This is a genomic window from Photorhabdus sp. RM322S (genome assembly GCF_042879395.1).
In the GTDB taxonomy this organism is placed as follows: Bacteria; Pseudomonadota; Gammaproteobacteria; order Enterobacterales; family Enterobacteriaceae; genus Photorhabdus; species Photorhabdus khanii.
Map to the genome: position 1 here is coordinate 1 of NZ_JBHFKW010000029.1, position 57,671 is coordinate 57,671.

Annotated in this window: 47 protein-coding genes and 1 riboswitch (1 of these 48 running past the window's edge); of the genes, 18 read left to right on the forward strand and 29 right to left on the reverse strand. The window is 44.0% G+C overall.

What is annotated here, in order from left to right; genetic code table 11:
* The first annotated feature begins 377 nt into the window (after positions 1–377).
* Entirely contained in the window at positions 378–1,967 is a 1,590-nt protein-coding gene (gene purH, locus ACGF63_RS16360; protein ID WP_152963741.1) for a bifunctional phosphoribosylaminoimidazolecarboxamide formyltransferase/IMP cyclohydrolase, read from the forward strand.
* A gap of 21 nt (positions 1,968–1,988) precedes the next feature.
* The gene (gene purD, locus ACGF63_RS16365) at positions 1,989–3,272 is read left to right on the forward strand and encodes a phosphoribosylamine--glycine ligase (RefSeq protein WP_387632072.1); all 1,284 of its coding nucleotides are present in this window, start codon (positions 1,989–1,991) and stop codon (positions 3,270–3,272) included.
* An 18-nt stretch (positions 3,273–3,290) separates the two neighbouring features.
* On the opposite strand, the gene ACGF63_RS16370 is transcribed toward purD, so the two are convergent.
* The 6 genes from ACGF63_RS16370 to nudC form a co-directional block, all read right to left on the reverse strand.
* On the reverse strand, positions 3,291–3,932 hold the full coding sequence (locus ACGF63_RS16370) for a DUF1481 domain-containing protein (protein ID WP_152963739.1): 642 nt from the start codon (positions 3,930–3,932) through the stop codon (positions 3,291–3,293).
* A 65-nt stretch (positions 3,933–3,997) separates the two neighbouring features.
* Positions 3,998–4,270: a nucleoid-associated protein HU-alpha gene (hupA, locus tag ACGF63_RS16375; protein WP_021322843.1), complete on the reverse strand. Its 273-nt coding sequence runs from the start codon at positions 4,268–4,270 to the stop codon at positions 3,998–4,000.
* A gap of 186 nt (positions 4,271–4,456) precedes the next feature.
* Complete coding sequence (locus ACGF63_RS16380) at positions 4,457–5,047, reverse strand: YjaG family protein (RefSeq protein WP_152963738.1); 591 nt, start codon at positions 5,045–5,047, stop codon at positions 4,457–4,459.
* Between the two features lie 77 nt (positions 5,048–5,124).
* Positions 5,125–5,793: a deoxyribonuclease V gene (gene nfi, locus ACGF63_RS16385; protein WP_036845759.1), complete on the reverse strand. Its 669-nt coding sequence runs from the start codon at positions 5,791–5,793 to the stop codon at positions 5,125–5,127.
* Positions 5,794–5,797: 4 nt separating this feature from the next.
* A complete protein-coding gene (gene hemE, locus ACGF63_RS16390) occupies positions 5,798–6,862 on the reverse strand; it encodes a uroporphyrinogen decarboxylase (RefSeq protein ID WP_152963737.1) in 1,065 nt (354 codons plus the stop codon).
* Between the two features lie 108 nt (positions 6,863–6,970).
* Positions 6,971–7,738: an NAD(+) diphosphatase gene (nudC, locus tag ACGF63_RS16395; protein WP_036846534.1), complete on the reverse strand. Its 768-nt coding sequence runs from the start codon at positions 7,736–7,738 to the stop codon at positions 6,971–6,973.
* Positions 7,739–7,895: 157 nt separating this feature from the next.
* On the opposite strand from nudC, the gene ACGF63_RS16400 reads away from it, so the two are divergent.
* From ACGF63_RS16400 to ACGF63_RS16440, 9 genes are all read left to right on the forward strand, one after another.
* On the forward strand, positions 7,896–8,558 hold the full coding sequence (locus tag ACGF63_RS16400; RefSeq protein ID WP_387632077.1) for an HAD family hydrolase: 663 nt from the start codon (positions 7,896–7,898) through the stop codon (positions 8,556–8,558).
* A 55-nt stretch (positions 8,559–8,613) separates the two neighbouring features.
* A riboswitch (TPP riboswitch) is annotated at positions 8,614–8,740 on the forward strand.
* A gap of 108 nt (positions 8,741–8,848) precedes the next feature.
* Entirely contained in the window at positions 8,849–10,777 is a 1,929-nt protein-coding gene (gene thiC, locus ACGF63_RS16405) for a phosphomethylpyrimidine synthase ThiC (RefSeq protein ID WP_387632080.1), read from the forward strand.
* Entirely contained in the window at positions 10,770–11,408 is a 639-nt protein-coding gene (gene thiE / locus ACGF63_RS16410) for a thiamine phosphate synthase (protein ID WP_262979200.1), read from the forward strand. Before thiC ends, thiE begins: the two co-directional genes overlap by 8 nt.
* A 22-nt stretch (positions 11,409–11,430) precedes the next feature.
* Positions 11,431–12,180: a HesA/MoeB/ThiF family protein gene (locus tag ACGF63_RS16415; protein WP_152963733.1), complete on the forward strand. Its 750-nt coding sequence runs from the start codon at positions 11,431–11,433 to the stop codon at positions 12,178–12,180.
* Positions 12,177–12,377 carry a sulfur carrier protein ThiS gene (gene thiS / locus ACGF63_RS16420; protein ID WP_036845778.1) on the forward strand — a complete coding sequence of 67 codons (201 nt, stop codon included), beginning with the start codon at positions 12,177–12,179 and terminating at the stop codon, positions 12,375–12,377. Before ACGF63_RS16415 ends, thiS begins: the two co-directional genes overlap by 4 nt.
* A gap of 1 nt (position 12,378) precedes the next feature.
* Positions 12,379–13,146: a thiazole synthase gene (locus ACGF63_RS16425; protein WP_152963732.1), complete on the forward strand. Its 768-nt coding sequence runs from the start codon at positions 12,379–12,381 to the stop codon at positions 13,144–13,146.
* Complete coding sequence (gene thiH / locus ACGF63_RS16430; protein WP_132355273.1) at positions 13,146–14,285, forward strand: 2-iminoacetate synthase ThiH; 1,140 nt, start codon at positions 13,146–13,148, stop codon at positions 14,283–14,285. Before ACGF63_RS16425 ends, thiH begins: the two co-directional genes overlap by 1 nt.
* A gap of 569 nt (positions 14,286–14,854) precedes the next feature.
* Positions 14,855–15,331 (forward strand): carbohydrate binding domain-containing protein, encoded by a 477-nt coding sequence (locus ACGF63_RS16435; protein ID WP_036845784.1) that lies wholly within the window; start codon positions 14,855–14,857, stop codon positions 15,329–15,331.
* A 315-nt stretch (positions 15,332–15,646) separates the two neighbouring features.
* Entirely contained in the window at positions 15,647–16,132 is a 486-nt protein-coding gene (locus ACGF63_RS16440) for a carbohydrate binding domain-containing protein (protein ID WP_152963730.1), read from the forward strand.
* Positions 16,133–16,236: 104 nt separating this feature from the next.
* Here ACGF63_RS16440 and ACGF63_RS16445 read toward each other — a convergent pair whose 3' ends face one another.
* Genes ACGF63_RS16445 through ACGF63_RS16465 form a run of 5 tightly spaced genes read right to left on the reverse strand, consistent with a single transcriptional unit; the run spans position 16,237 to position 21,002 of the window.
* Complete coding sequence (locus ACGF63_RS16445; protein ID WP_036845789.1) at positions 16,237–16,818, reverse strand: DUF1349 domain-containing protein; 582 nt, start codon at positions 16,816–16,818, stop codon at positions 16,237–16,239.
* A gap of 14 nt (positions 16,819–16,832) precedes the next feature.
* The gene (locus tag ACGF63_RS16450; protein WP_036845792.1) at positions 16,833–17,984 is read right to left on the reverse strand and encodes an MFS transporter; all 1,152 of its coding nucleotides are present in this window, start codon (positions 17,982–17,984) and stop codon (positions 16,833–16,835) included.
* Between the two features lie 60 nt (positions 17,985–18,044).
* Positions 18,045–18,677, reverse strand: a complete 633-nt coding sequence (locus ACGF63_RS16455; RefSeq protein ID WP_036845795.1) for an HAD family phosphatase — start codon at positions 18,675–18,677, stop codon at positions 18,045–18,047.
* Between the two features lie 13 nt (positions 18,678–18,690).
* A complete protein-coding gene (locus ACGF63_RS16460; RefSeq protein WP_152963729.1) occupies positions 18,691–19,752 on the reverse strand; it encodes a zinc-binding dehydrogenase in 1,062 nt (353 codons plus the stop codon).
* Positions 19,752–21,002 (reverse strand): aspartate aminotransferase family protein, encoded by a 1,251-nt coding sequence (locus ACGF63_RS16465; protein WP_152963728.1) that lies wholly within the window; start codon positions 21,000–21,002, stop codon positions 19,752–19,754. Before ACGF63_RS16465 ends, ACGF63_RS16460 begins: the two co-directional genes overlap by 1 nt.
* Positions 21,003–21,730: 728 nt before the next feature.
* Between ACGF63_RS16465 and ACGF63_RS16470 the strand changes: the two genes are divergently transcribed.
* On the forward strand, positions 21,731–22,927 hold the full coding sequence (locus ACGF63_RS16470; RefSeq protein WP_387632091.1) for a multidrug effflux MFS transporter: 1,197 nt from the start codon (positions 21,731–21,733) through the stop codon (positions 22,925–22,927).
* Positions 22,928–22,990: 63 nt separating this feature from the next.
* Here the strand turns inward: ACGF63_RS16470 and malT are convergent, their stop codons facing one another.
* A complete protein-coding gene (gene malT, locus ACGF63_RS16475; RefSeq protein WP_036845807.1) occupies positions 22,991–25,705 on the reverse strand; it encodes an HTH-type transcriptional regulator MalT in 2,715 nt (904 codons plus the stop codon).
* 424 nt (positions 25,706–26,129) lie between these two features.
* Between malT and malP the strand changes: the two genes are divergently transcribed.
* Entirely contained in the window at positions 26,130–28,538 is a 2,409-nt protein-coding gene (gene malP, locus ACGF63_RS16480) for a maltodextrin phosphorylase (RefSeq protein ID WP_387632095.1), read from the forward strand.
* Positions 28,539–28,547: 9 nt separating this feature from the next.
* Complete coding sequence (gene malQ, locus ACGF63_RS16485; RefSeq protein WP_387632098.1) at positions 28,548–30,635, forward strand: 4-alpha-glucanotransferase; 2,088 nt, start codon at positions 28,548–28,550, stop codon at positions 30,633–30,635.
* 199 nt (positions 30,636–30,834) lie between these two features.
* Here the strand turns inward: malQ and ACGF63_RS16490 are convergent, their stop codons facing one another.
* Together ACGF63_RS16490 and ACGF63_RS16495 are read right to left on the reverse strand one after the other, a co-directional pair.
* The gene (locus ACGF63_RS16490; protein WP_387632100.1) at positions 30,835–31,089 is read right to left on the reverse strand and encodes a Txe/YoeB family addiction module toxin; all 255 of its coding nucleotides are present in this window, start codon (positions 31,087–31,089) and stop codon (positions 30,835–30,837) included.
* The gene (locus tag ACGF63_RS16495) at positions 31,086–31,340 is read right to left on the reverse strand and encodes a type II toxin-antitoxin system Phd/YefM family antitoxin (RefSeq protein ID WP_152963723.1); all 255 of its coding nucleotides are present in this window, start codon (positions 31,338–31,340) and stop codon (positions 31,086–31,088) included. The genes ACGF63_RS16490 and ACGF63_RS16495 overlap by 4 nt, the downstream gene beginning before the upstream one ends.
* Before the next feature lie 1,043 nt (positions 31,341–32,383).
* Here ACGF63_RS16495 and ACGF63_RS16500 point away from each other — a divergent pair.
* The gene (locus ACGF63_RS16500) at positions 32,384–34,399 is read left to right on the forward strand and encodes an LTA synthase family protein (protein ID WP_387632103.1); all 2,016 of its coding nucleotides are present in this window, start codon (positions 32,384–32,386) and stop codon (positions 34,397–34,399) included.
* 66 nt (positions 34,400–34,465) lie between these two features.
* On the opposite strand, the gene malG is transcribed toward ACGF63_RS16500, so the two are convergent.
* The 3 genes from malG to malE all read right to left on the reverse strand — a co-directional run bounded on the left by malG (position 34,466) and on the right by malE (position 38,248).
* The gene (malG, locus tag ACGF63_RS16505; RefSeq protein ID WP_036845823.1) at positions 34,466–35,356 is read right to left on the reverse strand and encodes a maltose ABC transporter permease MalG; all 891 of its coding nucleotides are present in this window, start codon (positions 35,354–35,356) and stop codon (positions 34,466–34,468) included.
* Positions 35,357–35,368: 12 nt separating this feature from the next.
* A complete protein-coding gene (gene malF, locus ACGF63_RS16510; protein ID WP_036845826.1) occupies positions 35,369–36,925 on the reverse strand; it encodes a maltose ABC transporter permease MalF in 1,557 nt (518 codons plus the stop codon).
* Positions 36,926–37,048: 123 nt separating this feature from the next.
* The gene (gene malE, locus ACGF63_RS16515; protein WP_036845829.1) at positions 37,049–38,248 is read right to left on the reverse strand and encodes a maltose/maltodextrin ABC transporter substrate-binding protein MalE; all 1,200 of its coding nucleotides are present in this window, start codon (positions 38,246–38,248) and stop codon (positions 37,049–37,051) included.
* Positions 38,249–38,630: 382 nt separating this feature from the next.
* On the opposite strand from malE, the gene malK reads away from it, so the two are divergent.
* The 3 genes from malK (at position 38,631) to malM (ending at position 42,108) form a co-directional block, all read left to right on the forward strand.
* Complete coding sequence (malK, locus tag ACGF63_RS16520; protein ID WP_036845832.1) at positions 38,631–39,740, forward strand: maltose/maltodextrin ABC transporter ATP-binding protein MalK; 1,110 nt, start codon at positions 38,631–38,633, stop codon at positions 39,738–39,740.
* Positions 39,741–39,776: 36 nt separating this feature from the next.
* The gene (locus ACGF63_RS16525; protein WP_152963721.1) at positions 39,777–41,069 is read left to right on the forward strand and encodes a maltoporin; all 1,293 of its coding nucleotides are present in this window, start codon (positions 39,777–39,779) and stop codon (positions 41,067–41,069) included.
* 121 nt (positions 41,070–41,190) lie between these two features.
* Entirely contained in the window at positions 41,191–42,108 is a 918-nt protein-coding gene (malM, locus tag ACGF63_RS16530; RefSeq protein ID WP_387632108.1) for a maltose operon protein MalM, read from the forward strand.
* Positions 42,109–42,229: 121 nt separating this feature from the next.
* On the opposite strand, the gene waaB is transcribed toward malM, so the two are convergent.
* From waaB to rpoB, 12 genes are all read right to left on the reverse strand, one after another.
* Positions 42,230–43,069 carry a lipopolysaccharide 1,6-galactosyltransferase gene (gene waaB, locus ACGF63_RS16535; RefSeq protein ID WP_387632110.1) on the reverse strand — a complete coding sequence of 280 codons (840 nt, stop codon included), beginning with the start codon at positions 43,067–43,069 and terminating at the stop codon, positions 42,230–42,232.
* Between the two features lie 244 nt (positions 43,070–43,313).
* Positions 43,314–44,093: a PIG-L family deacetylase gene (locus ACGF63_RS16540; protein WP_387632113.1), complete on the reverse strand. Its 780-nt coding sequence runs from the start codon at positions 44,091–44,093 to the stop codon at positions 43,314–43,316.
* 1 nt (position 44,094) lies between these two features.
* Positions 44,095–44,397 (reverse strand): hypothetical protein, encoded by a 303-nt coding sequence (locus ACGF63_RS16545; protein ID WP_387632115.1) that lies wholly within the window; start codon positions 44,395–44,397, stop codon positions 44,095–44,097.
* Positions 44,398–44,484: 87 nt separating this feature from the next.
* On the reverse strand, positions 44,485–44,631 hold the full coding sequence (locus tag ACGF63_RS16550; RefSeq protein ID WP_387632117.1) for a hypothetical protein: 147 nt from the start codon (positions 44,629–44,631) through the stop codon (positions 44,485–44,487).
* A 226-nt stretch (positions 44,632–44,857) separates the two neighbouring features.
* A complete protein-coding gene (locus ACGF63_RS16555; protein WP_152963718.1) occupies positions 44,858–45,997 on the reverse strand; it encodes an aminotransferase class V-fold PLP-dependent enzyme in 1,140 nt (379 codons plus the stop codon).
* Positions 45,997–46,653, reverse strand: coding sequence for a hypothetical protein (locus ACGF63_RS16560; protein ID WP_152963717.1), 657 nt, complete (start codon positions 46,651–46,653; stop codon positions 45,997–45,999). The genes ACGF63_RS16555 and ACGF63_RS16560 overlap by 1 nt, the downstream gene beginning before the upstream one ends.
* An 11-nt stretch (positions 46,654–46,664) precedes the next feature.
* Positions 46,665–47,297, reverse strand: a complete 633-nt coding sequence (locus tag ACGF63_RS16565; protein WP_239002550.1) for a hypothetical protein — start codon at positions 47,295–47,297, stop codon at positions 46,665–46,667.
* Positions 47,298–47,392: 95 nt separating this feature from the next.
* A complete protein-coding gene (locus ACGF63_RS16570) occupies positions 47,393–47,542 on the reverse strand; it encodes a hypothetical protein (protein ID WP_387632121.1) in 150 nt (49 codons plus the stop codon).
* Positions 47,543–48,438: 896 nt separating this feature from the next.
* Entirely contained in the window at positions 48,439–48,738 is a 300-nt protein-coding gene (locus tag ACGF63_RS16575) for a helix-turn-helix domain-containing protein (RefSeq protein ID WP_132348327.1), read from the reverse strand.
* An 82-nt stretch (positions 48,739–48,820) separates the two neighbouring features.
* On the reverse strand, positions 48,821–49,177 hold the full coding sequence (locus tag ACGF63_RS16580; protein ID WP_152963715.1) for a type II toxin-antitoxin system RelE/ParE family toxin: 357 nt from the start codon (positions 49,175–49,177) through the stop codon (positions 48,821–48,823).
* A 412-nt stretch (positions 49,178–49,589) separates the two neighbouring features.
* Positions 49,590–53,810 (reverse strand): DNA-directed RNA polymerase subunit beta', encoded by a 4,221-nt coding sequence (rpoC, locus tag ACGF63_RS16585; RefSeq protein ID WP_162524232.1) that lies wholly within the window; start codon positions 53,808–53,810, stop codon positions 49,590–49,592.
* A gap of 130 nt (positions 53,811–53,940) precedes the next feature.
* A protein-coding gene (rpoB, locus tag ACGF63_RS16590) for a DNA-directed RNA polymerase subunit beta (protein ID WP_036845869.1) crosses the window boundary here: on the reverse strand, positions 53,941–57,671 show its 3' portion. Its footprint extends 298 nt past the window's final position; 3,731 of the gene's 4,029 nt are visible here — the last part of the coding sequence; the start codon falls outside the window, past its right edge — the gene reads right to left on this strand; its stop codon occupies positions 53,941–53,943.

Sequence of the window (57,671 nt, forward strand, 5' to 3'; positions counted from 1 at the left end):
CAAGCGCTTATTCGCTTTCTCTCTGCCTGACCTCACAATGTTTATCAGCGTTGTGTCGGTCAGTGGTGGCGCATTATAGGGGGTTCTTCGGCGCTGGCAATAGTTATTTTAAAGAAAATTGATCGTTTGATTAATCCCACAGCAAAACCCCACTTTATACTCATATATCAACAGACTTATCCACAAATGGTTAGTTGGGTTAAAATTTATCGAGCATCACGCAAACGTTTTCGTTACAATTCGATGGCTAAAATCATTGCGTGATTTTAGCTGACTGTTCTGAAATATTATTGCAGTGCCCATTTTTTATGTCCTGATAATAGTGGGTTCTTCCCAATAACATGTTATTGCCTTATAAAATCCAAGGGATCAAACCAATGCAACAGCCTCGTCCAATCCGTCGTGCCCTACTTAGTGTTTCCGATAAATCAGGGATCGTTGAATTTGCAAAAGCCTTATCTCAACGCGGTGTTGAATTACTTTCTACTGGCGGAACAGCCCGTTTACTGGCTGACTCTGGTCTGAAGGTTACTGAAGTTTCAGATTACACCGGCTTTCCTGAAATGATGGATGGACGCGTTAAGACCCTGCATCCTAAAGTACATGGCGGAATCCTTGGTCGCCGCAGGCAAGATGATGAGATCATGGAACAACACCAAATCTCACCAATTGATATGGTAGTTGTGAATCTATATCCATTCGCTCAAACCGTTGCCAAACCAGATTGCACTTTGGAAGACGCTGTTGAAAACATTGATATCGGCGGACCAACGATGGTTCGCTCTGCGGCTAAGAACCACAAAGATGTTGCGATCGTAGTTAATAGTAATGATTATGAAAAAATCATTGAAGAGATGGATAACAATCAAGGTTCACTGACACAATCGACCCGTTTCGATTTAGCCATTAAGGCATTTGAACACACCGCTGCTTATGACAGCATGATTGCTAACTATTTTGGCAAACTGGTTCCGCCTTATTACGGTGACATCACTCAACCATCAGGACGCTTCCCTCGTACCCTGAATCTGAATCTCACTAAAAAGCAGGATATGCGTTATGGCGAGAACAGTCATCAGGACGCCGCTTTCTATATAGAAGAGAATATCTCTGAAGCGTCTATCGCAACGGCAACTCAATTACAAGGTAAAGCGCTTTCCTATAATAACATTGCAGATACAGATGCAGCTTTGGAATGTGTTAAAGAATTTGCAGAGCCTACCTGTGTTATCGTTAAGCACGCTAACCCATGCGGTGTAGCAATAGGTAAAGATATTCACGAAGCCTATGATCGCGCATTCAAAACAGACCCTACCTCAGCTTTCGGCGGTATTATCGCGTTCAACCGCGAACTTGATACTAAAACTGCACAAGCCATTATCGATCGCCAATTCGTTGAGGTAATTATCGCTCCTTCAATAAATGAAGATGCATTACCCGTATTGGCTACCAAGCAAAATGTCCGTGTTCTGGTCAGTGGAGAATGGGAAACCCGCGTTGCTGGTCTTGATTTCAAACGTGTTAATGGCGGCCTACTGGTACAAGATCGCGATCTTGGTATGGTAACTACAAATAGCTTACGTGTAGTTTCCAAACGTCAACCCACTGAACAAGAAATGAAAGATGCTCTGTTCTGTTGGAAAGTCGCTAAGTTTGTCAAATCAAATGCAATTGTTTATGCAAAAAATGATATGACCATCGGTATCGGTGCAGGCCAAATGAGCCGTGTCTATTCTGCAAAAATTGCTGGAATTAAAGCCGCCGACGAGGGTTTGGAGGTTCAGGGATGTGCAATGGCTTCTGACGCATTTTTCCCATTCCGTGACGGCATTGATGCGGCAGCGGCTGTCGGTGTGAGCTGTGTTATCCAACCAGGCGGTTCTATCCGTGATGACGAAATCATTGCAGCGGCTGATGAACACGGTCTTGCCATGATTTTTACTGGCATGCGCCATTTCCGCCACTAATCAATAGCAGGAGTGAACTGAATGAATATTTTAATTATTGGTAGCGGTGGACGCGAGCACGCTCTGGCATGGAAAGCAGCTCAGTCTCCTTTGGCTGATAAAGTCTATGTTGCTCCAGGAAATGCAGGAACCGCTCTGGAAAGCAATCTGGAAAATATTGATATCTCAGCGACAGATATCAATAGCCTGTTAGCATTTGCACAAAGCCATAATATCGGGCTGACTATCGTTGGCCCTGAAGCGCCATTGGTCATTGGTATTGTCGATGCATTCCAAAAAGCGGGGTTGACTATCTTTGGCCCAACTCAGGCAGCCGCTCAATTAGAAGGCTCAAAAGCATTCACCAAAGATTTTCTGGCACGCCATCAAATCCCAACGGCGGCTTACCAGAATTTTACAGCCATCGAACCTGCTCTCGCCTATCTGGATAAAGTCGGCGCACCTATTGTCATAAAAGCTGACGGATTGGCCGCAGGTAAAGGTGTGATTGTTGCTATGACACTGGAAGAAGCTCAGTCCGCCATAAAAGATATGCTAGCCGGAAATGCATTTGGTGATGCAGGCCATCGAATTGTTATTGAAGAGTTTTTAACTGGCGAAGAAGCTAGTTTTATCGTTATGGTCGATGGCAAGAATGTTGTTCCTATGGCAACCAGCCAGGATCATAAGCGCATAGGTGACGGTGACACGGGTCCGAACACTGGGGGAATGGGAGCCTATTCACCCGCACCGATCGTCACCGATACAATCCACCAGCGTATTATAGAAGAAATTATTTATCCTACGGTTAATGGTATGGCTGCCGAAGGTCATGTCTATACCGGTTTTCTTTATGCCGGGTTGATGATAAACCAGAATGGCGAACCGAAAGTGATTGAATTTAATTGTCGCTTTGGTGATCCGGAAACTCAACCAATCATGATGCGTATGCGTTCCGATTTAGTTGAACTTTGTCTGGCCGGTGCAAAAGGCGAGCTTGCTGGTAAAACTTCCGATTGGGACGAACGCCCTGCTCTGGGTGTAGTGCTGGCTGCTGGCGGATATCCTGCCGATTATCGCAAAGGGGACATTATTCATGGCTTGCCCCAACAAGAAAATGAAAGCACCAAGGTTTTTCATGCAGGTACAGCACTGAAAGATGGTGATGTTATTACCGCAGGTGGACGTGTTCTGTGTGTTACCGCTTTGGGAAAAACCATTGCCGACGCGCAGAAAAACAGTTACCAGCAAGCAGAAGAGATTGAATGGAGTAGCTGTTTTTATCGCAAGGATATTGGATACCGGGCAATTAACCGGCTGAAATAATCACAAAACTGACGGAGGTCAGAGGCTGTCCTTCGTCGGTTCCCAACGGCAGAAGTCGTTATTGGCTACCAACAGTAATTCACGGCCAGCCGAAGCTTCCAACCAGGCAATTGTTAATTGACCGTAACTGCTTTTTTCGCGCTGTTCAAGCCATGACCTCGCGTAAGGTTCAAACTCGACGGCAATCGTGTCACCTGCACAGGTAGTGACCTTGCCGTTATGCCAGTGCCCTTGCATCAAACGCACATTTCCCACGATCAACGCATCACTTAACTCAAGAACCCGTTTAGCATCAAACTGCATGCGAACAATATCATCACTGGAAAGTGGTTCACGCCGGGTTTTTGACTGCTTTTGCATAAAAATCACATCACCGGATTTATCTAAACGAAGTTGTTCAGCCAATGGATTTTCATTATTCAGAATTTCACGACGAATTTGGCGTAAATCGCCCTGTTTATATTCATAAAAAGTCACGATGGTATTGCCATTACGGTAAGGGCTGTAAACACTCATTAGAACCAGAGGCTTACTATTTTGATCGTTGAGGCGCCACAAGCGGACAACGCCATCATCTGCGATGAATCCACTTGCACTAAAAGAAGGTTCTTTTGGTTGATTGGTACAGGCGCTGAGCGCGAAGACGAATCCTAGTGTCATCAGCCCCTGACGAACCAACAAAAGGGGATAAATACCCCTTCTATCTTTTCTTTTTTGCAATGAAATTATTTAACTGCGTCTTTCAGTGCCTTGCCAGCAGAGAAAGCAGGTACGTTCGCAGCAGCGATTGTAATTTCTTTACCGGTTTGAGGGTTACGGCCAGTACGCTCTGCGCGATGGTTAACTTTGAAAGTACCAAAGCCCACCAGTTGTACTGAATCACCTTCTTTCAGGGATTCAGTAATTGCATTCAAAGTTGATTCCAGAGCAGCTTTCGCCTGAGCTTTGGTCAGGTCTGCGCTTTCTGCGATTGCATCAACTAATTCAGTCTTATTCATAGATTATCCTTACAGTGTGTTTATCGTTTGCAAAGCATCGAGTGCGACGGATATGCCGAATGACAGCACCCCTGCATACACGCACCGATAGCCACTTCTTTTCACCCCCCAAATGTAGAACAGAGTGGGGGCAAAAGTGAAGCCTTTGAACATGGCATTTAAAGCATTAAATCACGTTTTTTCACTTTACTGCGTTAAATTTATGCCTATGTTGCTAATTCCTGACTCCCGGAGGTCAGCTTTCAATCCTTTAATCAACTCAATATCCCGCTCTTCACAGCCGGACAATAAGCGATAAATTTCCCATTGAATGTCCCACTCTTGTTCAATGGCAGGTAATACTCTTAATTCTTCATCGGTCATTTCTTTCCCGGCATGAGTCATTTCAAGCATAGCAACTGTGCGAATTGAAATTTCACTCACAGCAATTGTATGCACCAATGTTTCACCACTCAGACGGGAATGGATAACTTCCCCTAATGCAATACACGCATCAATTGCCGGGTACACACCGTAAATATCGTAATCATCGGCTGACGGAATGATTTGTTCCAACTTTTCCAGCTGATTATCAAAATTAACCTTGGCATCTTTTACAACTAATATTTCCCACACCAAATCCAGAATACGGCGGTAAAGAGCAGGTTCCGCGAACGCTGTCTGACGACAGAACATCTGGTAATTTGGATACATCCGTTCGCATAAACTCGCCATGAAAGTCAGATGCTGCCAGCTTTCAAGTTTTTCCAGCCGTAAATGTATCGGGTTTCGTAACATTAGTTCTTACTCATTAATGCATAATTTGCTTCGCAGTTTACCTGAAATTCAAGAAGATCCACACGCTTACACCGAATTTAAGGATTTTTCTGCATCATTTGTTCAAAAAACGCCCTATTTGAGGCGATACCATCCGCCCAACGGGTAGTTTCAGGTAGGCGATAACCTCTCACACAGCGCTCTACCCATAGCAATGCACTATCAAGACTGATTCTGTGTCCTGTAGAAATATACAATGGATTACAACGTTTTTTACTTCGCCATACCCAACCAATCTGCTCCTCTTTATCAATCAAAGGCTGGCAACTGCCGGGTTGCTCACCCAATGGTTCACTTTCACCACATAAACGACGTTTTGCCACGCCAATCGTAGGTACATTCGCCAATAAACCAAAATGGCTGGCAACGCCTAAACGACGTGGATGAGCAATACCATGGCCGTCCACCATGACCAGATCAGGTGTATGTTTCAGCGACTGCCAGGCAGCCATCAATGCAGGATATTCACGAAAAGAGAGTAAACCAGGGATATAAGGAAGTGTAGTTTCAATTCGGGCTATCTGATACTCCACCAGTTCAAGGGCAGGATAAGAGAGAACAGCGATAGCTGCGCGGGTAACCGTTCCCTGCTGTTCAAAGCCCACATCAGCACCAGCAATCAATTTTGGTGAGGAAAAATCATCATAATGGATGACTTGCTGAGCCTTTTCTATTTGTTCCTGACGTAATGCTTTCGTGTTAATCATATTCTTACTGATGATATTTAGCTGAAAGTTTATGTACCGCTTCAACAAATACACCAGCATGTTCCGGCGATACATCTTGATGGATACCATGACCAAGGTTAAAAACATGACCAGAACCTGCACCAAAACCTTGCAAAATTGTCGAAACTTCCTGCTCAATCCGCTCTGAAGAGGCATATAACATAGATGGATCCATGTTGCCCTGCAAAGCCACTTTACTCCCTACACGACGACGTGCATCAGCAATATCTGTCGTCCAGTCCAAACCAAGGGCATCACAACCCGTTTCAGCCATTGCTTCCAGCCATTGCCCACCGCCTTTGGTAAACAATGTTACCGGCACACGGCGACCTTCATTTTCACGGATCAGGCCATCAACAATTTTGTGCATATAACGCAGGGAAAACTCGCGATAATCCCGCCCCGTCAGCACGCCTCCCCAAGTATCGAAAATCATCACGGACTGAGCGCCCGCTTTAATCTGGGCATTAAGATAAAGAATAACACTGTCTGCCAGTTTACCCAGCAATAGGTGCATGACAGCGGGTTCGGCATACATCATTTTTTTGATTTTAGTGAATGCCTTACTACTACCGCCTTCCACCATATAAGTCGCCAGTGTCCACGGGCTACCGGAAAAGCCAATCAAAGGAACCTGACCCGCCAGTGCCTTACGGATGGTACGCACTGCATCCATCACATAACCCAGCTCCATTTCAGGATCAGGAACCGGCAGTTTTTCAACATCAGCACGACTTAAAATAGGGGACTTAAAACGCGGGCCTTCACCTGCCTCGAAATAGAGTCCCAACCCCATTGCATCAGGAATAGTGAGAATATCAGAGAAGAGAATCGCCGCATCCAACGGATAACGCCGTAAAGGCTGTAAAGTGACTTCGCAGGCAAGTTCAGTATTCTTACATAGAGAGATAAAATCACCTGCCTCGGTACGGGTAGCCTTATATTCCGGCAAATAGCGACCAGCCTGACGCATCATCCATACAGGTGTAACATCAACGGGTTGGCGTAGTAAGGCTTGCAAATAGCGGTCGTTTTTCAACTCATTCATAACAGGCTCCATTTATTTATTGGCCGCAATATTATCTGGCTGCAATGATTTGCTGCCATTGTAACATGACAGACAAATCTCTCCCGTTGAATCGCACCAAACAGTACATTACGCATTTCGGCATAAAGCAACCGTATCTTCAATCAACCGGCGGGCAATCGTATTGGCTGGCGGGATCAATGGCAGTTGATCATAGCGATACCAGTCTGCGCTAATCAGCTCTTTCGGATCATGACGGATTTCACCGCTGTCATAATCAGCCAGAAATGCCATCATCAATGAATGAGGAAAAGGCCACGGCTGAGAAGCCACATAACGTAAGTTACGGACTTTAATATTACTTTCTTCCATTACTTCGCGGGATACCGCTTCTTCGAGTGTTTCACCTACTTCGACAAATCCCGCTAGTACTGTGTACATATTCCCGCGATGACGTTGATGCTGCGCCAGCAAAATCTGATCATTACGGCGAATACCGACAATAATGCAAGGCGCAATCTGCGGATAATAACGCTCATGGCAGTGGTTACACAAACAAGCCCATTCACTGACACTGTGGTACATTTCATTGCCACAATAACCACAATATTGATGAGCACGATAAAACTCTGCTAGCTGTACTCCCCGACCAGCTAACTGAAACAATCCGCACTCACTTGAAACAATTTCCCGTAGCGAAACCATATCGGAAGACATTTTTTGACGAATAAGCCAAACTTTCTCTCCCTGCCATTCACCAATAGGCAATGCTATTTTTCCTTGCAGTGACCATTGAGCCGCTATTCCAAAGGGTAATTCACCTTTAGGGAGCCAAATACGATTTTCATAGCTAATAATCCACCAGCCACGTTCTGTACCTGTAATTTGTTGTTGCATCATCACTATGACATCTTAAATTATTCTAATATGTGTATAAATCATACGCTTTTTCATCAGAAAAAGAGTGTCTTATTATATATTGTATTGCCTGACCAGGCAGTGACAGGCATGATTCTCAGCTATTAATGTGCTTTGACCTGAGGAACACAACATCATGCCACAACCGCTTGCAGTGTTTGATCTGGATGACACCTTAATCTCCGGTGATTCCAGCGCTATATGGACAGAATTCTTATGGGAAAAAGGCATAATTACTGATCCCAGCTTTATCGAAGCAGACAAAAAAATGATGGCTGATTACAGCGCAGGTATGCTGAATATGGATGACTATCTGGCATTCAGCTTGGAAACATTACATCAGGTTCCGCTAGAGCGGGTTGATGTCTGGCTCACCGAATTTGTTAAAGAGAAAATCAGACCACGGTTTTACCCACAAGCCAAAGCTCTGCTTGAAGAGTATCAACAGCAGCAGGTTCCAGTCATGATTATTTCAGCCACCGTCTCTTTTATTGTGAAAAAGATAGCTGCCGAATTGGGTATTCACACTGCGCTGGGCATTGATATGGTAATAGAAAATGGCTGTTATACCGGCAAAATAGACGGTATTGCCACTTTTCGTGAAGGTAAAGTAAAACGAATGAAACAGTGGTTGGAGCAACAAAACAGTTATCCTGAAACTATCCGTTTTTACAGTGATTCGATTAATGATCTGCCGATGTGTCAGTTTGCCAATGAGGTGATTACTGTCAATGCCGATACTCGTTTGCAAGCTGAGGCAAAACAACATAGCTGGAAACAATTAACTTGGTCATTATAAATACTTTCATTTATCAAGGGTTGTAGTTTTCATAATCCCTTCTATACTTATGCCTACTTTCTTGTCGGAGTGCCTAGCGTAAGCTGTTTTATCGCAGCATACACAGGCTGAGACCGTTAATTCGGGATCCGCAGAACCTGATCGGGTTAATACCCGCGAAGTGGAACAAGAGTAATCAACCGCTGTCGGCTCACCCGGTTTTCTTACCAAGAGTCCATCCAGCCATCAATTATTACTCCCTGCGAGCTCCAGACAAGCAACTTTCCCAATAACACGGTTAGGAATTTGCTATGTCTAATAATATTGTTATCCCTGCAACTGATATTTCACCAAAACCCAGCCCGGCACGTCCACGTCAAGCTCAACGCGATGCCGCTCAGGAATTTATTAATTCTATTCAGGGAGTCGCATTCCCTAATTCTCGACGAATTTATCTCCAAGGTTCACATGACGATATCCAAGTCCCAATGCGGGAAATTCAGTTATCGCCCACTTTAATTGGTGGAACTAAAGAAGAACCGCGATATGAGGAAAACGAAGCTATCCCTGTTTACGATACTTCTGGTGCTTATGGCGATCCTGATTCCATGCTGGATGTGCATGTTGGGTTAACTAAATTGCGCCAGCAATGGATCGACGAACGCCAAGATACAGAACCCGTTACTGCCCTCAGCTCTGATTTTACTCAGCAACGCCTGGCGGATGCCGGTCTCGATCATTTACGTTTCAATAACCGCCCTCATCCATTAAAAGCAGGTAAAGGCAAACGCGTTACGCAATTGCACTATGCCCGTAAAGGCATCATCACACCGGAAATGGAATTTATCGCACTGCGGGAAAATATGGGACGTGAACGTATCCACGGCGATGTACTACGCCAACAACATGCCGGGCAAGGCTTCGGCGCTCAGTTGCCAGAAAATATCACACCTGAATTTGTCCGTCAGGAGGTCGCGGCTGGCCGGGCGATTATTCCTGCCAATATCAATCATCCTGAATCAGAACCAATGATTATTGGTCGTAATTTTCTGGTGAAGGTTAACGCCAATATCGGTAACTCTTCGGTAACCTCTTCTATTGAGGAGGAAGTGGAAAAGCTAATCTGGTCTACCCGTTGGGGAGCGGATACGGTAATGGATCTCTCCACTGGCCGTTATATCCACGAAACCCGCGAATGGATCTTACGTAATAGCCCGGTTCCTATCGGTACAGTCCCCATTTATCAGGCTCTGGAAAAAGTTAATGGCGTAGCGGAAAACCTCACCTGGGAAATGTTCCGTGATACCTTGCTGGAACAGGCAGAACAAGGGGTGGACTACTTCACTATTCACGCAGGCGTTCTGCTGCGCTATGTCCCGATAACAGCCAAACGCCTCACCGGGATCGTTTCCCGCGGTGGCTCAATTATGGCGAAATGGTGCTTATCTCATCATCAGGAAAACTTCCTCTACCAACATTTCCGCGAGATTTGTGAAATCTGTGCCGCTTATGATGTTTCTCTATCATTAGGGGATGGCTTGCGCCCCGGCTCTATTCAAGATGCCAATGATGAAGCCCAGTTTGCAGAGTTACATACATTAGGCGAACTGACCAAAATTGCCTGGGAATATGATGTTCAGGTGATGATCGAAGGCCCCGGACATGTGCCAATGCAGATGATTCGCCGCAATATGACAGAAGAATTGGAGCACTGTCATGAAGCCCCTTTCTACACCCTTGGGCCACTGACGACAGATATTGCACCAGGTTATGACCATTTCACCTCGGGTATTGGTGCAGCGATGATTGGCTGGTTTGGCTGCGCCATGCTCTGTTATGTGACGCCAAAAGAACATCTTGGTCTGCCAAACAAAGATGATGTTAAGCAAGGACTGATAACCTACAAGATTGCTGCCCATGCCGCCGATCTCGCCAAAGGCCATCCAGGCGCACAAATCCGTGATAACGCTATGTCAAAAGCAAGATTTGAATTCCGTTGGGAAGATCAGTTTAATCTGGCGCTCGATCCAGATACCGCTCGTGCCTATCACGATGAAACTCTGCCACAAGCCTCCGGTAAAATTGCTCATTTCTGTTCTATGTGCGGGCCTAAATTCTGCTCGATGAAGATCTCTCAGGAAGTACGCGATTATGCCGCCGGTATGGAACAGATGTCAGAAGAATTCCGCGCCCGCGGCAGCGAGCTGTATCACAGTGCAGAGGGTGTATCTCATGAGTAATCTGCCTAATGCCTCATTTGCCCCGACTGAACACAGATTGGGGCTGTATCCGGTTGTGGATTCGCTGGAATGGATTTCCCGCCTGTTAAAGGCAGGAATTACCACCATCCAGTTACGAATCAAAGACCTGCCAGAAGATCAGGTCGAGGGAGAAATTAAGCAGGCCATCACGCTCGGCCACCAATATAACGCTCGTTTATTTATTAACGATTACTGGCGACTGGCGATCAAACATGGCGCTTACGGTGTTCATCTGGGGCAGGAAGATTTAGATAACGCCGATCTGAATGCAATCCAAGAAGCCGGATTGCGGTTAGGCATTTCCACTCACAATGAACAAGAATTGGCACGGGCAAAATCTTTACGTCCATCTTATATCGCCCTCGGCCATATTTTCCCGACGACTACCAAAGCAATGCCCTCTTCTCCACAAGGGCTCGAAGCACTAAAACAACAGGTAGAAAACACACCGGATTACCCTACTGTCGCTATCGGAGGTATCTCTCTCGAACGTGTACCGGATGTTATTGCTACGGGAGTTGGCAGTGTGGCGCTGGTTAGTGCGATTACCAAAGCAAAGGATTGGCGTCAGGCAACGGCGCAGTTGATTCACCTAGTTGAAGGCATTTAGTTGACGGTATTGAGAGGTTCTTATGCTGAATGATCAAGAATTTATGCGTTACAGCCGACAACTGTTGCTGGAAGATATCGGCCCTGAAGGACAGGAAAAACTGAAAACCAGCCGCGTACTGATTGTCGGTCTGGGAGGGCTGGGCGCCCCTGCGTCTCTCTATCTCGCTGCGGCGGGTGTGGGAACAATTTATCTCGCAGATGATGACCAACTGCACATCTCCAATTTACAACGACAAATCCTTTACCGCACAGAGGATATCCCTTCGGCAAAAGCTGAACTTGCAGCTAATCAGCTCAATGCACTGAATCCACTGGTAAAAGTAACTGTTCTTAATCAACGTCAAGATGTGGAATCCTTGAAAAAAAGCGTAAAACAGGTCGATCTGGTTCTTGATTGCTGTGACAACATGGCAACCCGCCATGCTATCAATGCAGCTTGTGTAGCCACACGCAAACCCTTAATCAGTGGCAGTGCTGTTGGGTTCAGCGGTCAGCTTATGGTGCTTGAGCCCCCTTATTCTCACGGCTGCTATACCTGTCTCTACCCTGATCAGGAAGAACCACAGCGCAATTGCCGAACTGCGGGTGTATTAGGTCCGGTAGTCGGCGTCATCGGCACATTGCAGGCATTGGAAGCCATCAAAATGTTAACCGGACTTCCCTCTCCGTTGAGCGGCAAACTTCGGCTGTTTGATGGTAAGCAGCAAAGCTGGAGCACGCTACAGCTCAGTCAATCGCAGCAATGCCCAATCTGCGGAAATATGGCATGAAAATTACTATAAATGACCAGCTGATGGAGCTTACCGCTCCTCTGGCTCTACAACAATTACTGGAACAACTTGAATGGTCACAACCGGGAACGGCATTGGCCATTAATCAAACCATTATTCCGCGTTCGAACTGGAGTACGCACCAAGTTAATGACGGGGACAATATCCTTTTATTTCAGGCTATTGCCGGAGGTTGATATGTTAAAAATCGCTGATACTACTTTTGATTCCCGTCTGTTTACTGGTACAGGCAAATTCGCTAATGCAGATTTAATGATTCAGGCTATAGCTGCCTCTGGCAGTCAGCTTGTCACGATGGCGATGAAACGCATTGATTTGCAGGGAGGTAATGACGCTATTCTGGCACCATTACAAAAACTTGGCGTCAAATTGCTGCCAAATACTTCTGGAGCCAAAACCGCAGAAGAGGCTCTGTTCGCGGCCCGTCTGGCCCGTGAAGCGTTGGCAACAAACTGGATCAAACTGGAGATCCATCCTGATGTGAAATACTTGCTGCCCGATCCGGTCGAAACGCTCAAAGGCGCTGAAATGCTGGTCAAAGACGGATTTGTCGTTCTACCTTATTGCAGTGCGGATCCTGTTTTGTGTAAACGTCTGGAAGAAGTGGGCTGCGCGGCAGTCATGCCTTTGGGCGCGCCGATTGGCTCTAATCAGGGGCTGCTAACCCGGGATTTCCTGCAAATTATTATTGAGCAAGCACAGGTGCCAGTGGTTGTCGATGCGGGCATCGGCGCACCAAGCCATGCACTGGAAGCGATTGAACTGGGTGCTGATGCCATATTGGTCAATACCGCTATTGCCGTCGCGCATAACCCAGTAAAAATGGCACAGGCATTTAGCATGGCAATTGCAGCAGGCGAATTATCCTATCAGGCTGGTTTAGCAAGTCGAAAACAACACGCTGTTGCATCCAGCCCATTGACTGATTTTCTGGGAACGTTCTAATGGCTAATCATCTTTTGAACAACAGTTTTGGTTATCGCTGGCAGCAACTGGGTTGGGATGACATTACCCTTCGCATTAACAGCAAAACTTCGCAGGATGTCGAACGGGCATTGGGCAGCCACAAATTAAATCTGGATGACTTTATGGCACTGCTCTCACCAGCGGCGAAATCCTATATAGAACCGCTGGCACAACAGGCACAGAAATTGACTCGTCAACGCTTCGGTAATACCGTTGGTTTTTATGTGCCGCTTTATCTCTCGAATTTGTGCGCCAATGATTGCACCTATTGTGGATTCTCAATGAGTAACCACATCAAGCGCAAGATACTAAATGAAGATGAAATTATTGCAGAATGTCAGGCGATTAAAGCTCTGGGCTTTGACAATCTGCTATTAGTCACGGGAGAACATCAAAGTAAAGTAGGTATGGACTATTTCCGCCGTTATCTGCCACTTATCCGTGAACATTTCAGTTCCATAATGATGGAAGTCCAGCCAATGACTCAGGAAGAATATTCAGAACTCAAAACGTTGGGGCTGGATGGTGTAATGGTTTATCAAGAAACCTATCATGAACCAACTTATCGGCTGCATCATCTACGGGGTAAGAAACAAGATTTTCATTGGCGACTAGAAACACCGGATCGTCTTGGCCGGGCAAAAATTGATAAAATTGGTTTAGGGGCATTAATTGGCCTATCTAACCACTGGCGGACAGATTGTTATATGGTGGCTGAACATTTATTCTTTTTACAACGCACATACTGGCAAAGTCGTTATTCAATTTCATTCCCACGTTTGCGGCCTTGTGCCGGAGGTATTGAACCTGCATCATTAATGAGTGAAGCAGAACTGGTACAACTGATTTGTGCTTTTCGTCTGTTTGCTCCAGATGTGGAACTTTCTATTTCTACCCGGGAATCCCCCTTCTTTCGCGATCACGTAATACCACTGGCAATCAATAATGTCAGCGCAGGTTCGAAAACCCAACCCGGTGGTTACGCAGACAATAGCCACGAAGAATTAGAACAATTTACTCCGCATGATAATCGCTCCGTTTATCAGGTCGCGGATGTATTGATTAAAGCAGGGTTACAACCTGTCTGGAAAGATTGGGATAGTTATTTAGGCCGATAATTTAATTTTCTTTCTTCTCAAATAATTCGATTTTAAATAAAATCGCTTAACAGGCAATAACGACAAGAAATAGGATTTAATATAACAAACTGTCTGGTGATAATACCAGGCAGTAAAATACATAAAAATACGATAAAAAAATAATTTCCATTTGAAATATCTATTTTTAATTTTAAATAAAAACTCATCCATATAGCTCTAACCAACATTAGAAAATATATTTTTTATGAATATTTTATTTCTACATAACCGTTTTATGCACAATTAAAATTTAACTTTTAACATACAAATACATTACTCGTCGATATACAAATCATCTACATAAAATAAAAATCAAAATAAAATTCCAATTAATACCAACAAATAATGAGAATAATGGCCCATGTATACTAAATATATCGAAAATTTCCCTCATTTGTTTTATTTTTATACCAATTTTCTCAAATTACAATTCACCACCAACAAAAAATACAATTGAGTATTATCCCATTATTGATAAAGTGCCCCCCGAAAAACAAAGCGCGGAAAGAAATTAAATTCATTTCTATTTATTTAAAAAGGACTAATATATGAACGTACAAGAAATCCTGAATAACGAAGATTATTCTGACAACAAGAAAAACTCTCATAAAGAACTGGTTAACGGCTCATTCGAAGAAGGATATAACGGCTGGAGAATCCCGGCCCCTGAATCAGTAGAAATCTTATCTGAAGATGACATTCACTTTCTCAGAATCCAAAGCGTTACCGGTTCTGGCGTCATTGATCAAATTATAGAAGGATTAGAACCTAACACTAAATATAAACTAACAGCTACAGCGCGCGTATCAGCAGAATGGGCCTCATCAGCTTATTTTGGTTTACAGAGCCGTACCGATGGCCCCGAATCTTTTGCTGTAAACAGCACCGATTTTACAACGGGCTCGGTAGAATTAAGCACAGATCAAGAGGGGCTTTTACGCGTTTATTTGCTGAAAGACCAAGTTGGCCATCGACCAGACGGAGAAACCGCTGACTTTACCGGTTTTGTTTTAGAAAAAGCCTAACTATTTAACTTCGAAGTAGTTTGACATTAAAACACACCCGGAACAGGAAGCTCCGGGTGTTTTAATATTGGTTGAGAAAATAAACCCAAAAATTATAAATTAATATTTTAACTGGAATATAGTTAAATTATTTTAAAACAAATTCCCATCGAAATAATTTAGCCCTATCATTTATTTTCACATTAGTTATCACAAATATCATTTTCAATCAAAAAACACGATTTAATATTTTTTCATTGTTGATAAAATGTTTACCGAAAAGAGTCTATTAAGCAAGACTAAATTTAATTGTTATTTATTTAAAAGGACTAATATATGGATATGAAGAAAATGCTAAATAGCGCAGATTATTCTAATACAAAAAACGCGAATAAAGAGCTGGTTAATGGTTCATTTAACGAAGGATATCGTGGCTGGAGAATCCCAACCCCTGAAACTGTAGAAATCTTATCCGAGAATGGTGTTAACTTTCTGAGAATCCAAAGTTATTCTGATTCTGGCATCATTGATCAAATTATAAAAGGATTGGAGCCTAATGTTAAATATAGACTGACTGGTACAGCACGCTTATCAACAAAAAAAATACCACAAAGAGCCTTGCCAGCTTATTTTGGTTTACAGAATCGTACATCTGGCCCCGAATATTTTGTTGTAGATAGCTTCAATTTTACGACCGGTTCTGTTGAATTAAATACAGATGAAGAGGGATTATTACGCGTTTACATGCTAAAAGACCAATTTGTCGCCCTCCCAGAAGAAGCAACCGCTGACTTTACCGGTTTTATTTTAGAAAAAGCCTGAACATTTAACTTTGATATCGTTTGACATTTCAACACCCGAAGCTCATTGCTTCGGGTGTTTTAACGTCTGTCTCAGCAAATGTAATTCTTCTAAAAGAATCCTACCTAACTTAAATCATGCAATGGTTTCTTTATTGGTGGTGTAAGTCTGAAATCAGAAAATTTCACCTGTAACCCTTGACGTTCTGGAGAACAACACATTGCGCCAACAAAGACACGTTGTTTATCCTCAAGAAAAGGAGATAACCTTAATAATGGCCACCGTAAACCATCAATAGAATATTGAAGCCTTAAATACCCTTCTTCACAGGTCAGACGTAACCAGAATTTACTCGCATTACCCGGAAATATTCCCATAGACCAATCAGAATGGTGGCGTGTAAGTACACTACCAATGGTGGCCTGCCCGTCAGAATATTCAACTCCCCCTTTCAACCAATGTTTTTCATCCACTAATAGCATGATTCCTGCTTGATCGTATAAATGTTCAAAGCATCCTTCAATACAGAGTTGAAAGGTAAAATTATCCTCAATATAACGTCCAAAAACATGACCACTATGACGTTGAAAACCATACCATGTTTGTTGCCAAAAATCGGTTTTGTGATCTGTAGCAACATTAAGCCAGTCGTTTCCAGCTTGCCAATCAGATGGTTCATTAAGCCAATGATATTGTGACAAACTCATAGGAACTCCCTCTATCATCTTCCGCTTGGATTAATAAATTTATATCCTGCAAGTAAGGAAACAGAGAGTAAAGCAACACAAGCAAAAGCACCATGTAATGTCACAATATGTGCTATTCCCCCGATAATTGCAGGCCCCAGTAAGATACCTGAATATCCCATTGTAGAAACCGCCGCAACTGCCAGCGAGTCAGGCATAATTTTCTGTTGACCGGAAGCAGTGAAAAGCATTGGGGCTATATTAGATAATCCAGCCCCCACCATCAGGAAGGAAAGTCCTAATATTATTGCTGTTGATGCTGAGTAAATAAGGATAAATCCAGAAGTCGCTAATAAGGCACTACTGATAAAAACCCGCCGGTGTCCATAAAGGGCAATGATCTTATCCCCCAAAAAGCGACCAGATGTCATGGCAATAGCAAAAAGGGTATAACCGATTCCAGCCTGATGGCTGCTGATATTATGTACACTGGTTAATAATATACCACTCCAGTCCAGCATTGATCCTTCCATGATATAGGCAACAAAACAGAGAAACCCCAGCAAAATAACGATGCCATGGGGCACAGCAAAGAACGGTGTATTGCCCGATTCTGCTTCGTTCAACAACCCACTCCATGCCGGCAGTAGCAATAAAACAATCAGTAATACCGCCATTGACATCACCTGAAGGGGTGATATTCCCAGAGACAATAATGCACTGACCGAGCCTGCACCAGCTATTCCCCCCAGACTAAATAACGCGTGAAAGCCGGACATAATTGGCCGCTGAGCCATTTTTTCAACCATAACAGCGTGGATATTTACTACAACATCCATCGCACCAATACCTGCACCAAAAACAAATAAAGCGCAGGCCAGTGTCAACGGTGTAGGTAATACACTAAGACCTGGCAACATCACTAACACCAACAGGGCACATAAAGTGAAAACTTGCCGGCATCCAAAACGTGCAGCCAACATTCCTGCCATCGGCATCATGATGAAAGAGCCAATACCGAACGCCAACATCAGAAGCCCCATAGCGCCATTATCAAGTTGCAGCCGTTCTTTAGCTAAAGGAATGAGGGGAGCCCAACTTGCAAGACTAAAGCCGGCAATAAAAAAAGCGACGCGCGTCGCCATGATGGGTTGTTTTACCAAAGAGACCATATTCAGATCAGACAACTCATACTCCTTCTATATAAATAAAAACGCCCTCCGATGTGACTCACGGAGGGCATTAAATTATGCAAAACTAATCCTGGAAAATTGCGGAATATCTGTCAGCACTCCGATAATACGGGTTGCCTGTTGATACTGTTCTGCAACGGATAACGCATGAGGCCAGGCATACACATAGGGAATACCTGCCTGTACTGCTGCTGTAATCCCCAAATCTGTATCTTCAATTACCAATGTTTGATGAACATCCATCGACTTCAATTCCAACATGGCAAGATAGGGATCGGGATTCGGTTTCGTTCTTACAACATCGTCGCCGGAGATCAACGCTGGGCTTTCGCTCAATCCCAATAATCCAATATTAGCCAAACACACTTCACGCGGCGCAGTAGAGACAAAACCAAAAGGAATGCTGTGCTGTTGTAAAGCCTCTATCAGCCTGGCAATCCCTGGGCGAAGGTAACTTTGGGACAGCTTATCTTTGTAAACAGAAACAATTTTGTCAGTGATCTCTTGCTGCTGCTGAGCTGGAACCCCAATATAATCCAGCGTTTCTTTCAAACTCAGACCGATAAGTTGCTGCGGTTGTACATGATGTGTGTAATCAGGAGCCAACGCACAAAGAACATCAAAGTGCAATTGCTCACTATCGACAATGACCCCATCAATGTCAAAAATCACATTAAATTTATCCATGTGAAAAACTCCATTAATTGAGATCGGAAATGCGGATCAGCACTTTACAGTTTGGAGTATAGAGCGGTTTTTGGGTTTTGCTCGCAATATCGCAACCCACAGTGAGAAAAGCCTGCAAGTAATCATTAAAATCAAAGATCTGACTGACCAGACGACCCGCCGGAATAATACCATCACGGATCATGGTATAAGCACGTTCAAAGCTGTTATTCAGAGAATCAATAGAACCAATGACTGAAAGGCTCTTATCCGCAATTTTAAGAATATCAAGGCTGGCATGTTTATCTTTAAGCGCAACATTCAGCAATTTTCCGCCAGGCGCTAGATGTTCGAAAATGTATTCGGTTAACTGTCCGGTAGTATCTACACATAGATCGATCAATGCCGATTTATCGCCATATTTCTGAACCAAAGCCTCATCAAAATCAGTATACAACTCACACTCTGGGGGCAGGTTTTCTCTGGCAAACTGAACACGACTTTCATTTTTCTCGACCATGAAAGCCTTGACGCCCCTGGCATGTAAAGCCCAAATGTAGAGCATCCCCATTGGACCTGCGCCAGCCACTGCTGCACGAATATTAGTATGAGTGATACCCAGCTTATCGACACCGGTTAATGTACAACTAAGCGGTTCGGTAAGTGATGCCTCTTCCATGCTGACATGATCATCCAGTTTTATCAGTGAACTCTCTTTAGCCAGATACTGTTCAGCAAATGCTCCGTCATAGGAAACCCCAGCTTCGGTCCCCAATTTTTTTTCACAATGATTTGGGCTTCCTGTCTGGCACATCCGACAATGCCCACAGGAATACGTTGGATTGATCACCACGCGGTCACCCACGTTAAAACGCGTAACACTTCTTCCTATTTGAGTGACAACACCCGTCGTTTCATGACCAAGAGTCGTCCCCGGAATCGCAACAGGGTAAGAACCCGTGATAATCCCAACATCCGTACCACAGACACCACAAACCGCAATATCAACCACCACATCATCAGACTCAACACAATGTAACGGTTCAACATCCCGGATTTGAACATCCCATACCTGATTAAATTTAAGTGCTTTCATTATGCTACCTCCTTGTTGTCCAGCATATCTAAAGTCAGATCAGCAAAAGTCAGATCCAATTTATGCAAAATCTCGCTTAAATGTTCCTTAGTGCAAATTAATGGAGGACGAACTTTGAGTGCACGGCCTTTCCCATAACGAGAGCCCCGGATGATCAAATTATGGCTGTTCGCAGTTGCAATCGCTTTTGCAGCAAATTCCGGCGATGGCGTATCAAAACCAAACATGTAACCAACGCCTCTGACACCGGTAATTTCTGGATATTTACGCTGTAATGCTAATAAGCCATTACGCAAATAAGCTTCGTGACTCTGCACATTCTCCAGAACATGTTCATCTTCGATAATATCGATAATTTCGTTGAGAGCTGTGAGTGAAAGAGGGTTAGCGCCTGATGTGCTGGAATGTTCGAAAGACTCTAATACATCCAATGAACTACGCATCAATACACCACCGGTAGGAATACCTATGCCACCAGCGCCTTTAGCGAAAACAATAATATCTGGTTCTAATTCTTTGGCGTAACCAGTTGATGCGAAGAATGTTCCTGTGCGTCCAAACCCTGTCTGCACCTCATCTGCGATAATGATAATGTCATGTTTATGGCAGATATCTCTAATCTTACGGTAAAAATCAACAGGGAAAACGATATTTCCACCATTTCCTTGAATAGGTTCAATAATTAGGCAAGCAATATTGTCATTTGAGCCCAATTGAATAAATTGTTCCAGGTCAAAATACTGATTTGGTTCTGTGCTCGGTTCCAATTCAGACATGACGCTGGCAGGAGTTGGCACTTTTAAAGAACCATCAATATTGACATGAAAATCTTTAATTCTAAAAGCATTACCAGAAATTTGCGCTGTAGCTAAAGACTGACCATGATGAGCCAGAAAGAAGGAGATAACCCCTGACCGCCCTGTTGCTTTTTGAGCAATACGAATGGCACATTCAACCGCCCCGGAGCCGGAAACATCCCGCAACCATATTCTATTAATTCCTTCAGGGGTATGTTTAACTAATTTATTCAGAATATATTGCGACATTTCATGAGTATAAGCTGAACTCAAATGTGTACATCTGTCGATTTGCTGTTTTAATTTTTCTGCTATTCTGCGATTAGTGTACCCAAGTGGAAGGTTAAATGTTCCCGAAGCCGCATCAATATACTTTTCACCATCTATTTCCAGATAAGGACCGTTCCCAACAAAACGAGAAAGCATATCTTCAAACCGTTTTCCATTTTCCATAATCTTATCACCTTAATTAACCATTTCTAACTACAAGAAAGCACAACAATCGCGAACAGGTAAGAGAATATTTACTAAAAACTAATTTATATCAATAAAAAACCGATAAAAACCACAAAAACATTTAAAAAATTAAAGTATTTTGTATAAAAAACATTATTATTTTGAATGCATTGTTAATTACATACAGAACTGCTAGTAAATATGGCTAGTATAGATAATTCTGTTTAAAATCCTGTAGAACAGTCCGAAAATCTTGAATTCTGCCTCAAACGATAACCATGAGAATATTTGTATAGCCTATAACTATTCCTTATATGATAGGTGACCATCTTGATTATTTCTGATTTGTCAGAAATGATATGCTTTTTTATTGAGAATGAGTTACCAAAGAAATGAAAAAATAAAGTAACTATTTATTTATGAAATAATTTCAAATAGAACACCTTAGAATAGAGGCTGCTAATAATCTGACATACCTTAAAAAAGTGCTGAAACAGCCTGGTTGGTTTACACAGTTAAGCAGCTCGTATAAAGTTCAGGTTTGAAAAAGCAGTAAAGAGTTCGGTTGTGCACGATATTTAAATAAACCTATCGCTAGTTTGAAATAACCCGCTAATAGGATCTCTGGCATACACAAAATCTTTAATTATGCTGGAAACTCAATGCCACTGTGCCGATTTACGCACAAAACCATCACAATTTGTTGAAATACTAAAAGAATAAATATGCGAAATTACATTTTTCTATTACTTAGTTTGGTGCTTTTCGGGCCACTAGGTATCGATCTATTTTTACCTACTATTCCCGCCATTGCTGAAGATTTTCAGGTTAATAATGAGGTCATTCAGTCGACTATCTCTTTATTTCTGCTAATCATGGGACTGGGGCAATTAATCGCCGGACCATTGGTGGACAAATTTGGCCGTCGACCGGTTGCCTTAATGGGGATCATTTTGTATATCATTGGCTCTATGATCGCAGCACTTTCAACCAATTCCGAAATTTTTGTCGCGGCACGGATCATTCAAGGATGTGCTGTTTGCTGTACCAGTGTCGTCTGCATCAGCGGTGTACGCGACCGCCTGAATGGTGACGAGGCAGCTAAAGCCTACGGTTTTCTCAACAGTACACTGAATATTGTTCCTGCTCTCGCTCCGTTACTCGGTGGTCTTTTGGCTGAACTGTTTGACTGGCGGGCACCATTCTGGTTTTTGGTCTGCTACTCCGTTATTGTGCTGCTTATCATTGCCATTTGGCTGCCAGAAACGCGCCCCGCAAACACTAAACCAATTCATGGACTCCCGCTGAAACAGTATTATCAAATTCTCAGTAATGCCCGGTTTATGCATTTTGCACTGGTTAACGCTGGTATTATGGCAATAATGATTACTTATGTTTCATTTGCACCAACAGTGTTAATGACCGAAGGCCATATCTCACCACTCTTATTTTCACTGATTTTTGGTGGCAATGGGCTCTGGACCATGATCGCCTTCCTGATCGCCAATAAAGTCCTTCATCGAACGGGCCGCCCTTTCTGCTTGCTGTTTGGGGCAATTCTGATGGCACTGGGCTGCCTATCTCTGTTCTCAGGAATGCATCTGCTGCCAAACATAGCCAGCCAACACTGGCTAAGTTATATGTTACCGGTTGCTTTCGCTTGTGCTGGTTTAGCGTTTGTGATGGGGCCCGCGACCAGTTACGCTCTGGAACCTTATTCTGAAGAAGCAGGTGTCGCTTCCGCATTGATAGGGTTCATCCAGATGGCGGTTGGCTCCATTATCTCACTGGGCGCTATGGCGTTACCATTTCCACCCAAACAATCATTGATGCTGGTGATGCTACTGGGTACCGTGTTAACCCTGTCAGCACACTTACTCAGTCGCAGCCTGAAAGGACGGATTGTCTCGCTAAAATCTTAAAATCTGTCACGCAAAGCCATTGTTCAGTATCACTGATCAGAACAATGGCTTGCTCACCGGAAGTCACACACCTAACCCCATCATCTGCATCAGTTGCTGTGCCTGCTGAATCGCCTCCTGACGATTCGCAATCCCCAGTTTCTGATACAAATTCCGGATATGAGTCTTAATGGTTGTAGTTGCTACATCCAGCTCTGCGGCAATCTGATCATTGCTGTAGCCTGAATAAATCAGTCCCAGCACCTGCCACTCACGCTGCGTCAGTGGACTATTGCGAATAAGTTCTGGGACATCGGGATGTGTCAGCAACTGTGTGACGAAACTTTCATCAAAATGAGCGAATTTATGACGATGCTGACGGTTGATATCACGTAAAATGCGCTGTGCCCTGTGCAACTCCAGTTCAGACAAAGTATTCAGCTGGATAAGCTGACGCAGCTGCTGGGCCATCAACTCACCTTCAATCACAAAATGGCTGATAAATCCTGTGCGGTTAGCCAGAGCCAACGCCTCGATAAGCGCATTCTGCGCTTCACTTTTACGTCCTATATGCCAGTAAAGCAAGTTACATAACAGTAGATTACGGTTCAGATCGCTTATTAATTGCAATTCTCTTGCATGTTGATTCAGCATATCCAAAATAGATTCCGCCTCATCATACAGGCCGAGAAGGATCTGAGCGCGGGCGATATTACGCCACTGGCCCTGATTAAAATGATTATCGACACTATCCGGTCGCTCGGTCTGTGCCAACCATCGAACAGCCGCGCTTTTCTCTTCCATATTCTGCCAAATGATGACTCTCAGTTTGTCAGTATTGGTTCGCCAGTCTCTGTGATATTGCCCATTATTCAATAGGTTTTCACAACGGGCCAAATAACGGCGGGCATTATCAATATCTCCCTTGGTCAAAGAACATTTGGCTAACTGTGTCAGGCACTGCAACTGCTGCTGAGGTTGGAAGTTCGACAACACCTCCAAGCCACGACGCGCAGCCTCTTCTGCTTCATCAAGACGGGACCAGCACCACAAAAGCTGTGAGCGGATGCGCAAAAGGAACTCATGCATCGGAAGCTGCTCCAGATGCTGTTCACGGATCAATTCAAATGCCTTGTTCTGCGTTTCATAGGCGGTCTGCAAATACCCTTGTGCCAGCAAAATCTCGCTTTGCTGCAACAATGCCCATAACGCATAGTGATGAACGTGGAAACGGCGCGCAAGCTGCTCAGTTTGTTGCATCCGCATCAATGCGTCAGCCAGCTCGCCTTTACAATGTAAGACTTCACCTTCCACTGACGTTGCGACAATACGACTGTATTCATTCTGTGGCAACAGAGCCGCCAAGGCCTTCTTCGCCAGCTTATCAGCCATCTCCGGCTTGCCGCTGTTCATAGCGACTTGAGCCCGTAAAGCGTCGAACTCAGCCAGTAAATCCGGCTCAATAGCAATCTGTTTCTGATGCAGTGCTTGTTCCGCCTGGCTCAACAGTGTATTTACCTCTGAGTAGCGATGCTGGCTCTGAGCCAACCAAGCCTGAAGCAGCACCAGACGCGGACTCTCCAACAGTTGTTCATAAGGCAGCGCATTCATACATTCTTCCAGCAGAGATAGCTCACTGTGGTTAAACAACGACCAGGCATACTGCAACAGAATATCGCGTAACATGGCCGTATCGCCCGCCGCTAAAGCATGATGAATAGCCTCGCCCGGATACCCTTGAACCAACCAGCCTTCTGCGGCGGCACGATGCAATTCAGGCAATTGCAATGCCATTTCCCACTGACAGCGTTGGCGTAAAAATGAGGCAAAAAGTGGATGAAAGCGGAACCATTCGCCAGAATCGTCCATACGCTGGATAAACAGCCCCTGGCGCTCGGTTTCTTCAAGACGCTGTTGACCATTCTCTTCACCGGTAAGACAAACGATCAAACCATCATTCATAGAGCGCAAAATAGAGCTGCGCAACAAAAACTCACGGGTCGATTTGTCCACCTGATTCAATACTTCATCCACCAAATAGTCGGAAAGATGGCTGGCGTTAATGCCCGATAAGCGTTTAGCCGACAGTTCAGCGGCATCACACGACTGCCGCGCTGAAAGCGCAATCAGCTGAAGCGCCGTTGCCCAGCCAGCCACTTCGTTGCACAGGCGTTTACAATCGTCGGCGTCAAGCGATGGGGTCAAACGCTTGTCAAAAAATTGCTGGGTTTCCTGATGATCAAAAGCCAGTTGCTGGCTATCGATTTCCAGCAATTGCTCACGCACACGCAGATTGGCGACCCCAAGAGAAGGCAGATTGCGTGATAAGATGGTTAAAGTCAGATTCTCAGGCTGGTGACGCAGGAAAAATCGCATAGCCTCATGAATAATGTTATTCATAATCAGGTGATAATCATCAATCACCAGGAAAATCGGTCGTCGCCATTCATTGAGTTCAATAAACAGTTGAGCAAAGAGCGCGGGTAAATTGGCATATTGGTGTTTTTGGGCCAACACTTCACTTTTGGCGCAATGCCCTTGCGTGGCCTGCTGCAACGCCGCGATAAGATAGCTGGCAAAACGCTCCGGCTGATTGTCGCTTTCATCCAAAGAATACCATCCCAGATTATCTTGCCCGGCCGCCCACTGAGATACCAATGTGGTTTTACCATAACCAGCAGGGCTGGTTATCAGAACAAGACGATAGTTAGACGACTCATTCAGTCTGATCAACAGGCGTTTACGCCAAACCGTATTATTCAGACGAACAGGACGACTCAGTTTTGATGGGATAAGCATTGATTTCCGTGCCCAATAAGAAGCGATAAATAAAACCTGCGCCGGAACCCTATGTGATGTTATTAGATAATTTATATCACGGCCCGTAATAATGTCATTAATAAGCCCAACCAAATTTAGTGAAATACACAGCCTTTGCAAACCTGTTTGCGAACCTCATTGTATTAAGTTGCGCGCCCTATCACATTCTTGAACAGCAAATTCCATTTTCCATCGATAAATTATGGAAGCCGACCGCAAACCATTCCATCAATCTCCAGGAAAAAATGAATTCACATAGATTAAAAATCAAGCTGAATATGATTATCGACTACGCCCTTTTACTCCACCCTGACTAATACCTCTCCAGGATGATGTTTTAGACTCTGAGAGCATTCAGCATAGTGTCTAAATTTTCCTTTTTCAGCTACAGGATGAAGACTCCATGCAACAGACCAGATTAGATAAAGCCCAGTTTCAAGCTGCGCTGACGCATCAATGGCAGCGCTTTGGCCTCGGATCAGCACAGGAAATGACTCAGCATCAGTGGTGGCAAGCCGTCAGTGCGGCCCTGTCAGAACTACTGCCCTCAAGCCCTGAGATCACTGCTCCTTCCGACCAACAACAACGCCATGTGAACTATATCTCTATGGAGTTTCTGATTGGCCGTTTGACTGCAAACAATCTGCTCAACCTTGGCTGGTACGAAGACGTTCAGACTTACCTGGCAGAAGAAAATATCATTCTGAGCGATCTGCTGGAGCAAGAAACGGACCCCGCTTTAGGCAACGGTGGACTCGGACGGCTTGCAGCCTGTTTTCTCGACTCTATGGCAACCGTTGGCCAATCAGCAATTGGCTACGGTCTGAATTATCAATATGGCTTGTTCCGCCAGTCTTTTCAGCAGGGGCAGCAAATTGAAAAGCCGGACAATTGGGGGCGTGAATCCTACCCTTGGTTCCGCCACAATGCTCAGTTGGATGTTGAAGTTAATTTTGGTGGCGAAGTCTTAATGACAGACGATGGGCGCGAAACCTGGGCACCTGAATTTACATTGATTGGGGAAGCCTGGGATCTACCGGTTATTGGTTATCACAACGGTGTTACCCAACCACTGCGCCTGTGGCAAGCAACACATGCTGATCCATTTGATCTCGACAAATTCAACAACGGTCAGTTCCTGGCAGCAGAACAGCAAGGTGTTGAAGCAGATAAGCTGACGAAAGTTCTCTATCCGAATGATAACCATCAGGAAGGCAAACGCCTGCGTCTGATGCAACAATATTTCCAGTGTGCCTGCTCTGTGGCGGATATCCTGCGCCGCCATCATCTGGCAGGACGCAAAATAGAAGATCTGCCGAAGTATGAAGTTATCCAGCTTAACGATACCCACCCAACGATTGCCATTCCTGAAATGATGCGCATTCTGCTGGATAAACACCAAATAAGCTGGGAATCGGCATGGGAGATAACCAGCCATACTTTCGCCTATACTAACCACACGCTGATGCCGGAAGGGCTAGAATGTTGGGATGAACATCTGGTAAGCCACCTGCTGCCACGCCATTACGACATCATTCAAGAAATTAACCGCCGTTTCAAAAATCTGGTGGAGAAAACCTGGCCAGGCGATCAAGCCATATGGGAAAAATTGGCGGTACATTATAACCATCAGGTGCGGATGGCGAACCTTTGCGTCGTCGCCGGCTTTGCCGTGAACGGGGTAGCGGCGCTGCACTCAGAACTGATCGTTAAGGATCTTTTCCCAGAATATCACCAACTGTGGCCGAACAAATTCCATAACGTGACGAACGGTGTTACCCCGCGTCGTTGGATCAAACAGTGTAACCCAGCCTTGTCAGGGTTGATCGACCGGACGCTTAACCGTGAATGGATTAACGATCTTAATGCACTTAAAGAGCTTGAACCCTATGCAGATGACGCTGCTTTCTGCGAAGAGTATCGGGCGGTCAAACAGGGCAACAAAATCCTCCTGTCCAATTATGTGAATAAAGTAATGGGGCTTAAGCTGGATCCAAACGCCATTTTCGATGTACACATTAAGCGCCTGCACGAATATAAGCGTCAGCATCTGGACCTGCTACACATCCTGTCGCTCTATAAGCAAATTCAGGAAAATCCGGCGCTGGATATCGTTCCACGCGTATTCCTGTTTGGTGCGAAAGCAGCACCAGGTTACTATCTGGCAAAAAACATTATCTCTGCGATCAATCAAGCCGCTGAAAAGATCAATAATGATCCTATTGTTCGTGATCGCATCAAGATCGCGTTTATCCCCGATTACAAAGTTTCTGTCGCAGAGCTTATGATCCCGGCTGCCGATGTTTCAGAACAAATCTCCACTGCCGGTAAGGAAGCTTCCGGTACAGGAAACATGAAACTCGCACTAAATGGCGCACTGACTATCGGAACATTAGACGGAGCGAATGTCGAAATTGCCGAGCAAGTGGGAAACGACAACATTTTCATCTTCGGACACACCGTCGAAGAAGTGAAAGCTTTGAAAGCTGCCGGTTATGATCCATTGACGTTACTCAAGGAAGATAAACATCTGGACAACATACTCAAGGCACTGGCCAGCGGCGAATTCAGCTACAGTGATAAGCGGGCATTTGACATGCTGCTGCACAGCTTGATTGAAGGTGGAGACCCTTATCTGGTACTGGCTGATTTTGCCTCCTATTGCAATGCCCATAAGCGGATCGATGCCTTGTACCGTGATACTCAAGGCTGGACACGCAGCGCCATTCTGAATACCGCCCGAATGGGCATGTTCAGCTCTGACCGGACAATCCGGGATTATCAACAACGTATCTGGCAAGCAAAGAGATAAGGAAAAATCATGGAGGATAAGAGCCTCGATCATTTAGCGACCGAGGCTGGCATTGTTGCCAGCTATATCAATGCTTATGGAAAACCACAGGCGATTCCCGCAGACACCAGGCACCGCCTGTTAGATGCCATAAATGTAAACAAACCGGCCAACGAGCCGATTTCCCCCGTACCGATAGTAAAAGTTTTTACTCAAGGGCAGCACTTCACTATCACCCTGAAAGACGACAGGAACTACCAATGGCAGATACGGACAGAACAAGGAGAAGAATTTCAGGGACATGGCAGCCATCAACTGACTTTTCCTGATACCCTTGCTCAGGGATACCATCACCTTACTCTGACGCAAGGCAGCCAATGCTGGTCTATACAAATTATAGTCGCGCCCAAACGCTGCTATGAGCCAAATGCGCTGTTAAAGGGGGAAAAACTTTGGGGTGCCTGTGTACAGCTCTATACACTGCGTTCAGAAAACAATTGGGGAATCGGAGATTTTGGCGATCTGAAATACATGCTGAAAGAGATGGCGGCACGCGGGGGTTCCTTTATCGGATTGAATCCATTGCATGCGCTGCATCCAGCTATGCCAGAAAGCGCCAGTCCCTATAGCCCCTCTTCACGCAACTGGCTTAATGTGATTTACATTGATGTTAATCAGATTGAAGATTTCAAACACAGTGAAGAAGCGCAGAAGTGGTGGCAAACTCAGACGACACAGCGCATGTTACAACATGCCCGCAGCACAAAATGGGTGGATTACACCACAGTCATGGCGTTGAAAATGGCAGCACTGCGTCTGGCATATCAACAGTTCAATACCCGTTCAGAAGCTGACTCCCAACAGGTCTCTTTTCGCCAATTCGTCATTCAAGGTGGTGAAGGCCTCTACTATCAAGCCGTCTATGACGCCCTGCACTGTTTGCTATACGCTAAAAATAACAGCTGTTGGGGCTGGCCTGTATGGCCGGAAGAATATAGCGATCCACACGGCGAAGCCGTACAAACATTTTGCCAGTCTCACCCGCAAGAAGTGGAATTCTTCCTCTGGCTACAGTGGCTGGCCCATACTCAACTTGCAGACTGCTTTGCACAAAGTCAAGCCAATGAAATGCCGATTGGGCTTTACCGAGATTTAGCCGTTGGCGTAGCCGAAGGAGGATCGGAAACTTGGTGCAACCGGGCTGTTTACTGCACCAAAGCATCAGTGGGAGCGCCACCGGATGCTCTGGGGCCATTGGGTCAAAACTGGGGCCTGCCACCAATGAATCCTCATGTTTTACAAACCCAGGCTTACCAACCATTCATTGAGCTGCTGCGCACAAATATGACCTATTGCGGCGCCCTACGCATTGACCACGTTATGTCGATGCTCAGGCTCTGGTGGATCCCCTATGGCGAAACCGCCGACAAAGGGGCATATGTACACTACCCAGTTGATGATCTGCTGGCAATTCTGGCACTGGAAAGTCAACGTCATCGATGCCTGGTCATTGGTGAAGACTTGGGTATCGTGCCGGAAGAAATTGTGAGCAAACTGCGCGACAGCGGTGTCTATTCTTATAAAGTGCTCTACTTTGAGCGTAATGGACAGGGAGAAGTCCGTGCACCGAATGATTACCCAGTACAAGCAATGGCAACGATAACCACCCATGATCTGCCTACTTTGCGCGGATTCTGGCAAAGTGCCGATTTGACACTTGGGGAATCACTCAAGCTATATCCTGATAAAGATCTTCTTCAAAGGCTATATACCGAACGTCAGGCAAGCAAACAAGAGTTATTAGAGGGATTGCATCGCTACGGCTGTATTCCGGAACATATCGGCCACACTGCGAAAGAGGTGGCAATGTCACCCGAGATAAACCAGGGATTACATCGCTATATTGCCCACAGCACCTGCGCACTGCTGGGACTGCAACCCGAAGACTGGCTGGATATGGATAAACCCGTCAATATTCCAGGTACTACAATGGAATATCCCAACTGGCGACGTAAATTAAATACCACACTGGAAACGATGTTCAGTGATGATCATGTAAACCAATTACTGAATGATTTGAATACATGTCGTAAAAAAGCAGGAGCAGCCGAGAACTGAACACCGTAGCACCGGGTTCCCCCTCTGAAAGAGCTATCTCTTCTCATTTAATAACTTAATACAATTATAATCTTCAAGGATGGTTTATAATCTAAACCATCCTTAAGATTGCTGACTTTTGGCTCCTCGACTATCACTGCTGAGTTTTCACCAAGGCATTTTCTGATGTCGCACAGCAAGGAGCATCAATAAGGTTTTATTAATAGTGATAGCGGCATTGCACAATAATGATTGTTTCGTCTGTCACCTTGTAAACTAGGCGATGTTTTCGATCAATCCGCCTGGACCAATATCCCGACCAATTATGCTTTAGTGGCTCTGGATCACCAAGCCCATCAAAGGGCTGCCGTTTAATCTCTTTAATTAACGTATTTACGCGCTTTAAGATTTTTTTATCGGTTTGTTGCCAATGCAGATAATCCTCCCATGCCATTTCCGCCCAAGATAAAATCATTCTTCCAATAATCCTTTCTCAACGGTTTTACCGGCCTCCACTTCCGCGATAGCCTGGTTCAAACGCGCAGCATTTTTGGGGCTGGCCATCAAGTAGGCCATCTCTTCGTAAGACTGGAAATCTTCCAGGCTAATAACGACCGCTGGTTTACCGTTCTGGCGAGTGATAATAACGGGCTTGTGGTCGTCATTCACTTTATCCAAGGTTCTGGCCAAGTTAGCCCGGAATGCTGAATAACTCATCGTATTCATAGTCATTACCTCACAATGTTGTACCCATAACTGTACTTGTGCAAATATGAGTACGCAAGTGTTGCGCTAACAATATTTCTGTATACCATCAGGGCTGGCTTCCTCATTTTAGAGGCGAAATCATATCTGGATAAATTATAAATAAAGTGGAATCCCACCTTGGGCGCTAAAAACGGTAAAAACAATTGCTAAAACCTTATACCGATTAAAACCAAAAGTTAAAAAAATGACGTTTAATAACAGTTCAAAACCTACCCATCATAAAACTATCAGTGAAAAATGAAAACTTTATTAATGCTCATCTCTCTGGAAAAAAGACAAATAAGAATATGAATAACTTAATCATAAAATCTATTTTACCAAAGAAACCGACTTTAATAATGTTTTCAACTGACAATAAACTTTGTCATAAAGAAATTACAGTCTCTAAGCAAATGATTTAACAGAATATAAATCGGATTACTTACAGTACTATTATTTTGCAATTTATTATGTAAAACTGCAATGCCTTAAATACGCCAGATTAAACTTGCTTTACACTGCTTTAATCAATCTGGTCTGCGATTTGATTTAAACCATACCTCTTTTTATGCCTTTAATGTGATTTAACGCTAAAATCAATTCATACCGTTACTTTCCAAAATATTTTCGCGCTCTGTTAACGCTTAAATATCTGCCCAACTGTTATCACCTTTCTAGCTGATTAATCTGCCAAACCTTTTATCATCGTTGATGCAATAAACTGTTATTAGATAAGAGAAAACTAAATCAGCCGACAACACGCTATCTGAAATTCTCAGTGAAACGAAAACACCTATTTTTAAAAATGGTTTTGTCAGCAACCTAAAAGATGGCTTATAATCTAAACCATCCTTTCTCAATCGATTTTGTCTGGGCCTTGGTCAGACCTGCTGTTTACTGCAAAAAATGTCTAATAAAATAACCTAACATTAGGATAGGCAATCATTTACTAAATAAGCTAGGATCTTTACCCATAAAATACCAAATTAATCTTACTAATCCATTCTAATTAAGAAGGCATTATGTGGTTTCCCAGATTTAAACAGGCTTTTATCGCTCTTTTACTTCCCTGGCTGCTGGCTGTATCAATACAAATGGCGGGAAGAATCTATCTTCTCCTCACTTATGGCAGCCATCAGCTCCTTGCTGACTCTATTCAAGATGTAGAACGAATGTTCTGGATTGGCGGGCTGTTTGATATCCGTATTGCCAGTCTGCTATTTGTTCCCTGTCTGCTGATTGCCGGCTTATTTGCCATTCACAAAAACAGTTTCAGCCTATGGCAGCGTTGCTATCCGTGGCTGGCTGCAATACTCAATACACTGGTCGGGGCTTTAACTGTAAGCAATGTTTATTACTATGCCACTTATGAACGGTCGATTGATATTTTCATCTTCGGTTTGGTGGAAGATGATACGAAAGCCGTGTTACATACTCTGTGGAATGACTATCCCATTATCCGTGGCTTACTCTGCTTAGTTCTGTTCACTGTTTTCGTTTTCTGGCTTTGTCTCCGCTGGCAACGCCGCCTTACCTCACGAACAGAACGCAAAACCAGTTTGCCAATTTCTGCTATAGCGACACTGGCTATTTTGGCTATCTGCTTCGTTGGAATGCGCGGCTCCATAGGGACCTTTCCACTGCGTCAGTCCAATACACAAGTTTCAGAAGTTAAAATACTTAATATGCTGACGCCTAATGGTCCAATGGCATTGAACTGGGCCTTTAATGATCATGACAAAAACAGCTATTTCCCAGAAGCAACGGATGAGCAAGGTAGCAAGCTATTAAGCCAATTTCTGGATAATCCAACGCCGGCTAGTCTGTCGCCGTTTATGGCTAAAACCGCCGACAATCCTGTCGCTCAGAAAAAACCACCCCATGTAATATTTAACGTGATGGAAAGCATGGGCTATCACCTGCAAAGCCTGGATCGCCCAAACCTTGATGTTTTTGGTGCCCTGCGTCAGCACTGGCAAAACGATTGGCGTTTTGAACGTTTTGTTTCTGAAGGGGACGGCACTATTGACAGTTTGAGCCGCTTCCTGGTCCGTAGCCCGAACAGTGCAATCAGCCAATCCACTGCCCAAAATCTCGATTTCACCAGCAATATGTTTAAACCCTATCTGGCGAATGGTTACAAGATTATCTTCGTTACATCCGGTAACGGAGCATGGCGTAATTTGAATCAGTTCCTGCCAAATCTGGGCGTCAGTGAATTTATCGATCAGAATGGGCTGAAAAAACGCTACCCGGAAGCCAAATTCGGTACTTGGGGTGTACCTGACGAGTTTATGTTCCGTTATATTGAAGAACGTCTGGCTCAGGCAGAGAAGGACGGAGAACATACTCTGATTCTGTCATTGTCTACTACCCATCACCCACCGTATAAGTCACCAAAAGGCTATCAGAAAACCGACATTAAGCTAAACGATGCAGAGAAACAACGCCTAAGCCATCTGGCTAGCGGTGATGAGTTACAAGAGGTCTTCCATACTCTGCGTTATACCAACGATCAGTTGGGGCAGTTTATCAGTTGGGTAAAATCTCAGTCACTGGCTTCCCATACTATTATTGCAGCAACCGGTGACCATAATATGCGGGGTATCAGTTATCCAGATGCCCATGAACTGGCAATTGGTCACGGCGTACCACTTTATCTCTACGTGCCGCCTGATTATCGCTATAACACGACTTTTGATGCGACCAGAGTCGGCAGTCATAAAGATATCTGGCCCACTCTCTATCATTTAAGCCTATCAAATACGACTTATTACCGTACCGGCTGTAATTTGCTGACTGAACATCTGGACCCTATCTGGTGTCAGGGATATAACCCGGAAGTGACTATTACACCGCAAGGGGCCTATATCATGATAGGCAAAGGTGAATTTCGACCGTGGGCAAATCAAACGGGATTATTATTAGGTGAACCACAGCCAATGACAGCAGAGCAGACTAAACAGTTTCATCGCTGGCAGGTATTTACTGATTTACTGTCATGGCAGTTAAACCGTCAAGTTCACCACCAGCAATAATTGATACTTCCGTGAATCCCTTTAATCTCAATCTATTAAAGGGATTCACACTGATAAGTGTCACAATCAGCCTTTTACTCCCCCAGCGGTCAAACCACTAACCAACCAGCGCTGAGCAACCAAGAAAACAATGGTAATCGGGAGTGCCGAGAGCACAGCGGCGGCGGCAAAATCTCCCCAAAGATAGTTTTGTGGATTAAGGTACTGCTGCATGCCCACAGCCAGAGTGTAATTATTCACATCCCGCAGCAGCAGTGAAGCAACAGGCACTTCCGTAATCACGCCAATAAAGGAAAGAATGAACACCACGGCCAAAATCGGTACAGAGAGCGGTAACAAGACCATACGAAAAGCCTGCCACGGTGTCGCGCCATCAAGCGCAGCAGCCTCTTCCAGAGAGCCGTCAATGGTTTCAAAATAACCTTTAATCGTCCAGACATGCAACGCAATGCCCCCCAGATAGGCAAAGATAACGCCGCCGTGAGTATTGAGGCCGATAAACGGTATATACTCCCCCAATCGGTCAAACAAGGCATATAACGCCACTAAGGAAAGAACTGCCGGGAACATCTGAAAAATCAACATACCTTTCAGCAAGGTGGTTTTACCGCGAAAACGCATACGGGCAAAAGCATAAGCACAGGTGGTTGATAACGTAACGATACCTACAGCGGTAATAAAGGCAACCTTCACAGAGTTCCAAAGCCATAGCATAACCGGGAAAGGTGGTGGAGTAACACGACCATCCGATGAGACCACGCTGTAGCCAAGCGCCAATTTCCAGTGCTCCCAAGAAATATTTTCTGGGATCAAACTACCCGTGGCAAAATTCCCCGGCCGCAGGGAGATGGTAATAACCATCAACATCGGGAATAAAATCATGGCAATAAAGGTTAACATCAGCAAATGCGTCGCCCACAAACGCCATTTCTGTGATTTGGGTTGAACCATCGCCATTGCATTCCCTCCTTAGTCAAATTTAATACGGGTGGTTTTTAGATTGATAATGGCCAGTGCACCAACTAGCAAAAAGATAACGGTGGCAATCGCCGCAGCCAATCCAAAGTCCTGGCCACCACCCCCTTCGAAAGCAATACGATAGGTATAGCTCACCAGTAAATCGGTATAGCCCGCCGGCGTCGTAGTGCCAATGTGATCCGGCCTGCCATAAGTCAACAATTGAATCAGAACAAAATTGTTGAAATTAAAGGCAAAACTGGCAATCATCAGCGGCATCAACGGCTTAATCAGCAGCGGGAAGGTAATCTTAAAAAAGTTCTGAAACGGGCCAGCACCATCCATCGCCGATGCTTCATACAGATCATCTGGTATTGCCTTCAACAAACCCATACAGAGGATCATCATGTAGGGATACCCCAACCAGGTATTCACCACAATCAGCATGGTTCGCGCCAGTGTCGGATCAGTAAACCAAGCGGGCTTAATACCAAACAGGCCGTTAAGCAACAGGTTGATTTCACCAAAACTCTGGTTAAATAACCCCTTAAAAATCAAAATAGAAATAAACGATGGCACGGCATACGGCAAGATTAACAGCACGCGATAAACAGCACGGCCTTTCAATGCTTCCCATTGCACAACACAGGCCAAGACCATGCCGACAGCAACAGTCAGTACCACAGTGAACAGAGCAAACACAACCGTCCAAACGAAAATAGAGAGAAACGGCTTCTGAATACCTTCATCCTGTATCACACGCAGGAAATTCTTCCAGCCAATGGAAACAGTAAATCCCGGCGTTAACGTCTCATTTCCCCATTGCTCCTCAGCATTAACAGACTGATAGAAACCGGTATCGGTATTAGGGCGATAAAGCGTGCCTGTTTGATTGTTAGTAAGAGTCTTGCCATCTTCCCCAAGAGAGTATTGAGGATGTACACCAGAGAATTGACGAAGCGAACTCATTCTCAGTTGCTTACCATCTGGTAAAACGGCAACCAACTGGTTCAGCGCCTGTCGATTCTGGGTGATAATACGCAATGTCGCCGCTTCACCACTCTGGGCGTTGTCCTGTTCATGCAAATGTAAAGTCGTTTCTTCCGCTACTGACAGAGAAAACGGCTCCGATACCAGTTGCTTAGTCTGGCCCGGTGCATCCAATGCCAGAATCCATAGATCGGATTTTGGATAGAGCCTGAAAGTGAATGTTTGCCCTGACTGATACTGACGGCTCATCAGGACAGATTGTGCACGTTCAAAAGTCAGTTGATTCGTACTGCTATAGTTGGTAAAGGCAATGGCAATAGTGCAAATGAGCGGAAACAACACAAACAGCCCCATTCCCGCGATGCCCGGATAAGCATAACGCCAGGCATAAGTATTGCGGTTAGCGAAAACGTAAATCCCCGTTCCCAACAATACCAACGTCAGCATTGCGAACAGATACTCTCCCTGTGAGTACATCAAGACCACCAGATAACCGGTAAAGAGTATACACAGGCTCACTGCAAGCCATTTCAGAGCAGAATACTGCCACCATGATATTTTTTTGAGCGTCGCTGACATAATGCTCTTATTCCTTTTACTACGACTGTAACAGCTTTGCTGATAATTGGATCAATCTTCCGCAAGTAACATCCTTAGTCGTTACGGGAAAGAGACACCCTTTCAGAAAAGGGTGTCTACAGGCTACTTGGTCATACGGGCTTCTGCGTCACTCAGTGCGGCATCAATAGTCTGACGGCCGGTCAACGCATTAACAACAGCGTTACGCATGGCATACCAAAAACTGCTCATTTGCGAGATGTTCGGCATGATTTCGCCTTTTTGAGCATTTTCCATCGTGGCAGAAATGCGCGGGTCCTTAGCCAGAATATCGTGATAGGATTTCAGCGCCACGGCCCCCAGCGGTTTATCCTTATTCACCATTGCCAGCCCCTCATTGGTCAGCAAATAGTTTTCCAGGAACTCCTTCGCCAACTCTTTATTCGGGCTGGCGGCATTAATACCTGCCGTCAATACGCCAACAAACGGCTTGGATGGATGACCTTTAAACGTCGGCAATAACGTCACGCCGTAATTTATCTTGCTCTTGTCGATGTTGGCCCACGCCCACGGACCATTGATAGTCATAGCCGTTTCACCTTTGTTGAACGCTGCTTCGGCAATGGAATAGTCGGTATCCGCATTCAGATGCTTATTTTTTACCAAATCGACAATAAAATTCAGCCCTGCTTTGGAACCGGCATTATTAACCCCGACGTTCTTAGCATCATATGCACCATTTTCCATTTTGAAAGCATATCCTCCATCAGCAGCAATCAGCGGCCAGGAGAAATAAGGCTCTTGCAGATTAAACATAAGAGCGCTTTTGCCCTTACCCTTCAATTCCTTATCCAGAGCAGGGATCTCTTCCCAAGTTTTGGGTGGTGTCTTTACAAGGTCTTTATTGTAAATAAGGGAGAGGGCTTCAACTGCAATAGGATAACCAACTAATTTACCGTCGTAACGCACAGCATCCCAAGTGAATGGAAACAGTTTGTCCTTAAGGTTTTGATCCGGCGTAATTTCCGCCACCAGACCCGACTGTGCATAACCACCAAAACGGTCATGAGCCCAGAAAATAATATCCGGCCCATCACCGGTTGCCGCAACCTGCGAATATTTCTCTGCAAGCTTGTCCGGATGTTCAACAGTAACATTGACCCCCGTATCTTTTTCAAATTTCTCACCGACTTGTGCCAGACCGTTGTAGCCTTTGTCGCCGTTGATCCAGATAACCAGCTTACCTTCCTCAATTTTTGCCAAAGCAGAGGCAGAAAGCACAAGAGTAGCTAAAACAGAAAGCGCCAGGGTACGGGCGCCCACTTTCAAGTTTGTTTTTGTCATCATTCCGTCCTTTACTTATAGTGTGAATAGGTTCAGGGTGAACTGTTTTGTTACATTGGCGGAGGGTACGAAGCTAGTGTGCAACCGACAATAGAAATACTCATCCTCCCCCGCTCTACGCCCCAACTGAGATGGGTGTGATCTACATTACAAAAACAGAGGAACCGTGTTGTTGACCACAAAAAGAGACACCTCTTTTTGTAGTAAAGATCACACTTTATCCAGCAGCTCATACCTAGCCACCTCAACAGCTCTTATCTCATCCTCCTGGCTCCTCCCCCACAAAAAATTTGGGTATGGAGGATTTACTCACCCGCTATCTTAAACACACTCTGGCTTATCATTTTTCACCGTGGATTGCGGTGATAGTCCGGGGGAACACATGTCGAGCGTCACACTACGTAATGTATCTAAGGCTTATGGTGAAACTATTATTTCTAAGAACATCAACCTTGAGATACAGGAAGGAGAATTCGTGGTTTTTGTCGGTCCATCAGGATGTGGAAAATCGACACTATTAAGGATGATTGCAGGTCTGGAAGATATTACTTCTGGTGATTTGCTGATCAACAATATACGTATAAATGATGTACCACCAGCCAAGCGTGGCGTTGGAATGGTTTTTCAATCCTATGCACTGTACCCCCACCTGTCTGTTGCAGACAATATGTCGTTTGGTATGAAGCTGGCCGGCGCCAAAAAAAGTGACATTCAGCAGCGCGTAAAGCAAGTTGCGGAGATGCTTCAACTCGCTCATCTGCTTGATCGCCGCCCTAAAGCACTATCAGGCGGCCAACGCCAGCGGGTCGCCATTGGCCGTACTCTGGTCGCTGAACCGAATGTTTTCCTATTGGATGAACCACTTTCCAATCTGGACGCTGCACTGCGCGTCCAAATGCGCATTGAAATTTCACGCCTGCACAAACGCCTGCAACGTACGATGATTTATGTCACCCACGATCAGGTTGAAGCAATGACGCTGGCCGACAGAATCGTGGTACTGGATGGCGGGGATGTTGCCCAGATCGGCAAACCACTTGAGCTTTACCACTATCCCGTTAATCGTTTTGTTGCCAGCTTTATTGGCTCACCCAAAATGAATTTCCTGCCAGTTAAAGTCACGGCCACCGCCGTCGATCAGGTGCAAATTACTCTGCCTAATCGCCAGCAAATCTGGCTTCCCGTAGAAAGCCAAGGGGTAAAAGTAGGCAGCAATGTATCTCTGGGTATACGCCCAGAACACCTCCTTCCTAGTGATATCGCAGATGTCACGCTGGAAGGCATAGTTCAGGTTGTTGAACAGCTGGGAAATGAAACCCAGGTTCACATTGAAATCCCGGCTATTCATCAAAATCTGGTTTATCGCCAGCCTGATGTTGTGCTCGTGGAAGAAGGGGCCTCCTTCACTATCGGATTACCTCCCCACCGCTGCCATTTGTTCCGGGAAGACGGAACCGCATGCCAGCGTTTGCATAAAGAACCCGGTGTTTGAGCCTGAGCTAATTACAAAACGACAGGAGAATAATTGATGAAATCAATGCGTATATTACCTATATCACTGACAGTTATAACTGGATTACTGTCCATGCAGGCGTCAGCCGTAGAATTTCACGGTTACGCCCGTTCCGGTATTGGCTGGGCCGGCAGCGGTGGCGAGCAACAGTGTTTCCAAAGTACCGGTGCACAGAGCAAATACCGTTTAGGTAATGAATGTGAAACCTATGCTGAACTTAAGTTGGGTCAGGAGCTATGGAAAGATGGCGATAAGAGCTTCTACTTCGATACCAACGTAGCCTATTCCGTAGCGCAACAAAGTGACTGGGAATCCACCAATCCCGCTTTCCGTGAAGTGAATGTCCAAGCGAAAAACGTCATCGACTGGCTGCCAGGCTCAACACTGTGGGCAGGTAAACGCTTCTACCAGCGTCATGACGTACATATGATCGACTTTTACTACTGGGATATCTCAGGTCCCGGTGCCGGCCTGCAAGATATCGATCTAGGCTTTAGCAAACTCTCTCTGGCCGTCACCCGTAACACCGAGTCTGGCGGTTCTCATGGCTGGATTGCCGGTAGGAACCATGAAATTCCCACGTCTAACGATGTCTACGACATACGTCTGTCCGGCTTGGAAGTGAACCCCGGCGGTAGTCTGGAACTTGGTTTTGACTATGGGCGTGCTAATGCGCGGGACAACTATCACCTTGACCGCAACGCGTCCAAAGATGGTTTCATGTTTACTGCCGAGCATACACAAAGTGTGTCCGGAGGCTTCAACAAATTTGTCGTACAGTACGCGACGGATTCCATGACCTCCTCCAACAGTGGTCGCTCTGAAGGCGCCAGTGTAAACAATGACGGTCATATGCTACGCATCCTGAATCACGGCGCGATTAATCTCGCGGAAAAATGGGATCTCATGTATGTAGCGATGTATCAAGATACTAACCGCGATAATAACAACGGCAATACATGGTACACGGTTGGTGTACGTCCAATGTACAAATGGACACCAACGATGAGTACCTTGATGGATATTGGCTATGATAATGTCAAATCTCAGCGTACCAATGACACTAACGATCAGTACAAAATCACCCTAGCCCAGCAATGGCAGGCTGGTGATAGCATCTGGTCCCGTCCGGCTATCCGCCTGTTCGTCACCTATGCCAAATGGGATGAAAAATGGGGTAATGCAAGGAAAGACGACGGCGATAACTACACCACTGGCATGGCCTACCGTGATACAGCAACACATAAATTCAGCCGTGGCAACGATGATGAATTCACCTTTGGTGCACAATTCGAAGCCTGGTGGTAATGCCATTAAAAACGGCTGGTTTTAGGCCAGCAAGATTATTTAGCTACTTTTAGCGCCTTGGACTGATATGCCTTTTGCCCGTGGGTATCAGTCTCTTTTTTCAACCGGACAAGGGTAAAAAATGAAAATTAAACTGCTCTCATTCTGTCTTAGTGCCTTACTCTGTAGCGCAGCTCCTCTGATAAGCTATGCAACACCTATCACTACAACAACTAAGGCAACCACGACACAGGATGCTGTTGCACCTTCCCTCTCAACAGCAGCACTGCAAAAACTGAACTGGCAGCCAGTTAACCCAAACGATACGCAGACCATTATCCTCAATGCCACATCCCAGCACCTTAATGAAGGAAATATTCAGGGGCCAATCGCTGCATTCGCCATTCCGGCAAATCGGGGCTCACTGGACATTATGCTGAGCAGTTTAGTACAAGATAAACAAGTTTATGCGCCAAATGTTTTGGTGCTTGATCAGGGATTACGCCCCGCAGCATTTTATCCAAGTGACTATTTTTCGTATGAACGTCCGGGAGTTATGTCCACAGACCGGTTGGAAGGCACATTAAAGCTGACGCCAGCATTAGGACAACAGCAAATTTATGTGCTGGTCTATACCACTCGTACCGATTTGCAAAAATCAACACAAATGATTGATCCCGCCAAAGCTTATGCTCAAGGAGTCGGCAACGCCGTTCCCGCTATTCCAGATCCCGTTGCCCGCCATACAGAAACCGGTACATTAAAGCTGAAAGTGAAATCGGAACAAAACACCGGCAACATCACTATTGGTCAAGTCTTATCAGGCCCGGCACTGGAGCCTGTCGTTGTTGGGCCAACACAAGCTACCGCAACACAGCGCACTCCACTGAAAACCAAACCTGTCCTGAACGACACAGAACGTTATTTCAGTGATGCAATTAAAAACGAAATTAATAACGGCAATATTGATAAGGCGCTGAATCTGCTGGATGAAGCAGAACGCCTGGGATCTTCAACTGCACGAGAAACGTTTATTAACAGTATCAAAAACAAGAGATAAATCATTTACCTATGTTGGCTATATAGTAAGTGCACCATTAGTTTGTTCAATGCAAAACAAATGCTCTCCGAAGAGGAGAGCATTAAGTTTAACTCTCATAATATGTTACGACAGGAGATACTTACCGGTGGAGAGATAAAGCGTTAGTAATTCTTAACAGGAAATTGTCTTCATAAAGAAAGGCAATAGAATTTTTTATTGCATAATGATCTCTTATTTTATATCCATCAATAATGAGTTGTAATTTTTTAGACAACTCAAGAATACTACCTGATTTATAAAGCTCGCCATTTAAATCGTTGATAATATCATTCGGACCACACTTACAATCTGAACTTATACAATAGATACCATAAGATATTGCTTCCGCTAATACCATGCCAAAACCTTCATATTTCGATGTTAAAATAAAAGCGGATACTTCTTTTATGCTACTCATTACAAATTCCCAAGGCTGATCTTGCCAACCGTGCCAAATAATATTGTTATTTATATTGAGTTGTGAAGATAATTTTTTTAAGTAACCCTCATCATCACCAGAACCTACCATATGTAATTCCCAATGACCATGTAATTGAGAAAGCGCTAAAAATAGTTCAGTTAGATTTTTTGACTTATAGGCAAGAATTCTTCCAACATATAATAATCTAGCTATGTGTTTTGGTTGAGGAATTATAAAGGGATTCATTTTGATAGGATTGAAAATAAGATGAAGTTTCTCTGTTTTTATCCCAAAGGATAACATTTGATCTCGTAAACCAGAACTGATTACAAGGTGCTCGTCGGCACAGCATAAATCTTTAATTTTCTGTGGGGTAGGATTTCTAATGGAAGTATGCAGCCAAGAGTAAGTTTTTACTGGGAAATTAATTTTTTCACAGGAAAGTCGAGCAATATTACAGGATGTTGTGTCTAAACTTATTAGAATCTCAGGGTAAAATCTTGCTAATACCAAAGACAATTAGAATGCAATATCTTGGCAAGATTCGTAATTGTCTGACGCTAAGGAGATATATTGAGCATTAGATAACCAAGCACGATTTTCAATTCTATTTGTCTCATTTAGAGATATGAAAATAAAATCAATTCCAATGTTGGCACGGTTAATCAAATTTATTAAATTCGAACATACCGTTTCTACCCCGCCATATCCATTCAAGAAAAGGTCATGGTATATTATGAATATTTTCTTCATTATCAATCCTTTACTGAATTAACCAAAAACGCTCTTGGACTTTTATTTTATTAATCGCATGATGATATTTTTCCAAGGAAATTAAAAGATTTGATTTATTATCAAACAGAGGTTCTAATTGAGATTCATAAAATAGGATGTTTTGCATTTTTTCTTTTAAATCAATATCCACCAATATGGCGTGCTTATTAAATTTGTTATTTCTTAATAAAGCACTTTCCAAACTATCGGGGTTAATAACAGGGTATTGACCTAAAACATAGGGAAAATCTTCATAAAGTAATATTTTGAACTTACGTGAACCTGTTATGTTATGTACCAGATTGTTTATTATGATGTGATCCACATGTCGACCTATTCCCAAAGGAGCATATATATAATCAGGTTGATAATTGAACAATATTTTGTCGATGAGATCTTGAGCCATATCGGATGCATAATCTGATTTATGCATCAGGCCACTATAAATCATGGCAGAACTTTTATACATAGGTTCACCGTATTGGTCGGTTCTGTAAATACAATCTAAAATTTTACCATGTATTGGAATTGCTGATAATTTATTGCAAAAAGCAATATCCTCATTAGCTCGCTTTGAATAAAGTTTTATAAATGAATACATATTATCATTATGTACATAATGTGAATAATGAGACGTAATATTTTTGTCATATTCAGTAAAAAATGTTAGAACAACCACCATTTGATTTTCTGAAACTAATTTATGTATTAAACCGCCAGCGCTTAAAGCCACATCATCTAAATGGGGAGATAGAAATAGATGTATCATTTCAAGTCTCCATGCAAAGGCGATTATATTTTATTTCCATGAGTACAATATAAATAGCGGCTAAATCAATGCGTATCCCATCCCTGTTTTTTATAAAATCTGAGTTGTCAATGTTTGGCTTTTCTTGGAATTGCACTCTTTCATCATGGGCATAAAATTCTTTCATTATATTAAACCAGCTAGCATGGATTCTTTTTGCTGCAACGTCTATTACGCTGTCACTGTGACCTAATATTGTCATTAAATCAGAAAAAATAGCATCGTTTGTAGAAAGCAGAATTTCATAATTAAAATCATCAGACACAATATTATCATCATATAAATAAATATTTTTTATTACTTCTAATATAATACTCAGATCACTCTTTATTAACCTTTTCTCAAACGCCTTTTATTTTTCAGTGAATGCTTGATAAGGTTTTAAAAAATTAACTTGTAAGTTGTATTCAATCTCAAGTTTTGTTATTGATTCTTGCATAGCAGTTTTATTATCGACTAAATATTTTGCACACCATAAATCGTGTAAATAACGTTTCATAATTCTGCTACACATGACTCTCTTCAATTCATTGTTATACATAGAATTATAAGTGACATAAGATGTAGCACCATTTTGAAATCTTATTTAGTGATTACCAAGATATTTTTAGCGATAACTTATTGTTTTTTATAATATTAATGTCATGAGCCATAAACGTTTACTCGCATCTCAGCTTATTGCCTAAATCGCCTGAACTATTCTCATTAATTATAAGTATTTCCTTTTAATTTTCCTCAGTGATTTTAACTAAGGCAGATTTTATTTTCAAAATATCTTCCATTGTATGTGACGTATCAAGGCTAACCCGAACAGCACCATCAGGATAAGTTCCAAATTTTTTATGGGCTAATGGTGCGCATTGCAACCCGGGACGGGTAATAATATTGTATTTGTTTTCTAGTATATAAGAGACTTCTCCGGGATGATAACCTTCTACTGTAGAAATAATTGTTGGCAACCCGACTTTATGTCTACAAATTAATTTGACCTTTTTTAATTGTGATAGCTCATCTATAAGATTAGTACGCAGAGTTTGTAATTGATTTTGAATATTCTCTATCCCAATTTTTTTTAAACGCCTTATAGACGCTAGCAATGAAAGTATGCCAATAGTGTTTTGTGTTCCTGATTCATATTTGTATGGTATTCCCGTTGGTTGTGTAGTTAATCTTGATAATACACCTGTCCCACCCTGGATTAATTCATTATGAGAAAATCCATTATCAAGCATAAAGTACCCACCAATACCTGATACTCCTCCTAAGCTTTTGTGCCCGCTAAAAACAAAGTAATCAATATGACCTTTCGATAAATCAATTAATTGTGAACCAAAAGATTGTGAACCATCAACTAAAACCATCGCACCGTATAAATGTGCCAGTTTTCCTATCTCATCTATATTACAAAATGTACCAATAGTATTGGAGCAACTATGAACCACTAATAACTTAGTTTTCTTATCCTTTAATAAAAATTCCAAATACGACATATCAATTTTACCATCTGTCACATCGATAAATTGACTACTTACTCCAATATCTTTTAAATGGTTTACCGGTCTAAGTACTGAATTATGTTCTAAATGAGTAGTAATAACATTATCACCCGGCTTAAGCGTACCTTTTATACATTCATTGAGTGAATACGTTGCTCCTGAGTTAAAAATTACCGTCCCATGACCATTTAAATTTGTTTGTTCGATTAATTCATGTCGGCACTCTTCAATGAGTTCCGTAACCTTTTTAGATTGTTGTGATAAAGATCGCCCTGGCGTTACGCCAAGAGTATCTAAATACATATTTATCATGTCTTTCACTTCTTGTGACTTTGGCCATGAGGTAGAAGCTGCATCTGCATATAACATTATCCAATCTCCATATGATGATTAATATATAATTTGAATTTTTTAGCAGTCGCATGCATCTCCTTAATTCCTTCATTAGCTCTCCAATCGGATCTTTCTGGCATATTTAAACTATTTGCCAATACTGTTCTTATCATTCCTCTCTCAATGAAATCTGATTCACCTATCGTAAAAATATATTTATTACCACTATTTTCGATGTAAATATAGGGGCCAACCTCACCGAACATCTTAAGTTCATCCAATGAGTCTATCGTATGCATTTTAAATTGATTCTTTAATTTATTATGAAGATCAATCTCGCTAGGGAAACAACATAAATGTGCATGGTAACAATACCTTTGATTTGGGTCCATGACGATACAACCACCAGCTCGTCCATTTTCATAAAAAAGAGGATTGCTTATATTGTAATATTCTCGATAAAAATCATTTATTATATTCTTAAATTGTTTCAGTTCTTTTATTGCTTCGTCATCGTATATTTCTGCAAAGCACCGGTATCCCCCTAAATCAGTCTCACATTTGTTGATGGCAATAATGATATAGCCCTCAATTATCTGGCCTTTAGGTACAAAGGCATAGAAATATTTTCCTTGTAAAAGTATTTTATCTTTTTCAAAGGAAGATTCTGGGTGACAAAAAATACATCCCATTTTAAACTCCTTTATCGTTTGTCGATTCTACTGATAAATATATCTTCATGGCACAAATTGAAATCTTCTTCGGTATGCCAGGCAATCATCATGCTAAATTTATTTATAATACTATGTTTGCTCAGTCTGCTTTGTAGTTCAGAATAAATAGGATTTGGTAAGATTATTCTGCATTTTTTCCTAATAGCAAGACAAGAATCAATTACAAACATAATTGTACCGGGAGCTGTATTTGACAAACCTATTACTTCCACAGTTGTATCATCAAAACCCAATATCGCTAATTCTTTTCCAACAGTTAACAACTTAATATCTCTGTAGTAAGGACACTGCTCTGAGTAAGCGATCCAATTGTCATTTACTTCCCTGCCGAAAAAATTGATTTTATTAATCTTATCTATTTCATTAAAATCAATCAGGTCTACATCGATTTCGGTATATCCTTCCACCACTATTTCTATAAAGTCAAAAACGTTCACTCTGCTACAGATGTATTTTTCGAAAATCTTTGAATAACATTTGATCTTTCTTGCATCTGAGTAGCAAACCGTCGCATCTACATCATTACGATGTGTTTGTTTAGCACTTTCTATTATCAACGTTCGTGATTTTACACTTTCATCTATGCCAAAATCACTAAGCATATTAATAGATACCAACCTGTGTTTAAGATTAAACTCACACTTTCTTGCTATCACAATCGACAAGTGTGTATCGTTTCTTTTAAACGAAAATGCTTTTATTTCACTAGAGAGATTATATTTTTTTCTTCAATATTCTTCCAAATAAAATAGTCTAAGCCTCCTATATTACGCTTATAAAGATTATTTATTAAGATATAATCCTCTTCCGTTATATCTTCATAGTTTAAGGTTACTCCATTCTCCATTATTTTGCCCCGTTATTTTATATAGGCGACAATTGTTTCTCATTTTCAGTTTATATTCATTCCCGAGTATATGAATCATGAAATATTGTATTTTATGACCTGTATCATAATTTAAAGATCCAACAGGAGAAAAAACTGCGATTATTTATCCTGAAAAATTCAATTTAAATCTCCCCTAATCATGCAAAAACACAGGTAAAAATAGGTGTTCTAAAAGAATAATCTTTCATAAATTCTATGTGGAAGGGCCTTAAATGAAATAATCACATTGACCTGCCTCCTAAGTTAAATATGATGAGCTGTTTCTGAATGCCGAATTAATATTTCTTGCATGACTAAGATCATTTTTACGCGGACAAGTTCATAGAGCACCTGAGCATTAGTATTTGCTCCGATGTGCATGAAACACCGTTTGAATCACTGTACGATTAGCTCCCCCTTAACCATTGATAGTTTGCTGGTCGCTAGCCGAGAAAACCAACAATTGTTGTTGTTCTGACAAGGGAAAATATCTGCCTCCGGTCACACCCATCTTCATTCCGAAGGCTTTATTATTTTTAATTAAGAATTTATTTAGTGAATAGTTTTCATTGCGCAATTTTTGTAAATCTAATCGTTTTTTCCGTTTCCTGCCTCGTATTTAAACTTTCCCATTTTCATTAAATTGATATTCAAGTTTTCTCGCTTTTCCTGCATTTGATTTAAAGAAAAAACCTCGCAAAGAGGAAGACATTTATATGATCCTTTGTATCGATTTTCACCACAGGCAGAGAAGGTTAATGCAAACTCCTACTAGGAGGTACAAATGTTTTACTTAGTTTTTTCCGTGCATCAAGCACCCAAGCTTGATGCACCACGTACCACTTTCACTGAGGCAACGCCGTAATATTCAAGGGTCAAATATGGACTACGATACGTTTACCATCAGGAAGTTGAACATCAAGGCTTAACTCTCCACCTAACGCTGCAACATAGCGTTTCAATGTTGAAAGTTTGGGGTTATTACCAGGCTGTTCCATTTTAGCAATAGTCGGTTGCTTAACCCCAAGTGCAGTTGCCAATTCAGTTTGTGAAACATCAAGAGCCTCGCGGATCTGATAAAGCCCTATCTCTCGTTTCATTTCATCAACTTTTTTAGCAATCCTACGGCGGCTTTCAGGGCTGCGTTTTTCAAGCAATTCATCAAGTGTAGTCATATTCAGTTCTCTAGTTTAGTTAGTTCTTAGTTCTTAGTTCTTAGTTCTTAGTTCTTAGTTCTTAGTTCTTAGTTCTTAGTTCTTAGTTCTTAGTTCTTAGTTCTTCAAGATGCTTCTTAAATTCAGCATCAGCAAGTTTGATCATATCCTTATAAAACCGTTTTTCATTCAGTCCAGTTTTATCGCCAGCGCAAAGAACAATGGCATTCCGATAGGGATCAAAAGCGAAGAGCGCCCGTACTGGATTTCCGGCATGCTGGATACGCAACTCTTTCATATTAGGAAATTTAGAGCCATACAACGTATCAACGTAAGGTCTGCCTAATTGCGGGCCATACTCTCCCAAAATTTCCAGCGCAGCCAGAATATCATCTTGTAACTCTTCACTCTGTTCGTTATACCAGACATCAAACACTCCTGTTGTTATAACTTCCCACATGTTCATTTCTCATAGTTTGTAAACCACAAAACCAACATATAGCCTACTAGCTATAATTGCAATCCCTCACCCTGAATTTAACTTATCACTAGTCTCTGTAGGACAAGTACGATTTCATTTAAAAAACACTTAACTAGCGGTGCGATAATAGCAAGAAATCCCAGCGTATCTGTTCCTACGTCGTATAGCTGGGTGCCACAAACCAGATTGGTTGTGAGGAACAAAACCTTCAAGCAAGCTTTTTTCAGGAGGAAAAATTTGTTAGGAGGGAGTCTAAGGTGGCGGCAAGTTCAGTTCCGTTTGGTGAATGGAAGTTGATTAAAGCTATGAGCCGAAAAAATTAGCGCTTTGTCAATAAGCTGAATGCCCTCCAAAAAGGAGGGCATTTAATTAGCTATGGTACTCTACAGAATTACTTCTTATCGCCACCAAAACCAGCATTCAGCAGTTCTGCCAGGTTTGCAGTTGCTTCATCTACACTCACTTGTGGTGCTTCAGAAGGCTCATTCAACTGACGACGACGCATACGGTCCTGATGGTAAGCATAACCCGTACCGGCTGGGATCAGACGACCTACGATGACGTTCTCTTTCAAGCCACGCAGTTCATCACGTTTACCCGCAACCGCCGCTTCTGTCAGCACGCGGGTCGTTTCCTGGAACGATGCCGCAGAGATGAAGGATTCAGTCGCCAGAGACGCTTTGGTGATACCTAACAGATCACGTCCATAAATTGCAGGGACTTTACCTTCCTGTTCCAGCTTACGGTTTGCCACTTTAACGCGGGCATATTCAACCTGTTCGCCTTCCAGGAATTCGGAACTACCTGCACTTTCGATGGTTGCTTTACGCAGCATCTGACGCACGATAACTTCAATGTGTTTATCGTTAATCTTAACCCCTTGCAGGCGGTAAACTTCCTGAACTTCGTTGGTGATGTAACGGGTAACCGCATGAACGCCACGCAGACGCAAGATGTCATGTGGAGACTCTGGACCATCGGAGATCACATCACCACGCTCAACAACCTCACCTTCGAATACGTTGAGCTGACGCCATTTAGGGATCATCTCTTCGTAAGCATCACCACCATCTAATGGGGAGATAACCAAACGGCGTTTACCCTTGGTTTCTTTTCCGAAGGAAACAATACCACTGACCTCAGCCAGGATAGCTGGCTCTTTCGGACGGCGCGCTTCGAACAAGTCAGCAACACGTGGCAGACCACCAGTAATATCTTTCGTACCGCCGGATTCCTGAGGAATACGCGCTAAGGTATCACCCGCAGAGATGCTGACACCATCGTCTAACTGAACAATTGCTTTGCCTGGCAGGAAATATTGAGCAGGCATATCAGTACCTGGGATCAATACATCGTCACCCTTGGCATCAACGATTTTCAGTGCCGGACGCAAGTCTTTACCACTACCGGTACGCTCTGCACTATCCAGAACAACCAGTGAAGACAGACCCGTCAGCTCATCCGTCTGACGGGTAATGGTCTGACCATCTACCATATCGGCGAAACGGATGATACCGGATACTTCACTGACTACTGGCATGGTATGTGGATCCCAGTTAGCAACAGTTTCGCCGCCGTTAACTGCTTCGCCATCACCTTTACCCAATACCGCACCGTAAGGCACTTTATAACTTTCTTTAGTACGGCCAAATTCGTCGATCAAGCACAATTCGGTGTTACGGGAAGTAATCACCAGTTTACCTGCGGAGTTGGTAACGGATTTCGCGTTAAACAGTTTCAGGCTACCTTTGTTACGAACCTGAATGCTAGATTCCGCTGCTGCACGGGATGCCGCACCACCGATGTGGAACGTACGCATCGTCAGCTGTGTACCCGGCTCACCAATTGACTGCGCCGCAATAACACCAACAGCTTCGCCTTTATTGATGATGTGTCCGCGAGCAAGGTCACGACCATAACAGTTCGCACAAACACCAAAGTCAGTTTCACAACTTACAACGGAACGTACTTTAATGCTGTCAACAGAGCTCTCTTCTAACAGATCACACCATTTTTCGTTCAGCAGGGTGTTACGTGGAACCAGAATGTCAGCAGTACCCGGCTTGAGAACATCTTCTGCCGTTACACGACCCAATACACGCTCACGCAGTGGCTCTTTAACATCACCACCTTCAATGACCGGCGTCATCAGAATACCGTCGTGCGTACCACAGTCGTCTTCTGTAACAACCAGATCCTGTGCAACGTCAACCAGACGACGAGTCAGATAACCAGAGTTCGCCGTTTTCAGTGCGGTATCCGCCAAACCTTTACGGGCACCGTGGGTTGAGATGAAGTACTGGAGTACGTTCAAGCCTTCACGGAAGTTCGCGGTGATTGGGGTTTCGATAATGGAACCGTCTGGTTTAGCCATCAGGCCACGCATACCTGCCAACTGGCGGATCTGAGCGGCGGAACCACGCGCACCAGAGTCAGCCATCATAAAGATGCTGTTGAAGGAGACCTGTTGTTCTTCTTCACCGTTACGGTTAATGACTGTCTCAGTGGACAGGTTTTCCATCATTGCCTTAGCTACACGCTCGTTTGCTGCGGCCCAGATATCGATAACTTTGTTATAACGTTCGCCAGCAGTTACCAGACCAGACTGGAACTGTTCCTGTATTTCAGCAACTTCTGCTTCTGCTTCCGTGATGATCCCAGCTTTTTTCTCTGGGATAACCATGTCATCAATACCAACAGATGCACCTGAACGTGCAGCGTAGGCAAAACCGGTGTACATGATCTGGTCAGCGAAGATAACCGTTGGCTTCAAGCCCATCACACGGTAGCAAGTGTTGAGCATTCTGGAGATAGCTTTTTTACCCAGTGGCTGGTTAACCAGAGAGTAAGGCAGACCTCTTGGGACGATCATCCACAGGATTGCCCGACCAATAGTAGTATCAACCAGGCCAGTGCTGGTGGTGATATTACCCTCGCCATCTCTCACTTCTTCAGAGATACGAACTTTAACACGGGCATGCAGAGAAGCCAGACCTGCGCGGTATACGCGTTCTGCTTCTTTAGGCCCGGTCAGTACCATGCCTTCGCCTTTAGCGTTAACACAGTCACGAGTCATGTAATACAGACCCAGAACAACGTCCTGAGATGGCACGATAATCGGCTCACCACTCGCAGGAGACAGGATGTTGTTGGTCGACATCATCAATGCACGCGCTTCCAGCTGGGCTTCCAGTGTCAGCGGTACGTGAACAGCCATCTGGTCACCGTCGAAGTCGGCGTTATATGCCGCACACACCAATGGGTGCAACTGAATCGCTTTACCTTCGATCAGAACCGGTTCGAATGCCTGAATACCCAAACGGTGAAGTGTTGGTGCACGGTTCAGCAGAACCGGGTGTTCACGAATCACTTCATCCAGGATATCCCATACCACCGCCTCTTCACGCTCAACCATCTTTTTGGCTGCTTTAATCGTCGTCGCTAAACCACGCAGTTCCAGCTTGCCATAGATGAATGGCTTGAACAGCTCCAGCGCCATCTTCTTAGGCAGACCACACTGATGCAGACGCAGGTAAGGGCCTACGGTGATTACAGAACGGCCTGAGTAGTCAACACGTTTACCCAGCAGGTTCTGACGGAAACGACCCTGTTTACCCTTGATCATGTCAGCCAGGGATTTCAGAGGACGCTTGTTAGAACCGGTAATGGCACGACCGCGACGACCGTTATCCAACAGGGCATCAACCGCTTCCTGCAACATACGTTTTTCGTTGCGAACGATGATATCCGGTGCAGCCAGATCCAGCAGGCGTTTCAAACGGTTGTTACGGTTAATAACACGACGATATAGATCGTTCAGATCCGACGTTGCAAAACGGCCGCCATCCAATGGAACCAGTGGACGTAAATCAGGCGGTAGCACTGGCAGAACGGTCAGAACCATCCATTCTGGCTTGTTACCAGATTGAATAAAGGCTTCCAACAGCTTAATACGCTTGGTCAACTTCTTACGTTTAGTTTCAGAGTTAGTTTCATTTAACTCTTCACGCAGAGTTTCACACTCATTTTCCAGATCGAGATTTTTCAGCAAAGACTGGATAGCTTCCGCACCCATCTTCGCATCAAATTCATCACCGAACTCTTCCAGTGCATCCAGGTATTGTTCTTCTGTCAGGATTTGACTGCGTTCAAGGCTGGTCATACCGCCTTCTACAACCACATAGGATTCGAAGTACAGTACGCGCTCAATATCACGCAGAGGCATATCCAGCAATAAACCGATGCGGGATGGCAATGATTTCAGGAACCAAATGTGTGCAGTTGGAGAAGCCAGTTCGATGTGACCCATACGCTCACGACGAACTTTAGTCTGGGTAACTTCTACGCCACACTTCTCACAAATCACACCACGGTGTTTTAAGCGCTTGTATTTACCACACAAGCACTCATAGTCTTTTACCGGCCCGAAAATACGGGCACAGAAAAGGCCGTCACGCTCAGGTTTGAACGTACGGTAGTTAATCGTTTCCGGCTTTTTCACTTCACCAAATGACCACGAACGGATCATATCTGGTGAGGCCAGAGCAATTTTGATCGCATCAAACTCTTCGGTCTTAGTTTGCGCTTTCAGAAACTTCAATAAGTCTTTCACGAAATGGCTCCTGTCGGAGTTAGACCTGTCAGGAGAGCGGCCCATGCCACTCTCCCCTATGACCAGTGCAACCACTGGCTGGTAAACTGCCCGTCATATCCATTCAGGGCAGTACCAGCGGGAATACGGTTTATTCGTCTTCCAGCTCGATGTTAATACCCAGAGAGCGGATCTCTTTCAACAATACGTTGAAGGATTCCGGCATTCCTGGCTCCATCTGGTGGTTGCCATCCACGATGTTTTTATACATCTTGGTACGGCCGTTAACATCGTCGGACTTGACGGTGAGCATTTCCTGCAAGGTGTACGCGGCACCATATGCTTCCAATGCCCACACTTCCATCTCACCGAAGCGTTGACCACCGAACTGCGCCTTACCACCCAGCGGTTGCTGAGTAACCAGGCTGTACGAACCGGTTGAACGAGCATGCATTTTGTCATCCACCAGGTGGTTCAGTTTCAACATATACATGTAACCAACTGTAACCTGACGTTCGAATTGCTCACCAGTACGACCATCAAACAGGGTAATTTGCCCAGAAGTTGGCAAGTCACCCAGTTTCAGCAGTTCTTTAATTTCTTTCTCTTTCGCACCATCAAATACTGGTGTTGCAATTGGCATACCTTTTTTCAAGTTTTCCGCCAAACGCATAACTTCTTCATCAGAGAAAGTGTTCAGATCAACTTTCTGACGGGTTTCATCACCCAGGTCATAAGCTTTCTGGATAAATTCACGCAGTTTGGCGACTTCCTGCTGCTGTTTCAGCATCGCGTTAATCTTGTCACCAATACCTTTCGCAGCCATCCCCAGGTGAGTTTCCAGGATCTGACCAATGTTCATACGTGATGGTACGCCCAGTGGGTTCAGTACGATATCTACCGGAGTACCGTTTTCATCGTAAGGCATATCTTCGATCGGGTTGATCTTGGAGATAACACCCTTGTTACCGTGGCGGCCCGCCATCTTATCACCCGGCTGAATCTGCCGCTTAACCGCCAGATAAACTTTAACGATCTTCAGCACGCCCGGTGCTAAGTCATCGCCCTGCGTGATCTTACGACGTTTAGCGTCCAGTTTTTTCTCGAACTCAGTTTTCAGTTCGTCATACTGTTCAGCCAACTGTTCCAACTGATTCTGTTTTTCTTCATCAGCCAGACCCAGTTCTAACCAACGCTCACGAGGCAGCTTATCCAATTTCTCAGCTTCGATGCCGCCAGAAATCAGGACAGAACGGATACGGGCAAACAAGCCAGCTTCAAAGATCCGCAACTCTTCTGTCAGGTCTTTCTTAGCCTGACGCAGTTGCATCTCTTCGATTTCCAGAGCACGTTTATCTTTTTCAACGCCGTCGCGGGTAAATACCTGTACGTCGATAACCGTACCGGATACGCCATTTGGTACGCGCAGAGAAGAGTCTTTAACATCAGACGCTTTCTCACCGAAGATAGCACGCAGCAGTTTTTCTTCTGGCGTCAGCTGAGTTTCACCTTTAGGTGTCACTTTACCAACCAGAATGTCACCGCCGGTAACTTCTGCACCAATATAAACAATACCGGATTCATCCAGTTTAGAGAGTGCAGCTTCACCCACGTTAGGAATGTCAGCAGTGATCTCTTCAGGCCCTAATTTGGTATCACGAGACACACAAGCCAGTTCCTGGATGTGAATAGTTGTAAAGCGATCTTCCTGGACAACACGCTCAGAAACTAAGATGGAGTCCTCGAAGTTATAACCATTCCACGGCATGAACGCTACGCGCATGTTCTGACCCAGCGCCAATTCACCCAAGTCAGTGGATGGACCATCGGCCAGTACGTCACCGCGTTCTACAGGTTCACCCAGAGAAACACATGGCATTTGGTTAATACAGGTGTTCTGGTTAGAACGGGTGTATTTAGTCAGGTTATAGATATCGATACCTGCTTCACCCGGATACATTTCGTCTTCGTTTACTTTGATAACGATACGGGATGCATCAACGTACTGAACCACGCCACCGCGTTTAGCAACGGAAGTGACACCTGAGTCAACCGCAACAGCACGTTCCATACCTGTACCTACCAGCGGCTTGTCAGCACGCAGTGTAGGAACAGCCTGACGTTGCATGTTTGCACCCATCAATGCGCGGTTTGCGTCATCGTGTTCCAAGAATGGAATCAGGGAAGCACCGACAGAAACCACCTGCTGAGTGGAAACGTCCATATATTCAACCTGTTCACGGTTGAATAAGCTGGATTCGCCATAATTACGGCAGGTTATCAGATCTTCAACGAAGTGACCTTCATCGTCCAATACGGTGTTTGCCTGTGCGATAACGAAGTTACCTTCTTCAATCGCAGACAAGTAATGAATTTCATCAGTGACAACACCATCACGAACCAGACGGTATGGGGTTTCAAGGAAACCATACTCGTTAGTCTGCGCATAAACAGACAATGAGTTAATCAGACCGATGTTCGGACCTTCCGGGGTTTCGATTGGACATACACGACCATAGTGAGTTGGATGTACGTCACGCACTTCAAAGCCCGCGCGCTCACGAGTTAAACCACCTGGGCCTAACGCAGAAATACGGCGTTTGTGAGTGATTTCAGAAAGTGGGTTGTTTTGGTCCATAAACTGAGACAGCTGGCTGGAACCAAAGAATTCTTTCACTGCGGCGGAAATTGGCTTAGCGTTGATCATATCCTGAGGCATCAGAGTATCCAGATCACCCAGAGACAGACGCTCTTTAACCGCACGCTCAACACGTACCAGACCAACACGGAACTGGTTTTCTGCCATTTCACCCACGGAACGGATACGACGGTTACCTAAGTGGTCAATATCGTCAACTTCACCTTTACCGTTACGGATGTCAATGAGCTTCTTCATGACATCAGTGATGTCATTTTTACTCAGAATACCGGAGCCTTCAACTTCTTCTCGGCTCAGTGAACGGTTGAATTTCATACGACCAACCGCAGAAAGATCGTAACGATCTTCTGAGAAGAACAGATTTTCAAACAGATTTTCTGCTGCTTCACGCGTTGGCGGCTCACCAGGACGCATCATGCGATAGATTTCAACCAAGGCACCTAAACGATCGTTGGTTGGATCAACACGAAGAGTCTCGGAGATATATGCACCGTGATCCAAATCGTTGGTAAACAGGGTTTCGATAGATTTATGACCAGCCTGGCTCAAACGTGCCAACAGATCCAAAGAGAGTTCCATGTTAGCCGCACAGATAATTTCACCCGTATTGACATCAATGTAATCTCTTGCAACAACTTTACCCGCGATGTATTCAACCGGAACCTCAATACGGTTCACTTCGTCTTTTTCTAACTGACGGATATGACGTGCGGTAATACGACGGCCTTTTTCAACATAAACTTTGCCGTTTGCTTCAATATCAAAAGAAGCCGTTTCACCACGCAGACGCTCTGGCACCAGTGTCATCTGGAGTTTGTTGTCACGAATTTCGAAAACAGTCTTACTGAAGAACAGGTTCAGAATGTTTTCAGTGCTGTAATCCATTGCGCGCAGAATAATGGTTGCCGGCAATTTACGGCGACGGTCAATACGCACAAACAGGTTATCTTTTGGATCGAATTCGAAATCTAACCAAGAACCACGGTAAGGGATAATACGTGCGTTATACAGCACTTTACCGGATGAGTGAGTTTTACCCTTATCGCTGTCAAAGAATACACCAGGACTACGATGTAATTGGGAGACAATAACCCGCTCAGTACCATTGATAACAAAAGTACCGTTGTCAGTCATGAGCGGAATTTCACCCATGTAGACTTCTTGTTCTTTGATGTCTTTGACTGTGCCTTCCGGTGCTTCACGTTCATAGATGACCAGACGCA

What these genes read in the sequence shown, in the direction of transcription:
- ACGF63_RS16570 (WP_387632121.1), bottom strand. Translation starts at nt 47,542, where the DNA reads ATGGAGAATGGAGTAACCTTAAACTATGAAGATATAACGGAAGAGGAT.
- malG (WP_036845823.1), bottom strand. Translation starts at nt 35,356, where the DNA reads ATGGCGATGGTTCAACCCAAATCACAGAAATGGCGTTTGTGGGCGACG.
- ACGF63_RS16455 (WP_036845795.1), bottom strand. Translation starts at nt 18,677, where the DNA reads ATGGATAAATTTAATGTGATTTTTGACATTGATGGGGTCATTGTCGAT.
- malP (WP_387632095.1), top strand. Translation starts at nt 26,130, where the DNA reads ATGCAACAGACCAGATTAGATAAAGCCCAGTTTCAAGCTGCGCTGACG.
- ACGF63_RS16435 (WP_036845784.1), top strand. Translation starts at nt 14,855, where the DNA reads ATGAACGTACAAGAAATCCTGAATAACGAAGATTATTCTGACAACAAG.
- malE (WP_036845829.1), bottom strand. Translation starts at nt 38,248, where the DNA reads ATGACAAAAACAAACTTGAAAGTGGGCGCCCGTACCCTGGCGCTTTCT.
- ACGF63_RS16490 (WP_387632100.1), bottom strand. Translation starts at nt 31,089, where the DNA reads ATGATTTTATCTTGGGCGGAAATGGCATGGGAGGATTATCTGCATTGG.
- malK (WP_036845832.1), top strand. Translation starts at nt 38,631, where the DNA reads ATGTCGAGCGTCACACTACGTAATGTATCTAAGGCTTATGGTGAAACT.
- thiH (WP_132355273.1), top strand. Translation starts at nt 13,146, where the DNA reads ATGGCTAATCATCTTTTGAACAACAGTTTTGGTTATCGCTGGCAGCAA.
- ACGF63_RS16550 (WP_387632117.1), bottom strand. Translation starts at nt 44,631, where the DNA reads ATGAAACGTTATTTACACGATTTATGGTGTGCAAAATATTTAGTCGAT.
- ACGF63_RS16440 (WP_152963730.1), top strand. Translation starts at nt 15,647, where the DNA reads ATGGATATGAAGAAAATGCTAAATAGCGCAGATTATTCTAATACAAAA.
- ACGF63_RS16495 (WP_152963723.1), bottom strand. Translation starts at nt 31,340, where the DNA reads ATGAATACGATGAGTTATTCAGCATTCCGGGCTAACTTGGCCAGAACC.
- thiE (WP_262979200.1), top strand. Translation starts at nt 10,770, where the DNA reads ATGAGTAATCTGCCTAATGCCTCATTTGCCCCGACTGAACACAGATTG.
- malM (WP_387632108.1), top strand. Translation starts at nt 41,191, where the DNA reads ATGAAAATTAAACTGCTCTCATTCTGTCTTAGTGCCTTACTCTGTAGC.
- thiC (WP_387632080.1), top strand. Translation starts at nt 8,849, where the DNA reads ATGTCTAATAATATTGTTATCCCTGCAACTGATATTTCACCAAAACCC.
- purD (WP_387632072.1), top strand. Translation starts at nt 1,989, where the DNA reads ATGAATATTTTAATTATTGGTAGCGGTGGACGCGAGCACGCTCTGGCA.
- ACGF63_RS16525 (WP_152963721.1), top strand. Translation starts at nt 39,777, where the DNA reads ATGAAATCAATGCGTATATTACCTATATCACTGACAGTTATAACTGGA.
- malT (WP_036845807.1), bottom strand. Translation starts at nt 25,705, where the DNA reads ATGCTTATCCCATCAAAACTGAGTCGTCCTGTTCGTCTGAATAATACG.
- ACGF63_RS16555 (WP_152963718.1), bottom strand. Translation starts at nt 45,997, where the DNA reads ATGTTATATGCAGATGCAGCTTCTACCTCATGGCCAAAGTCACAAGAA.
- ACGF63_RS16380 (WP_152963738.1), bottom strand. Translation starts at nt 5,047, where the DNA reads ATGTTACGAAACCCGATACATTTACGGCTGGAAAAACTTGAAAGCTGG.
- nudC (WP_036846534.1), bottom strand. Translation starts at nt 7,738, where the DNA reads ATGCAACAACAAATTACAGGTACAGAACGTGGCTGGTGGATTATTAGC.
- ACGF63_RS16465 (WP_152963728.1), bottom strand. Translation starts at nt 21,002, where the DNA reads ATGGAAAATGGAAAACGGTTTGAAGATATGCTTTCTCGTTTTGTTGGG.
- malF (WP_036845826.1), bottom strand. Translation starts at nt 36,925, where the DNA reads ATGTCAGCGACGCTCAAAAAAATATCATGGTGGCAGTATTCTGCTCTG.
- ACGF63_RS16470 (WP_387632091.1), top strand. Translation starts at nt 21,731, where the DNA reads ATGCGAAATTACATTTTTCTATTACTTAGTTTGGTGCTTTTCGGGCCA.
- hemE (WP_152963737.1), bottom strand. Translation starts at nt 6,862, where the DNA reads ATGAATGAGTTGAAAAACGACCGCTATTTGCAAGCCTTACTACGCCAA.
- ACGF63_RS16425 (WP_152963732.1), top strand. Translation starts at nt 12,379, where the DNA reads ATGTTAAAAATCGCTGATACTACTTTTGATTCCCGTCTGTTTACTGGT.
- ACGF63_RS16370 (WP_152963739.1), bottom strand. Translation starts at nt 3,932, where the DNA reads ATGACACTAGGATTCGTCTTCGCGCTCAGCGCCTGTACCAATCAACCA.
- ACGF63_RS16565 (WP_239002550.1), bottom strand. Translation starts at nt 47,297, where the DNA reads ATGCTTAGTGATTTTGGCATAGATGAAAGTGTAAAATCACGAACGTTG.
- ACGF63_RS16560 (WP_152963717.1), bottom strand. Translation starts at nt 46,653, where the DNA reads ATGGGATGTATTTTTTGTCACCCAGAATCTTCCTTTGAAAAAGATAAA.
- purH (WP_152963741.1), top strand. Translation starts at nt 378, where the DNA reads ATGCAACAGCCTCGTCCAATCCGTCGTGCCCTACTTAGTGTTTCCGAT.
- ACGF63_RS16500 (WP_387632103.1), top strand. Translation starts at nt 32,384, where the DNA reads ATGTGGTTTCCCAGATTTAAACAGGCTTTTATCGCTCTTTTACTTCCC.
- ACGF63_RS16445 (WP_036845789.1), bottom strand. Translation starts at nt 16,818, where the DNA reads ATGAGTTTGTCACAATATCATTGGCTTAATGAACCATCTGATTGGCAA.
- ACGF63_RS16540 (WP_387632113.1), bottom strand. Translation starts at nt 44,093, where the DNA reads ATGATACATCTATTTCTATCTCCCCATTTAGATGATGTGGCTTTAAGC.
- thiS (WP_036845778.1), top strand. Translation starts at nt 12,177, where the DNA reads ATGAAAATTACTATAAATGACCAGCTGATGGAGCTTACCGCTCCTCTG.
- ACGF63_RS16415 (WP_152963733.1), top strand. Translation starts at nt 11,431, where the DNA reads ATGCTGAATGATCAAGAATTTATGCGTTACAGCCGACAACTGTTGCTG.
- ACGF63_RS16580 (WP_152963715.1), bottom strand. Translation starts at nt 49,177, where the DNA reads ATGTGGGAAGTTATAACAACAGGAGTGTTTGATGTCTGGTATAACGAA.
- ACGF63_RS16575 (WP_132348327.1), bottom strand. Translation starts at nt 48,738, where the DNA reads ATGACTACACTTGATGAATTGCTTGAAAAACGCAGCCCTGAAAGCCGC.
- ACGF63_RS16460 (WP_152963729.1), bottom strand. Translation starts at nt 19,752, where the DNA reads ATGAAAGCACTTAAATTTAATCAGGTATGGGATGTTCAAATCCGGGAT.
- malQ (WP_387632098.1), top strand. Translation starts at nt 28,548, where the DNA reads ATGGAGGATAAGAGCCTCGATCATTTAGCGACCGAGGCTGGCATTGTT.
- nfi (WP_036845759.1), bottom strand. Translation starts at nt 5,793, where the DNA reads ATGATTAACACGAAAGCATTACGTCAGGAACAAATAGAAAAGGCTCAG.
- hupA (WP_021322843.1), bottom strand. Translation starts at nt 4,270, where the DNA reads ATGAATAAGACTGAATTAGTTGATGCAATCGCAGAAAGCGCAGACCTG.
- ACGF63_RS16400 (WP_387632077.1), top strand. Translation starts at nt 7,896, where the DNA reads ATGCCACAACCGCTTGCAGTGTTTGATCTGGATGACACCTTAATCTCC.